Here is a 57,027-nt window from a genome sequence, read left to right on the forward strand (position 1 = left end):
CTTCAAATTGACGTTCTAATCGATGAGGAGCTACAACTGGTTCCGCACCATTGATATATTTCTTTTTCTTACGACGTACTTTCGAGAGTATGTGGTATTTGTTCATGATTCGTAATACTTTTTTATGATTGACACATAGCCCCATTTTTTGAAGAGTGGCGGTCACTCTTCGATACCCATATCGTAATTTATGCTTAAAACAGACAGTCTTTACTTTCTCTTCTATGTCGTCTTTAGGGCGTTCTGTTGTCTGTAACCAACGATAAAATGTGGAACGTGGTAATTCTAATATGTTACACAGTTCTTGTACGGTTACTTTTGTTTTTAATTCATTCCATAGAGTGATAACGGTATGTGGTTTCAGCTCCATTCGATTTCCAGATACTTTCCCCATACAAGTAATTTCGTTCTCAAGTGTTTATTTTCTAATCGTAGCTGTTCCAACTCACTTAGCTCTTCTGGCCCTTTTCCATAAGAATATTGTTTTCCTACAGGTTGTTGAAAACGATGCGTTTGATCTGTACGATACCATTTCATCCATGTCTTAATTTGGGAAACATTTTTAATTCCGAGTGTTTCCATAATGGTACGATTTGAATAACCATCCTTTTTCATCTCAATCACTTTCCACTTTATTTCTTCTGGGTAATGTACTCTTTCTTTCAAATGAAAAACACCTCCGTTGAATTTGCATACTTAGTATGCGAATTCAGGAGGTGTTTTTTTCATGTACCACTATTCGGGTTCACTTCACAGTTTGCTTGGTTTTTTCTGTTAAACAGTAGGAGATTCATTAGATACAAAGATGTCTTCATGTTTCTTAGTAGTACTTAAAACGAATTTATGTTGTAGCAATTGTAGTTTAAACAACGCTAAAGGATCATGATACGTTTCTGGATTGCTTCTTAGCGTTGCTAATGTTTGTTCATCTTCCTGTATCTCAAATTGAGCAGTTTCTACATTTTGTTTCAATATACTAAGTGGATCTTTAAAGAACATCATGATATCGCGTTCTAATGCCCCTTCAAATACTTCAAATTGAAGGAAGAATTGTTTTGAGATTGCTTGAGCAATTTCTGTATAGTCTTCCGTTTCAATATATTGTTTATATTTGTTGGCTAGCATAGATTGGTTTTTCTGCATATTACCAAATAGTTTTCCAGCACTTTTTAAGAAAAATTGTGTCGGTGTAAAGCGTAATAAAATATTGATGTTTGTTACTGTAATTCGATTCGTCATTCGTACAACATCTCGATTCCAATCATCTAATAATTTGAAATCACAAGGAAGTTTCATACGTTCTTCTTTATAGAGTTTATTGAAAGTTTCACTCATTTCATCTAAATAAGCTTGTGCTTGAATAAATTCAGTGTGTGCTGTTTCAATCCAATTTTGAATAGATCCAGTAAATTTAGGAAGAAGTACTTGTTGTACATGTTTTTGAATTCGTTCGTTCATTGCAGTGTTTAATTCTTCATGAACTAATTTGAAATCACTATCTTCTTGAACAAGGTCAGAGCAGCTCTGTAATAATTCCGGAATTTGAGAATGTATATCTTGTGTAATTTCTTCTTTCGTTAATAGATAAGATTCTGTAATCGAACGAATTTTATCTTTTTCAAGAGCAGTAAGATTGTTAATAAATCCATTAAGTTTTACTGATATATGTTTATTCCAGCGTACTGCTTTCACTAATGTATTTTCTAATTCTACACGCTCATTCACAAGGTATGCGATTGTCTTTTGAGTAAACCATATTAGTTTTTCTATACGTTCTTTTTCCATGTTGCGTTCTGCCAGATTAGAGAGAACAGACTCTGTTACATCTCCAAGTTGCTGGCTACTCTCTTGTGAAGGAGAGTATGGGAAGAATTGTGCATTTGGGAAATGAACTTTAATCTTACTAATTAGTTTTTCATTAGCAGTTGTATTATTTGTGTGTAATACGAAATGAATTTGTAAGTTTGGCACCTGTTCACGTAAATAAAGTAATGAATCAAGTTCTTCACCATGTAATGGTGAAGCGGAATTTAATACGTAAATGAGGCTATCTGATGCTTGTAAGTATTCAAAATATGAGCTGTTTTTATCCAACTGTCCCTGAATAGATGGTGTAACAAGAAATGCAAACTTATTTTTTCTTAAAAATCTACTTGGTAGCTTAATTTCTATACATTTTTTTTCAAGTTCTAACTGGGAAGATGTAGCCATTATTTGATGTAATTCATCAAAGTTCGGTATATTTCGTACATCTAACTCATTGAATTCTGTTATTTCAGTTTGGCTATCGTCTTTAAATAAAATAGGAGTTGTTAAAGTCTCAGTTAAGATGTTCTCTCCTAATATTGAATTGACGAATGACGCTTTATCATGGTCACTAGTTCCCGCTATTAGTAGTTGTGTAACATTTAAATCGCATAGTTCATGGACGAGTAGCGTAAATTGATGGCTTAAATCTACATCATTTTTCTCGGCCCACACAGCAATTGTTTCGAATAAATGAGAAACGGTTTCCATATTTACATTTGCTTCAGCTGATGAATTAGAAAGTAAGGCACCAGCACTTTTTACGAGTAATGATTCTAAAGTTGTAGGTGAAACTTCATTCCATGCTAACACTGCCGCAGAGACAATTAGAGAATCTTTTGCTTTCATTAAACTAAACCAATTTGTTAATAAATCAGGTACAAGTCCTTGTAATTCATGCATAAAATGTTCACCAGTAATTAATGCAAAGTAAGTCTCTTGATAGCGAGAAGAGATTTCATACCAATCATCATTATTATCTGTTTCAATATGTAAGAATAAGTGATTTATCGTTTGAATCCAAGGTAGATACAATGTGTCATCTTGATAGCTATTCCAAAGAGCAATAACAAGTTCTTTAAATTGTACTTGATCAATTGTATATAAAGCTTTTAAAGATTCATAGAAATATTCTGGTTTAATTTGTTTAGTAAATCCTTGGTTCACATAATTGATTAAAGTATCGAACCAGTGTAATGAGTTTGTTCGAATTCCTTCTTGAACTGCAAGTTCGATAGCGTTATTCCAATCTTCTTGTTTTTCATAGAAAGAGCGAGCAATTGCAGTAATATTTGGATAGTCAGGTTGAAATGCAACAGCCTCACTAATGGTTTTAAATGCTAGCCCTAAACGATCTTGTTCGATATAAAGAGAAAGGAGTTGTAAGGAAACTTCCATCGTAAGAGTTGTATCTTCTGTTTGAATGGATTGATAAATTTCTTCTGCTTTTGGTAAGAAGCCTAGTTCAAAATAAGCATCTGCAATATTTTTGGTTGCCCAAAGTGCAAGGCCGTTATTTACTTTTTCCCACTTAAATATGGCTGCTTCAAAATCTTTATTTTGGTAATAAAGTTCACCTTGAGCAAAGCGGATATTAGAAATGTTGGAGAATTCATTTTGGGATTCATTTATATATGCTTCACCGAGTACTTCCGATACTGGAGTAGAAGTTTCTTCTGTTAAAAATGTTTTATAATAAACTTTTTGTATAAATTGATTTTCAATGGTCATGTTCGTTCCCCCTGTATAATTTAGAAAAATGATGTTGTATGTAAAAGGGCGCATGTTCTTTTAATAGGTAGAAGTTGCATTATATAGACCAAACTATGTTTTTGCTAGATATATCATTTTTCCTGAGAGTTAAACCGTTGCTAAAAATAACTTTCCTTTATTGTAACAAAAAAACAAGCATATGAATTTTTATTTTTTAATCCCGCTATTTGCGGGCAGTAAACGCCCAATTGGTGAAGGCTAATAATCATTGGAGGATGAAGAAAATCCCCACTGATTAAAGTTTCACTTTATCTCTCCTAAAGGAATGAATAGAAGTAGAGTTCGTTATAAAAACAATGTATATTGAATATGTATACCATGTTTGTCTTAAAGATAGAACGGGCACAATATGGAATAACGATCGTGCATAGGATGTGTCTTCCGAATGGAACAACATATTGGCGAGTTAATCGCGCATTATGGGTATTTTGGAATTATTATAGCTTTGGCTGGTGGGATTGTCGGATTACCGATACCAGACGAGTTTTTATTGACCTTTGTTGGTTATAATATTTCAAAAGGAGTTATGTCAGGGGCAGCTGCGTTTCTAAGCGGGATGGCGGGTGCGATGTTAGGTATTACATTAAGTTACATATTAGGTTTAAAACTGGGTCTTCCTGTTTTAAAAAAATATGGACCGAAAATTAGAATTAAAGAACATCACATTGAAAAAACACATATTTTATTTGAAAAATACGGCCCATTTCTTTTAATGATTGGTTACTTTATACCAGGAGTACGTCATTTAACAGCATATTTTGCTGGAGTTTCGAATTTAACATGGTGGCGTTTTTGTTTATATGCTTACGGCGGTGCACTCATTTGGATAAGTGTTTTTATCGGACTTGGCTGGAAGCTAGGAGAGAAGTGGCGCTTCGTTGAGTATAGTTTACATCATTATGGAATATGGATTTTAATCATTTCAGCAATTGTTGCATGTATTGTATGGTTTTACATAAAGAAAAAGAAAAACCGCTATTAGCGGTTTTTTAGCTGAAAGCAATAAATAGTACACCAGCTGTAATAAAGACTACACCAATACCAGTCATAAAGTTTAACTTTTCACCTAATATAATCATAGCGAGAATAATGGAAAAGACGACACTTAATTTATCGACAGGGGCGACTTGTGAGACTTTTCCTGTTTTTAAGGCAAGAAAATAAAATAGCCATGAAGAAGCACCTGCAACCCCACTTAATGTGATAAATAGCAGTGCTTTTTTATTTAGGAGTACGTCGCCTATATTTTGGGATTTACCTTGAATAATAATAACTCCTATCATAAATAATGCCATAATAATAGATCGAATCGTGGTTGCAACATTGGCATCGATTCCATCTAAACCAATCTTTCCGAAAATAGATACAAAGGCAGCGGCGACTGCTGATAATAGTGCGAATAATAGCCAAGAACTCATAGTAAAATTCCTCCAATCGTACATTATTATACATGAAAATCATTCTCATGTATAAAGTGAAGCTTTAATCAGTGGGGGTGTGTTCATCCCCCACTGATTATTAGCCTTCATCAATCGGGCGCTTACGGGCAGTTGATCCCCTACCTAACTTCTTTGTTCCACCTGAATTTTGAGGTGGGAGTTTTACTTCCCACAAATAGCGGGATAAATAACGAAATAATCCCCACCTTATTTTTTTAATAAGGTGGGGATTAGTATACTACTCTGCAATTTCCTCATATAAAAAGTACGTTACATTATAAATATGCTCTACTTCATCGTCCGTCATAAATAATAATTCGTCACGTTCAATTCCTTTTTTCTTTTCAATAAACTCAATCATGTTTTTTCGTTCTTCTCTTTTCATCAATTTTATTTCCCCTCTCAATCTGTTTTAATACAGTTTATTTAAGTTACTGCTATTATATAACAGAATCTTTAGAAAGTTCCACCTATTTTATTGTTTTTTTAGTGGAACTTTTCGACAAAACAAGCCCACCTAAGGGGGCTTGTTTTCACTTTATAGTCGTAAAAACTCGGGCTCAGTCGTACCAGCACCATCGATGTAATAAATTGTGTCGGGATTGATTTTTATTAGTACGTAATTAGGGTCTTCGGCACCAAGTAACCATCGTTTTAAGCTGTTATTCCAAAACTTATTTTTTAATGTTGAGTCTTCTTCGATTGAAGCTAAGCCTTCAACTTCAATATAGTCTTCATCTAATTTTTTTCCTTCTCGTCCGAGTAGTACATGTACATTTGGATTGTTTTCAATATCTGTTATCTTTTTTGATTTTCGATCTGTTGCAACATATAACACAAAATCTTCGTGGAAAAACATCATAAAGGCGCTATGTGGTTTATCGTTACGTACAGTTGATAACACACCAGTTCTTTGTCCGTGAATAATCGTCGCGATTTTTTCTTTTAAGTGCATACTTTTAACCTCTTTTCATAATTTTCTTCGTTTAAACAAGATAATTTAAATATCTTTCATACTGTTTTCTTCAATCTGATTTTTTAAACGTAATTGTGATGAAATGGGACAAGTTAGGAGAAGAATAATAATAATAGCGAGGAGAACTACATACGATGAAAGGATGGAAAGCATGTTTAATAAAATATTTCTTACAGTAGCACTTATAGGTGTACCACTTTCTGTACTCGGAAAAACAATGCATTGGCCCCAAACAATTATGTTTGCTGTATATTGTATTACTATTATCGCATTAGCGGGCTTTATGGGGAGAGCAACAGAAAGTTTGGCAATTGTTTCTGGTCCTAGAATAGGGGGATTATTAAATGCTACTTTCGGTAATGCCGTCGAACTGATCATTTCAATTTTTGCACTTCAGGCAGGGTTAATTGAAGTGGTGTTAGCCTCTTTAACAGGTTCTGTACTTGGAAATTTATTACTAGTAGGAGGGCTATCTTTCTTTGTAGGAGGGCTTAAATACAAAAGACAAAGTTTTAATGTGTATGATGCAAGGCATAATTCAGCTTTATTAATATTTGCTGTTGTCGTAGCTTTTGTTATTCCAGAGATTTTTTCGATGAAGATGGATGCTGGAAAGACATATCAATTAAGTATCGGTGTTTCTATTATTATGATTATTATGTACCTTGCTGCGTTACTATTTAAGTTAGTTACGCACCGCGGTGTATATCAACATAAGAGTGATGAAGTAGCGCATGAGGAAGAACCAGAGTGGTCGAAAGGTAAAGCTTTACTCATTTTAGCAATAGCAACAATTGCAGTAGCTTATGTGTCAGAGGCACTTGTGCATACATTTGAGACAGTTGCAAAGTCGTTTGGCTGGTCAGAGTTATTTATAGGGGTTATTATCGTTGCAATTGTTGGGAACGCAGCAGAACATGCATCTGCAATTATTATGGCTTATAAAAATAAAGTAAATATTGCAGTTGAAATTGCAGTAGGTTCTACATTACAAATCGCTATGTTTGTTGCTCCGGTATTGGTACTGCTTTCCGTGTTTTTTGCACAAAAGATGCCTTTAGTATTTACAATACCAGAACTTGTTTCCATGATTACAGCCGTTTTCTTAACGATTGCGATTTCAAATGATGGAGATACAAACTGGTTTGAAGGAGGAACACTTTTAGCAGCGTATATCATTATGGGAATTGGTTTTTATTTATTATGAAAAATAGGCATAACAATTGTGTTGAGAGAAAACAATAAACAAAGTAGTATATATACCTATTTGTAGGAAGGAGCCAGACAGGTGAAACGAGTATACAGCATATGTCTCTCAACTATGGTCTCGTTTATTTTATTATTTCCTAACAGTAGTTTTGCAAAGACAACGGTAGAAACAAAAATGCCTTCATCTGTTTTAAATATTTCAAAAGACAATACGTTTCCAAACGATGCGCAAGATATGCCTCGTTTGCAGCCAAGTAAGTTTGCTCAAGAACTGCTGAAAACAGCCAATATTAAAATTGAAAATCCTGATTTAATTCGAATGTTTAATGAAACAACAATTTCAAATGCGCCGCTTGCGGTAGGGTACCGTGCGAAAATTTATTTAGGCCAATGGGCTTTAAATTATGAATCGATAGATACATCAATTAATTGGGAATATAAGCAAGTGAATCGCAATGTGTATGATAATCGCGGAGGAGACCGTTTATATCCACTTCGTTATAAGCAAGAAACGCAAAGGACAGTTGAGGGTGATTTAACAGCAGACATGAAAGATGCCACAGATGTGAAAAAAATGATGCTCCTAAAAGCACTTGAAAAGGTACAATTGCCCCTTTCGTTTAAAACGACTATTGGTTATGGAACGGGACATGAGCGTGTGTACAATATTAGTCCGAGTCAACTCGGGTATTTATACGCTTATACACCAGCGGTAAATGAAAAAGGAAAAGTGACATTTGGAGAAGTGTACCTTGTGTTAAAGGGAAATCAAAAAAGGCTTGTTGTAAAAAATATTACTTCTCAAGGAATTGGAGCAGCAATTCCAATTCATGATCATTTATATTTTAAATTCATTTCTTCTTCTCACTCGCAATAACATGAAAAACGTCAGCTTATAAGCTGACGTTTGTTATTTATAATGTAATGTGTGATTTTTTTGATAAGAAATCTTCTGTTGGATAGTAGCTGTTTTTTACAAGAACATTTGGTCCAAGGCATTTTACTGCAGGACAGTGACAGCTTAATGATTTTGCTGTTTTTGAAGCACTCCATTTGTCATAAGCTTCTTGTAGTGTGTGTGTTTGTATGTTACCTAGAAGCGGAACGTCACCGAAATCGGTCACGATAATGTTTCCATCAAAAATATTGACGTTTAAACGAGAACGACCGTCTGGATCATTACGGACAGTTACATTTTTGCTTTCTTGTAATTTTTTAAATGTAGCTACGTCTCGCTCGTCATCGCTGCAAGCGTAAAAAGGTAATGTCCCGAATAACATCCATACATTTTCATCGCGAATTTCTAGCAAATGCTCAATTGCATCACGAATTTCAGCTTTTGTTAAAATTTCTAAATTGCTCGCGAAGTCACTTGGATACATTGGATGTACTTCGTGACGTTTACAGCCCATCTCTTCAACAATTTGACGATGGATATGTTCAATATGTGGTAGAGTTCTTTTGTTTAACATCGTTTCGGCTGATACGAGTACACCTGCATCTGATAATGCTTTACTATTTGTAATCATTCTTTCAAATAATTTTGCACGTTGTTCATACGTAGGTTTACGCTCCATCATTGCAAATCCGCCTTCAACGAAGTCATCAATTGTTCCCCAGTTATGAGAAATATGCAGTACATCTAAATAAGGAATAATTTGTTCGTAACGTGCTAAATCTATAGTTAAGTTTGAGTTGATTTGAGTGCGAACGCCTCGGTCATGAGCGTATTTTAAGAGTGGTGTTACATAGTTGTCGACGGATTTTTTTGAAAGCATAGGTTCTCCGCCAGTAATACTTAAAGAACGTAAATGAGGAATCTCATCTAATCGTTTTAATAAAAGATCCATCGGAAGCGGATTTGGGTCTTTCGGCTGTAACGTGTAACCAACAGCGCAATGCTCACAGCGCATATTGCATAACGTTGTCGTTGTAAACTCAACATTTGTTAATAGTAGTTTGCCGTACTCTTCAAGGTCCATATACGCTTCCCATGGATCGTAAGAAGGAGTAATCGGCTTCATTTTTTGTGATATCGTCATATGAAATACTCCTTTGACTATTGAAATAACAATTTGTCCATTCTCTATAATAGAAGAATATGTACTTTTTATAAAGTGAAACTTTTTAGCGGAAAAAGAGAGAGGGCTTACATTATAGCGGATGACCGTGACAAAATTGATAAAATTTCATGCCCATAGCAATCATTTTTGCGGTATAATAAAAGCAACTCGAATTAAAAGGAGAGTGCCTTTATGGGAAAAGCAATTCAAGATAAAGATTCACAATTAGTATATTTAAAAGAGCGTTTAAATATGTTCATTGAAGTAATTGATACAATTGAACCTGAGGAAGTAGAGTTAGAAGATGTAGATCGTCTTCTTGCGATGTTAGATGAATTAGAACTGAAATGTGAGCAATTTAAAAAAGACGAATAATATATTAAAAGGGCTGCCAATACAAATTTGGTAGCCTTTTTCTGTACGGATAATAGAAGGACGATAGAAAAAAAGGTATAATCAAGTTGTGAAAAATTTCATTTAACCTTTAATGGCGTGAAATAAATAAAAAGCTGAAGAGTGTAATAATGGAATTTTTATCTCATAACGTTTTGGTAGCGTTCACAATTGAGGGGGAAGTAACAATGGAAAAGCTTCAAGAAAGCATGTATCAACTAATTGTTGAAACGTCAACGAACTTACCGAAAGATGTTCGTCGTGCAATTCAACAAGCAAAGGAACGAGAGAATGCAGGGACTCGTTCTGCGATGGCACTTGGCACAATTACAAATAATATTAAAATGGCAGATGATAATATCTCGCCGATTTGCCAAGATACAGGGATGCCAACGTTTAAAATTTATACACCAGTTGGTGTGAATCAATTAAAACTGAAGGAAGCTATCTATAGTGCGCTTGAGCGGGCGACAAAAGATGGTAAACTTCGTCCCAACTCTGTTGATTCTCTTTTTGGAGACAATAGTGGAAATAATTTAGGACCAGGTACACCAGTTATTAAGTTTGAGCAATGGGAAAAAGATTATATTGATGCACGTTTAATTTTAAAGGGCGGCGGTTGTGAGAATAAAAATATTCAATATAGCTTACCGTGTGAATTAGAAGGACTTGGACGCGCAGGTCGTGATTTAGAAGGAATTCGTAAATGCCTTCTTCATGCAGTATATCAAGCGCAAGGTCAAGGCTGTAGCGCGGGGGTAATCGGCGTCGGTATCGGGGGAGACCGCACATCAGGTTACGAATTAGCAAAAAATCAATTATTCCGTACATTAGATGATGTCAATCCGGTACCAGAGTTACAAAAACTTGAAGAGTACGTATTAGAGAATGCAAATAAGCTTGGCATTGGTACGATGGGATTCGGCGGAGAAACAACTTTACTTGGTTGTAAAATTGGCGTATATAATCGCCTGCCAGCTAGCTTCTATGTATCTGTTGCGTATAATTGTTGGGCATACCGACGTCTTGGCGTAACGATCCATCCTGAAACAGGAGAAATTATGGATTGGTTATATCAAGAAGGTGACGATACACTTCAGCACGAAGCACAAGAAAAAACAGAGCAACGTGAGATTGTACTGCAAGCACCAATTACAGAAGAGCAAATTCGTGAACTTCGCGTTGGTGATGTTGTAACAATTAATGGCATGATGTATACAGGGCGTGATGCAATCCATAAGCACTTAATGGATAACGATTGTCCAGTAGACTTAAATGGACAAGTTATTTATCACTGTGGTCCAGTTGTAGTGAAAGACGAGAATGACAATTGGCAAATTAAAGCAGCAGGCCCAACGACAAGTATTCGTGAAGAGCCATACCAAGGTGATATTATGAAGAAGTTCGGTATTCGTGCTGTAATTGGTAAAGGCGGTATGGGTGCAAAAACATTAGCTGCTTTAGAAGAACACGGTGGTGTTTACTTAAATGCCATTGGTGGCGCAGCACAGTATTATGCGGAATGTATTAAAGAAGTGAAAAATGTTGACTTCTTACAATTCGGTATTCCAGAAGCAATGTGGCATTTGCGTATTGAAGGCTTTAAAGCAGTTGTAACGATGGACTCTCATGGGAATAGTTTGCATGCTGATGTTGATAAAACATCACTTGAAAAATTAGCGAGCTTTAAAGAGCCAGTATTTAAGTAAATAAAAATGCATCTCGAATGATTCGAGGTGCATTTTTTGGCATATATAGAAAAACATGTTCAGCATGAAAGAAAGTAAGGAAACAGAAACTACAGGTACGATTATATATGGAAAGGAGACTATTTATGAAATATAAATGGTTATATATAGGTCTCATTTTTTCAATTATGATGGCACTTGTTCCAGTTTCAACATTTGCTTATACGAATACCCCACATAACTGGGGAATCCCGCGTCCTAAAAATGAAACAGTACCAGATGCAGGGAAGTTATATACAGAATTACTACAAAAAAATGGTGGTTTTTACTTAGGAGATACGAAGAAGAAAGACATTTATTTAACATTTGATAATGGATATGAAAATGGCTACACAGGACAGATTTTAGATGTATTAAAAGAGAAGAAAGTGCCAGCTACTTTCTTTGTAACAGGGCATTATATTAAAACGCAAAAAGATTTATTATTACGAATGAAAGATGAAGGACATATTATTGGAAATCATTCTTGGAGTCATCCTGATTTCACAGCAGTCAATGATGCAAAACTTCGTGAAGAATTAACGAGTGTAACGGAAGAAATTAAAAAAGTAACGGGTCAAAAAGAAGTGAAATATGTACGTCCTCCGCGCGGCGTATTTAGTGAAAGAACATTAGCTCTTACGAAAGAAATGGGCTATTATAATGTATTTTGGTCACTCGCATTTCTGGATTGGAAAGTAGATCAGCAAAGAGGATGGCAATATGCGCATAATAATGTAATGACGATGATTCATCCAGGATCTGTTTTATTACTTCATGCGATTTCAAAAGATAATGCAGAAGCACTTGCAAAAATCATTGATGATTTGCGCGAGAAAGGGTATCATTTTAAAAGTCTAGATGACTTAGTAAAAAGCAATCAACCGTAAGCATGTATGCTTGCGGTTTTCTCATGCTATAATGATGTGTAAAAAGGATGGGGAAACGTATGTGGAGCGAACATGTTACATTAGAGTATCCGTACCACTTTGAAGAAGTGCTAAAGCGTTTATCTTTTGACCCATTAAACGTTATTCAATTAGATGAGAAAGTCATGTATATTCCGCTTTGTATAGACGAAGAACAGATTGTTGTTCGTTTGCAAGGGATTGGTACCGTTCAAAATCCACAGTTTTGGATTTCTAGTCAGACAGGAGATCCAGAGAAAGTAATGAAACGAATGAGGTCTATCTTTCATTGGAATGATTCGTTTCAAGATATACAAAATCATTTTTTAAACACATCATTACGTCCACTATTTGAAATGTATGCCTATACTCCAATTATTTTAGAATTCGATTATTTTGCGTGTTTACTTCGCTGTATCATTCATCAACAAATAAATTTGAAATTTGCTACTGTGTTAACAGAAAAATTTGTAAAACGATATGGAACAGAGAAGAACGGTGTATTCTTTTTCCCCACTCCGGAAATAGTAGCAAATATTTCAATAGAAGAATTGAGAGAGCAGAAGTTTAGTCAGCGGAAGGCTGAATATATAGTAGGATTAGCAAAACATATTGTTCGCGGTAAATTAGATTTAGCGAGTATAGAAACCAGGGCGGAAGAAGAGGTTTCGGCACAATTGTTACCAATTAGGGGGATTGGTGCATGGACAGTGCAAAACTTTTTAATGTTTGGGCTTGGACGGAAAAATATGTTTCCAAAAGCAGACATCGGAATTCAGCGCGCAGTGCAAAGTATATTTCAATTAGATGATAAACCAGATGATGCATTTTTAGAAAACGTGAAACAAGAGTGTGAACCATACTGCAGTTATGCAGCGTTATATTTATGGAAAAGTATAGAGTAGAGGTGTAATAATGATACAAAAGCAACATGAGAGTAAGTTGGAAGTTGGTCAAACGTTTCCTGTGACAATTAAACGTCTTGGGATTAACGGAGAAGGCGTTGGTTATTTTAAGAGACAAGTTGTTTTCATTCCAGGGGCATTACCAGGAGAAGAAGTTGTTGCTGAAACAACGAAAATTCAGCGTGGTTTCGCTGAAGCAAAAGTGAAAAAAGTTCGTAAATCGTCACCACATCGTGTGAAAGCACCATGTCCAGTATATGAGGAGTGTGGTGGCTGTCAGCTGCAACATTTAGATTATAAAGAACAATTAAATCAAAAGCGTGATATCGTTGTACAAGCATTTGAGAAGTACATGAATAACACTTTGGAAGAGAAAATTCGTCCGACACTTGGCATGGAAAATCCATGGCATTATCGTAATAAGAGTCAATTACAAGTGGGGCGTAAAGACGAGAAGGTTATTACAGGATTATATAAACAAAACTCACATCAGTTAATTGATATCGCCCATTGTATGATTCAACATAAAGCAACGAATGAAGCGACAAAAGTTGTGAGACGTATATTAGAAAAATTAAATGTTTCTATTTACAATGAGAAAAAACAAAAAGGTTTAGTACGCACAATTGTAACACGTACGGCAGTTCAAACAGGGGAAGTGCAAGTTACACTTATTACAACAAAAGAAGAGTTGCCAAATAAAGAACAATTTATTGCAGAAGTACAAAAACAGATGCCAGCTGTTAAATCAATTATGCAAAACGTAAACTGGCGTAAAACATCTGTTATTTTTGGTGATAAAACATTTAAATTAGCTGGAAAAGAAGTAATTCAAGAAACACTTGGTGATTTATCATTTGAATTATCAGCACGTGCATTCTTCCAGTTGAATCCAGAACAAACAGTTGTGTTATATGATGAAGCGAAAAAAGCAGCGGCTTTAACAGGTAATGAGAAAATTGTAGATGCGTATTGTGGTGTCGGTACAATTGGTCTTTGGCTTGCGAATGATGCAGCGGAAGTACGCGGTATGGATGTAATTCCAGAAGCGATTGAAGATGCAAAGAAAAATGCAAAACGCCACGGATTTACTAATACGAAATATGAGGCTGGTAAAGCGGAACAATGGTTACCAAAGTGGGTAAAAGAAGGATGGCGTCCAGATGTAATTGTTGTCGATCCACCACGTACAGGTTGCGACGATAAATTATTGGAAACAATTTTAAAGGTACAGCCGAAGCGAGTTGTATACGTATCGTGTAATCCTTCATCGTTAGCACGTGATGTGAAGGCATTAATGAAGAGCTATGAAGTGGAATATGTACAACCTGTTGATATGTTCCCGCATACAGCTCATGTAGAAAATGTAGTGAGACTTGTTAAAAAGTAAAGTTTATTTATATTCCCTCATGATATGAGGGAATATTTTCTATGAAGGAGAATACGATGAACAATTATAAATTAACGATTCAGTATGACGGTGCACGTTTTAAAGGATGGCAACGTCTTGGTAATAACGATAATACGATTCAGGGGAAAATCGAAAGTGTAATATCTGAAATGGTCGGGAAAGAAACTGAAATTATCGGTTGTAGTAGAACAGATGCTGGTGTACATGCTTTGAATCAAGTGGCTAACTTTAAGAGTGATGAGAAGTTAGTGGAACATAAATTGAAAAAGTATTTAAATCAATATTTACCAAATGATATTAGTATTACGAACGTAGAAGAAGTTTCAGATCGCTTCCATGCTCGTTACAACTCTAAGGCGAAAACATATCTTTATAAAATTTGGAATGAAGAGCATACGAATCCATTTATGCGTAAATACAGCATGCATGTGAATAAGAAATTAAATGTAGAAAACATGAAACAAGCTGCGAAACATTTAATTGGTTCACATGATTTTACTGCTTTTTCAAATGCGAAATCAAAGAAAAAGTCTATGGTTCGTGAAGTGTATACACTGGATGTAATGGAAGAGGCAGGATTTGTACTAATTAGAGTAAGTGGTAACGGCTTCCTTCATAATATGGTGAGAAAAATTGTTGGGGCATTAATTGAGGTGGGATTAGGACAATTAGATGCTGAAACAATTCCACACATTTTAGAGGGAAAACAGCGCAATCAAATTAATTGTCTTGCTGAGGCGAGTGGATTGTATTTGGAGAGTGTTGAATTTTAATAATAAGTAAAAATCGAGCTGATTAGGCTCGATTTTTTTAGCATTTTGGAATTAAGAAGACTTCTCCTTTTTCATACGCAACTTCAAATTCCAAAAAGCAGCAAGCATAATAGCTGCAAAGGAACCGCTAATTGTTCCTAATAGCTTTGCATAAGGGAAGCTACTCATATCACCATTAATGAATAACATCATACATAGAACGGCAGGGAGAAGGTATAAGTAGTATAATAACTTTAATTTTTTATCATTACTCATATATATAGCCCCTTTCTAGCAAGGTATATGTTTATCATAATATATTTTGCCATTTTTTTACACTTAGAGAGAGGTTCATTTCATATGTGTAAATGCAATTTTTTAATTCGATATTGTAAGTTTTGTCTACTCAATCCTAAAAATTTTGCGGCTTGTGAGATATTTCCTTTATTTTCTTTAAGAATTTGATTGATGTATTTCTTTTCCATTTCCTCTATTGTGTGCTTTAAAGTTTTAGGTGTATCAGTATTGTAATTAGTTAGGGAAGGGTGCATATTGAATTCTTTTTTTATTAGTTCGCGAAAGCGAGTTGGTATATGAAAAGCTGTAATGATATTCTCATCTTCTATTAAGTTCATTGAACCTTCAATGATATGTTCCAATTCTCGTACGTTTCCAGGCCAATCGTATGCATAAAAGAATTCTCTTACATTTACATCTACATCCGTTACGCCGAGCCCAAATTGAATGTTATACTTCTCGATAAAGTGTTGAACAAGAGCTGGAATATCTTTTTTTCGTTCCCGTAAGGGTGGAAGACATAAAGTAACGACGCTTAATCGGTAATATAAGTCTTCTCTTAATCGATCATGTGTAATGGCTTCGAAGGGATCTTCATTGATAGTTGCTATAATACGAACATCAATTTCTTTTTCTTGTGTGCCTCCGATTCTTCGTATTGTTTTTTCTTGTATAGCTCGCAGTAACTTAGCTTGAAGTGTTGGACTTAATGAGTTGATTTCATCTAATAACAAAGTTCCTCCATTTGCTTCTTCAAATAGACCTGCTTTATCTATAGCTCCTGTAAATGCACCTCGGTTCGTACCAAATAATAAGCTTTCCATTAGGGTATCAGGTATAGCTGCACAGTTTTGTGAAATAAATGGTTTTGTTGAACGTTGACTTTCATTATGGATGCTTTGTGCAAATAGTTCTTTACCAGTCCCTGTTTCTCCTACGAGAAGTATGGATGAGGATGTACGAATTACCCTCTTTGCTTCTGTAATGACCGATTGAATAGCTCTAGAATCACCGATTATGTGATCAAAGGTAAACTTAGTATTTTGTTTTCGAGAAAGGTTCGTTTTCATTGTTTGTTTTAAATGACTAATCTCTTTTGAAATTTCAATAGCGCCTTTAATTTTTCCGTTTTCTATTATAGGGAAAGTATTGTTAATTGTCGTAATTTCTTGCCCTTTATTGTTAAAATACGTTTGTTTTATATTTTTGTTTGTTTTTCCAAGTTTTAATGCCTCTATAAGAGTACTATTTTTATTTTCTTCAAATGCAAATACTTCTAAAGGATTTTTATATAGCACATCCGAACGATCCATTGATTCAATTTCCATCATTTTACGGTTATAGATAATCGTTTTACTTTCCTCATTAATAATATGAATCCCGATATCGAGTTCATTGAGTAAAGTTTCATATAGCATATTCATTTCAAGAATTTTTTTGAAATTGATTTCTTCTGTATGCATGTAGTATCTTCCCCTCGTTTCACCCTATGAAGACTGACTTTTTATAATTTTATTAAAATTCTTATAAAATCGCAAAATTTTTTTGCTATTTTTCTTTTAAAACTTTTCAAATGATAGAAAAATTTTGCGGTTAGGCAGGTTTTTTTGTACAAAACTCTTATTTTATATACGAATTAGAGGTTGGTACGTATTTTGCATAAATAATATTCAAAATCTCTAGAGGGGAGAATATGAATCTTTACAGGATATGCAACGTTCCAGTGTCAATTAATAAGAAGGAGGAGTTTATAAAGTGAAGACAGTTATAGAAGGCGTGTATAGTCCTTGTTACGGGAAAGTAGAGAAGTTATACGTTATGGAAAGTTCTTACGTATACGAGTGGGAGAAATTAGCGGTAATTGAAACAATAGATAAACAGAAAGTAGAAATTAAGATAGGAATCAGTGGTTATATCGAATCATTAGAAGTAGTAGAGGGACAAGCTATCGCTGATCAAAAATTATTAATAACAGTGAGGGATGACCTTTTAATAACAGGCAGTGATTAATATAAGTGATATGTATTTGTGCTCTTTTAAATCATTATTTTTACTATGAAGAAATTTAAAAGCGCTTACATTAAATGGGTTTTAAAAATGAAAAGGGGGGGATTTATATGATGGATCAAAGCCAAGGATTAAAAAGGGAATTGAAAAGCAGGCACATATTTATGATTGCACTTGGAGGAGTTATTGGTACTGGTCTATTTTTAGGATCTGGTTATACAATTCATGAAGCTGGGCCTGGAGGAGCGATTGTAGCATATCTTGTCGGAGGATTTGTTATGTATTTAACGATGCTCTGTCTAGGAGAATTAGCGGTTGCGATGCCTGACGCAGGATCTTATCAAACGTATGCTACAAAGCATATTTCCCCTGCAGCGGGTTATGTAGTCGGATGGATGTCGTGGCTAAACTGGTCTGCTACGATAGGTATTGAATTAATTGCAGTTAGTATTTTGATGAAACGCTGGTTTCCTGATGTACCGTCATGGATTTGGTGTGTAGCGTTTGCAGTGTTGCTCTTTGCTATTAATGCGTTATCTTCAAGAAGTTTTGCGGAAGTTGAATTCTGGTTTGCAAGTATTAAAGTAATTACAATTATTGCATTTATTATTTTGGGCGGGGCGGCGATGTTTGGCTTTCTAGATATGAAAGGAAATGAGCCAGTACCAATGTTTTCTAGCTTTACTGATTATGGTGGATTGTTTCCAAATGGATTATCAGCCATTTTAATTACAATGATTGCAGTTAATTTTTCCTTCCAAGGAACAGAACTAGTTGGTATTGCAGCGGGAGAGAGCGAAAATCCAGAGAAAACGATCCCGAAGGCAATTAATAATACAGTTTGGCGCATACTTGTGTTCTTTGTATTATCTATTTTTATTCTTGCTGGACTATTTCCTTGGCAGCAAGCTGGCGTGATAGAAAGTCCATTCGTAGTTGTATTTGATAAGATTGGTATTCCTTATGCGGCTGATATTATAAATTTTGTTATTATTACAGCAGTTCTATCAGTTGCGAATTCAGGATTATATGCAACTTCCCGTATGCTATGGTCTATGTCTAATCAAGGAATGATCAGCCCGATTTTTGGTAAGTTATCTAAAAACGGCGTTCCTATCTATGCATTGATTGTAAGTACAATTGTAGGCTGCCTCTCATTACTATCAGGTATTTATGCGGAAGATACAGTGTATTTATGGCTTCTGTCTATTGCTGGATTTGGCGCAATATTAGTATGGGCGTCTATCGCTTTGTCTAACCTATTGGCTCGAAGAACATATGTAAAGCAGGGCGGGGATGTGAAGGACTTGAAATTTAAAACACCATTGTATCCATTTGTTCCACTTCTTGCGCTAGTATTAAATTTAACGGTAATCGTTGGTATGGCTTTTATTCCAGAACAAAGAATGGCATTGTATTGTGGTATTCCATTTATGATTGTTTGTTTACTGTTTTATCGTGCGACAAAGAATAAGGGAAGAAAAATAGAACAAATTGAAAAAGTAAATACAACAGAAGCAGAAAGTTTATAAATATATTCGAAACTTGCAAGTAATTTAGAGACTGTAAAATTGTAAACAGTCTCTTTTTTTGTGAAAATAAAGCTGGAAACATACTGTATGCAAAGGGGAGTTATTGATGAATCCAGAAGTTTCGCAGTTGTTAGAACAAATAGATTCAAGGAAAGAAGAATTACTAGAACTTACAAAAACATTAATTCGTTTTGAAACACCGGCACCACCGGCGAGAAATACAAATGAGGCACAAGAATTTGTTGCAGATTTTCTAAGAAAACGAAATTTTAGTGTTGATAAATGGGATGTATATCCGAATGATCCGAACGTTGTTGGGATAAAAAAAGGAATAGAAAGTGACATACATAAAAGTCTTATTATTAATGGACATATGGATGTAGCTGAAGTGTCAGCAGATGAGGCGTGGGAAACAAATCCGTTTGAGCCATTTATAAAAGATGGTTGGTTAGTTGGCCGTGGTGCAGCTGATATGAAAGGTGGGCTAGCTGGAGCGCTATTTGCTATTCAGCTTTTACAAGAAGCTGGCATTGAACTACCTGGAGATTTAATCTTTCAATCAGTAATTGGGGAAGAAGTTGGAGAAGCCGGCACGCTTCAATGTTGTAAGCGTGGTTACGATGCTGATTTTGCAGTAGTAGTGGATACGAGCGATTTACATATGCAAGGACAGGGCGGCGTAATTACTGGATGGATTACAGTAAAAAGCCCACAAACTTTTCATGATGCAACACGTAGACAAATGATTCATGCGGGCGGACGTTTATTTGGAGCGAGTGCGATTGAAAAAATGATGAAAATTGTGCAAAGCTTACAAGAATTAGAGCGTCATTGGGCAGTCATGAAAACATATGAAGGCTATCCATCTGGAACAACAACAATTAATCCGGCTGTTATTGAAGGTGGGCGTCATGCAGCGTTTATTGCGGATGAGTGCAGGTTATGGATAACAGTACATTTTTATCCGAATGAAACGCATGAACAAATAATAAAGGAAATTGAAGAGTATATTGGGAAAGTGGCAGCTGCTGATCCATGGTTAAGTGAAAATCCACCACAATTTAAGTGGGGCGGAGAATCGATGATTGTGGATCGTGGTGAAATTTTCCCTTCTTTAGAAGTAGATAGTGAACATGTAGCTGTAAAAACTCTTAGCTCAGTACATGAATCCATTCTATCTAAAAATGCAATTTTAGATATGTCTGCTACAGTAACGGATGGTGGGTGGTTTAGTGAGTTTCATATTCCAGCTATTATTTATGGACCAGGTACACTAGAAGAAGCCCATTCTGTAAATGAGAAAGTTGAAGTAGAACAGTTAATTGAATTTACAAAAGTGATAACGGCATTCATATATGAATGGTGTCATACAAAAAAATAGATTAGTATGTTGAAATCGTACAGGTATGTATACTTGTACGATTTTTTAGTGAACTATTTCAGAGTTGAACGTAAACAGCTGAAATAGTTCTTTATTTTTCTATGTTTTTCGTCGTATTTCAATTAATTTTTCTTTCGCTAATTCAACGGCAATTGCATCATCTAAATAGCCAATTGGAAAGAGATAATCAGGGATAATATCTGTTGATAAAATGAAATACAGTAATGCGCCTCCAAGAACTGCACGTTCTTCTTTTGAAATGGTTTCATTGCAAAATTGTTGATACATATCTGTTAATTGTTCAATGAAAGGGCCCGCACTATCAATCTGTTCTAATTTGCTTGCGAAACTTTCATGAATACGTTTTTCACCTTCTGTTGTTTGAGCATAACGTTCATAATTTTCAAGTTCTTGTTCTACGCGAGTTGTCGTGTAATCAAAATCGAATAAGTTAGAGGATTGTAAAGTTTGTTGAATTGTATCAAGAGATGTATACATATCCGTCTTTTCTTTATTTATATGGGGAGAGTCAGGATACATTTCATCAAATAGCAATTGAGGTGGAACTTGCAGACATTCCGCAAATTTTTGTAGATGTTTTTGCTTTGGTTGTTGTTTGCCGTTCATAATTCTTGAGATTGTTGCAGGGTCAATATTTGTAAGTATTCCTAGTTGGCGCATGGATAAGGCACGTTCTTTTAAAAGTTTTTTTATTAATTTACCAAGTCGCTCGTTTGGATTTTCTTTAGGCATATTGTTGGCACTCCTTTATATTGTTGAAAAAATGTTGAGCATTTATTACAAGTATATGAAACAGACAGGCACAGTTGCTCAACATTTTCATAATATGCATTGAAAAGTGAGAAAAGGGGTGAATGTTGATGAGTACGGCAGGTTTATTTTCAATTTTTTTAATTGGAATTGCTTCTAATTTAGATAATGCAGGTGTTGGGATTGCGTATGGCATTCGTAAAATTCGAATTTCGTGGTTTAACAATCTTATCATTGCACTTTTGGGATTTTTATTTACTTTATTAGCTGGATTTTTTGGGAATTGGATTGCGTTATTTATTTCGGAGTTTACAGCAAGCCTGATTGGGGCAATCGTTTTAGGGATAATCGGGGTGGTTATTTTATGTCAGCCTTTCTTGAGTCAAAGAGACACTGTAGGATCTAAAGATGGTAGTGTATTTATGGGAATTTTACGTGATCCGGAAAAAGCTGATTTTGATGGTTCTAAAACAATTAGTTTTTCGGAAGCTATTGTTTTAGGAGTGGCATTATCTATTAATAATATTGCAGGTGGATTTGATGCTGGAGTAACAAATTTAAACCTTTGGCTTACAGCATGTATTTCTGGGGCGTTTAGTTTCATTTGTATTAGTGGTTTTGCCTATGTGGGAAAACGATTTTTAGCTGAATACTTAGGAAAATGGGCGACGATAATTGCAGGAGTGTTATTAATTCTTATTGGGATCGATCAGTTGTTGTAAGGAGAAGAGAAAACAAGATTCGAGTATTTCCTTGGAAATACAGCAAGGGGTTGCATATATCGACGTACTTTTCTCCATACTAATACGGATTTCTTTTAAAGAAAGGGGGGATCCGTATGGGACGCGGGAAAGCATTTGATCATAAGAAAAAAGGGCATGATCATCAACCACCTAAAGGTGCGTTCATTCATAAAGATGTAAATGAACATACTTTAGAAGAGGAAGAGCTACCAGTAAATATTGAAACGTATAAAAATAGTTTGAAAAAACATTAAAAGCACCTATATAGGTGCTTTTTAGCGTATATCTTCAATTAATTGTTCCGATTCTTCATGCATACTGTATTCACTTAACACTTGAATGCAAAGCCATTTTAATTCCTCGATAGTATGCTCAAGTTCTTCAGGAAGCACATGATGAATGTCTTCAAGTCCCATCCCGAAATGAATAAGTTCAAGTACTTGATCATCGATGTTTCGATCCATTAATAGTTCAAGTACTTCTAAATTGAATATGTATCGGTGAGCTTCGTCGAGTGAAACAACTTTTAGCTTTAAGCTTTCTACAATACTCAATATAAAAAGAAGAATTGTTTTTTCAAGAACAGGTTGTTTCGCCATTTGAAATATCAGTTTCATCTTTTACACCTCCACACATAGCGCTAGGTTGTACTATATTATTCAGGGAGGGGGAGCAAATATGCATAATAAAGAGAAACTTTCAGTACTGTTTTTGTAAGGTTCTTGATGAGCAGTAATAATGAATTTTTCGCAAAAAAAATCCTGCTATATTAGCAGGAGAACGCTCAATTAAAAAATGCTCCAACCTTCTTGCGCAGAAAGAAGTTCAAGAATTTTAAAACCAGCGATACTATTTCCGTTTGCGTCTAAAGCCGGTCCGAAAATGCCAATCCCCATCTCGCCTTTTACGCAGCCAAAAATACCACCAGCTACACCACTTTTTGCAGGGATACCAACACGAATTGCAAATTCACCAGATTCGTTATACATACCGCATGTAACCATAAATGTTTTACAGATTTTTGTAATATGCTTAGGGATAATTTGTTTTTTCTTATATGGATCATATCCATCCATTGCAAAAATTAAGCCAATACGTGCTAAATCGATACAGTTTACTTCAACTGCACATTGACGAGTGTATAAATCCATAAGTTCCTCAATATCACAATCGATAATGCCATTTTGTTTCATATAATAACAAAGAGAACGGTTTAAGTAAGCAGTCTCTAATTCTGAATTGGCAACTTTGGAAGAATAATTAATAGTAGGATTATCTGTTATTTCACGTACAAAATGAAGAATACGCTCCATTTTTTCTTCGTTATCTTTTCCTGCTAACATGCTTGTAATAGCTAATGCTCCTGCATTTATCATGGGATTAAGTGGTTTGGAAGGACTTGTCGTTTCTAACTTAATAATAGAATTAAATGGATCACCAGTTGGTTCCATTCCAACTTTAGAAAATACATATTCTTCACCACGATCTAAAAGGGCAAGTGCCAGTGTAATCACTTTGGAAATACTTTGAAGAGTAAATAGTGTTTGTGAGTTGCCAGCATGGATATATTCTGTTTCTTTATGGAAAATAGCAATCCCTAAATCATCTGGATTTGCATTTCCTAGTTCGGGGATATAAGTAGCAAGCTTTCCTTTTTTCGTATATGGTTTTACTTGTTCTAACAACTGTTGTAAGTTGTTTGTTTCAATGCACTGCATAGTACCAACGCTCCTATTTCGAATTAACTAAGTTTACTGTTCCCGATATGCTCGGAAATAAATAATAACATGAAAAAGTGGAATGATAAAACGAAAGTTACAAGCTTTATAGTGGACATTTAGTTTCGATTATTTTGTATTGGAAAAGGAGAATTTTCCTTTTATATAACAGTCTAGAAATAGAAAACTTATCCATAAAAAATTCAAAAATAAAAACTACACATCTATACAACTATATGTTATTATGGTTATGTATTAGAAAGCGTTTTCTAAAGCGTACTTATAATGATAACGATTTCATAAATTTGATAGGGGGAACTAAAATGTTGCAGTTTTTACAACGTATTGGTAAAGCATTAATGCTGCCAATCGCCGTACTACCAGCAGCAGGATTATTACTTCGTTTAGGGCAAGATGATGTATTTAACATTCCTGTTATGGCACAGGCCGGTGCAGCAATTTTTGATAATTTAGCACTTATTTTTGCAATTGGTGTTGCAATCGGTTTGTCTGTCGATGGTAGTGGAGCAGCTGGACTTGCTGGGGCAATTGGATATCTTGTTTTACAAAATACAACGAATGCTCTAAGTAAGACATATTCAGCAGCAGAGCTAAATGATAAATTAAAAAGTGTTCAAGATTTAGTTGGTTCAGTAGATCCAACTAAATTAGCAGATACAATGACAAAGGTTTCAAAAGCAGCGGCGTTAACGCCGAAAATTAATATGGCCATACTCGGTGGTATTATCGCTGGGGTTGTTGCTGGATTACTGTACAACAAATTCTATAAGATTAAATTACCAGAGTGGTTAGGATTCTTTGCAGGAAAACGTTTCGTACCAATCATTACTTCAATTGTAATGCTTCTTTTAGGATTAGTATTTGGTCAAATTTGGCCAACAATTCAAAGTGGTATTGATGCAGTAGCACACGGTATCGTGAACTTAGGTTCAATTGGTGCTGGTTTATTTGGATTATTAAACCGTTTATTAATTCCAATTGGTTTACACCACGTAATGAACACATACTTCTGGTTCGTACTTGGGGACTTTACAAACGCAGCTGGCGATATCGTTCATGGTGATATTGCACGCTTCTTTGCGAAAGATCCATCAGCGGGTATGTTTATGACTGGTTTCTTCCCGATCATGATGTTCGGTTTACCAGCAGCGTGTTTCGCAATGATTGCGGCGGCTAAACCAGAAAAACGTAAAATGGTTACAGGTATGTTAGGTGGTCTAGCATTAACTTCATTCTTAACTGGTATTACAGAACCAATTGAATTCTCATTCATGTTCTTATCACCAGTATTATACGGTATTCATGCTGTATTAACAGGTCTGTCTCTATTCATTACAACAACACTTGGCATTCACGATGGTTTCTCATTTAGTGCCGGGGCAATCGATTATTTCTTAAACTTCGGTATTGCAACAAAACCATTGTTATTAGCAGGAATCGGTTTAATATACGCAGCAATTTACTTTGTAGTATTCTACTTCTTAATTAAGAAGTTCGACCTAAAAACCCCTGGTCGTGAAGATGAAGATGAAGAGGAAGTAGCTGAAGGCGAAGAAGCTCCAGTTGCAGGTTCAATTGGTGAAATTTACGTAGCAGCTTTAGGTGGAAAAGAAAACTTAGCAGTTATTGATAACTGTGCAACACGTCTACGTTTACAAGTGAAAGATGCTGGTCAAGTAAATGAAGCAGCATTAAAGCGTGCTGGTGCAAAAGGTGTTATGAAATTAAGTAACACAAGTGTACAAGTTATCGTAGGTACAAATGTTGAATCTGTTGCCGATGATATGAAAAAACACGTATAAATAATGAAATAAGAGGATATCCAAAAAGATTGATAACATCAGTTTTTTTAGAGGATATCCTCTTTTTTTTGTTGGAAATTTAACGGGAATCTTACTTTTGTAAATTTTCTTTTTCTTTTTTGAACATATAGGTTGGTAATATGTTCAGTGCGTGATAAAGTAGGGATGATATAGAATAGAGTGTCACGAATCTATGAAAAAGATCCGGAATGAATCTTGTGTAGTGGAATTAAATTATCGGTAAATAAGGGGAAAAAAGTAATCATGGATCAGGAAAAAAATAATACGAATGGAAAAGCACGTCGGCCGATTGTATACATAAAAAGAACAATCATTTTCGTCTTACTATTTTCAATTGTATATTTCATGTATACAAAAATTGTTGCGCATAATAAGAAAGAAGAAACTTTAAAAGCTGCAGCAGAAATGAAAAAACAAGAAGAGCTAGAAAAGAAAGAAGAAGAAAAAAAGAAGCAAGAAGCACAAAAACAAAAAGAGCAGGAAGAACAATTGAAGCAAGCGCAAGCTATAGAGGAGCCTGCTGAGGGACCACCTCAAGAAATTAATGAAAACGCTCAATTGGATCAATATTTACAAAACACAGGATTTAGTGGGACAGCAGTTATTGTGAAGAACGGAAAAGTTCTTTTGAATAAAGGATACGGTATGGCAAATAAAGAGAAGCAAGTACCGAATAATTCAGAGACAACTTTTTATATTGGTTCTATTTCTAAGGCATTTGTAGCGACTGCTATTATGCAATTGAAAGATCAAAATAAATTACAAGTAGAAGATACGATTGCAAAGTATATTCCAGATTTCCCTCAAGGTAGTAGTATCCAGTTAAAACATTTACTAACACATACATCAGGAATTCCTGAATATGAGCAAGGAACAGAGGATATTCCTCATGAAGAATTGATAAAGCGGATAGGAAACCAAAAGCGTATTGGGAGTCCAGGAGAGAAATGGAAGTATTCCGATTCGAACTATTCTATACTCGCTTACATTGCTGAGAAAGTAAGTGGACAACCGTTAGAAGAATATATTAAACAGCATATTTTTGCTACTGCGGGTATGAAACATTCTGGCTTTGGTAAAGAGTTAGAACAAACTAGGTTCCCATCAACGGGTTATAAAATAGTAAATAACAATATGACAACACCTAATATTCCGAGCATGTCACAACTATATGGTTGTGGTGATATATATACGAGTGCGCATGATTTATATTTATTTAATGAAGCGTTGTACTCTGGAAAGCTAATTTCTAAAGAAAGTTATGATCAAATGTTTACAGCTGTGAAAAAAGATTACGGGTTCGGATGGTATGTCGATCCGGGAAGTTATTCGAATCACGGTGTAATGCCAGGTTGGAATTGTTTAAATGGATTTAGTAAAAATGGAAGTGTATATGTTGTTTTATTATCTAATATTCAAAACAACATTAAATCATTTGGTAAAGTGAATAACGACATCTATACGATGTTGCGAAATATAGAAGTGTAGAAGGCTGTCCTTTTGGATAGCCTTTTTTTCGTGCTGAGGAAATACATCCAAGATTATTAATTAATGTAATACAAAAATAATGAATATGTTCTAGAAAATGTATGCCTTACCTATCACAAAAAAAGTGTACAACATATGTACACTTTTTTGTTCTGTTATAAAAAATATAACAGATTAGGAGATAAGAGTATTACAGCTCTACAATGGATATTATTCTTATATTACAAAATAGGACTCGTATATAAGGGTACCCCAAAAATACAATTAAGAAAAGGGTTAATTTTCAAGACTTTTAAATGAAGTTAACACTATGTATATAGTAGTTTGCTCAACGTTTCACAAACATGTCACAACTATTTCGTTCACTTTCGTAAAAAAGTAGTATTCTAAGTGTGTAAGCTGTTATATAAAAAATCTTAGTCCTGTACTAATCAAAAATGGAGGAGATTAGGATGACTCAAGTATTAGAAAATGTTAAAAACGCATGGGAAAACTTTAAAGGTGAAAAATGGAAAGCAGAGATTGATGTTCGCGATTTCATTTTAAATAATGTAAACGTTTTTGAAGGAGACGAATCTTTCTTAGCGGGAGCAACTGAAGCAACGAAACAACTTTGGGATCAAGTAATGGATTTAACAACGAAAGAACGTGAAAACGGTGGCGTTCTTGATATGGATACAAAAATTGTTTCTTCTATTACATCACATGAACCAGGATATTTAAATAAAGATATTGAAAAAGTAGTCGGTTTCCAAACTGATAAACCATTTAAACGTTCTTTACAACCATATGGTGGTATTCGTATGGCGGAACAAGCTTGTGAATCTTATGGATACGAAATGGATAAAGAACTTAGTAAGATTTTCAGAGACTGGCGTAAAACTCATAACCAAGGTGTATTTGATGCATATACACCAGAAATGAAAGCGGCTCGTAAATCAGGCGTTATTACTGGTCTACCAGATGCATACGGACGTGGACGTATTATCGGTGATTATCGCCGCGTAGCATTATATGGTATAGATCATTTAATTGAAGCGAAAAAAGCTGATTTTAATTTAACTGGCGGTGTAATGAGCGAAGAGACAATGCGTTTACGCGAAGAATTATCTGAGCAAATGCGTGCACTTCAAGAGTTAAAACAGATGGCCGCTTCTCATGGATTCGATATTTCTAAGCCAGCTACAAATACACAAGAAGCATTCCAATGGTTATACTTCGCATACCTGGCAGCGATTAAAGAGCAAAACGGAGCTGCAATGAGTCTTGGACGTACTTCTACATTCTTAGATATTTACATTGAAAGAGATTTAGCAAATGGTACTTTAACAGAAGAAGAAGTACAAGAAATTGTGGATCACTTCATTATGAAACTACGTCTTGTGAAATTCGCAAGAACACCTGATTATAATGAATTATTCTCTGGTGATCCAACTTGGGTAACTGAATCTATCGGTGGTATGGCGTTAGATGGTCGTCCGTTAGTAACGAAGAACTCATTCCGTTTCTTGCATACATTAGATAATTTAGGACCAGCACCAGAACCAAACTTAACAGTTCTTTGGTCTAAACAATTACCGCAAAACTTTAAAAACTACTGTGCGAAAATGTCTATTAAAACATCAGCAATTCAATACGAAAATGATGACATTATGCGTCCAGACTATGGTGATGACTACGGTATTGCTTGTTGTGTATCTGCAATGAGAATCGGTAAACAAATGCAGTTCTTCGGGGCACGTGCAAACTTAGCAAAAGCATTACTATATGCGGTTAACGGTGGTAAAGATGAAAAGTCAAAAGCACAAGTTGGTCCTGAATACGCACCAATTACTTCTGAAGTATTAGATTATGAAGAAGTTATGCACAAGTTTGATATGACAATGGAATGGTTAGCAGGTCTATATTTAAACACATTAAATGTTATCCACTACATGCACGATAAATATAGCTATGAACGTATTGAAATGGCACTTCATGATACAAATGTTCTTCGTACAATGGCAACAGGTATCGCGGGTCTATCTGTAGTAGCAGACTCTTTAAGTGCAATTAAATACGCAAAAGTAAAACCAATTCGTGATGAAAATGGTATTGCAGTGGACTTTGAAATCGAAGGAGATTTCCCTAAATACGGTAACAACGATGATCGTGTAGATGAAATCGCAGTAAATCTTGTGAAAACATTTATGAATAAACTTCGTAAACATAAAACATATAGAAATTCTGTTCATACAATGTCAATCTTAACGATTACTTCTAACGTTGTATACGGTAAGAAAACTGGTAACACTCCAGATGGTCGCCGTACTGGAGAACCATTTGCACCAGGTGCAAACCCAATGCATGGCCGTGATACGAAAGGTGCATTAGCATCATTATTATCTGTAGCTAAATTACCATACGAAGATGCACAAGATGGTATTTCTAATACATTCTCTATTATTCCAAAAGCACTTGGTAAAGAAGATGATGTACAAGTACGCAACTTAGTATCTATGCTTGATGGGTATGCAATAAAAGAAGGACATCACTTAAATATTAACGTATTTAATCGTGAAACTTTAATGGATGCAATGGAGCACCCTGAAAAATATCCACAATTAACAATTCGTGTATCTGGTTACGCTGTTAACTTTATTAAATTAACTCGTGAACAACAAATTGATGTAATTAACCGTACAATGCATGAAAGCATGTAAGTAAAAAAAGTGTTCCTCCGCTTTTAATATATAGCGGAGGGAGGCTGTTTCAATAAAGGAGGAAGTAACATGGTAAAAGGAAGAATACATTCTGTAGAGTCTTGTGGTACTGTTGATGGCCCAGGTATTCGTTATGTCATATTTACACAAGGGTGTTTATTACGTTGTCAATATTGTCATAATGCTGATACATGGGAGATCGGTAAAGGTAAAGAAATAACAGTTGAAGAAGTGATGCAGGATGTGACATGTTACCTTCCATTTATTGAAGCTTCTGGAGGCGGTATAACAGTTAGCGGTGGAGAGCCACTATTACAGCTAGATTTCTTAATTGAGTTGTTTAAAAAGTGTAAAGAAGCTGGTATCCATACAACAATCGATTCTTCTGGTGGTTGTTATTCTGAGGAACCAGAATTCCAAAATAAGCTAGATATTTTAATGGATTATACAGATTTAGTTTTATTGGATTTGAAACATATCGATTCCAAAAAGCATCGTAAATTAACAGGAAAACCAAATGAACATATTTTACAATTTGCTCGTTATTTATCGGATAAAAATAAACCGATTTGGGTACGACACGTATTAGTTCCTGGTATTACTGATAATGAAGAGGATTTACAAAAATTATCTAGCTTTATTCAAAGTCTGTCTAATGTTCAGAAAGTTGAAGTGCTACCATATCATAAGCTTGGTGTATATAAATGGGAGGCGCTTGGACATAAATATCCACTTGCAAATGTAGAACCACCTACTGAAAAAAATATAGAACAAGCGAGACATATTTTACAGGCAGTCTAATCCAAATATTGGATTAGGCTTTTTGTTTTCTTTACAATAAAACCTAGAGTATATATTGAGAAAAGAGTATACTGAAAATAGAATATACATATTTTTGTAAGGAATAAGTGGAGAAATTTACATAAATGTAAAGGGAAATCAAAATAGTAAAAAGAATTAAGAAGTAAAAGAGTGAGTATCATGGAATAGAGAACATTTGTAAGTTATTGCGAAAGCTCTTATAGGAAAGTATAATGTAAAGATATGAGCACAGATAGGATTAAGGGGTCAATCTTATATGCTTTGCATATCCACGACAGGTACATAGCTGAAAGTGAAATATTAGAATCTGTTTATGTAGTTTTTAAGGAAAATGTTTTTCCTATTGTCGTATATGCAATATGGAGAGACAATAAGCTAGGAGTGGATTTGTTTGATAAAAAACCCCAAGGTTTTAATATTAACTGCACATTACGGTAACGGTCATGTGCAAGTAGCGAAAACATTAGAGCAAACATTTCGCCAAAAAGGAATCGAAGATGTAATTGTATGTGATTTGTTTGGAGAATCACATCCAGTTATAACCGATATTACAAAATACTTATATTTAAAAAGTTATACAATAGGAAAAGAATTATATCGCTTGTTTTATTACGGTGTAGAAAAAATTTATGATAAGAAAATAGCATCTTGGTATGCGAATTTTGGAAGAAAACGTTTGAAATCGCTTTTGCAAGCTGAGAAACCAGACATTGTTATTAATACTTTTCCAATTATCGCTGTACCAGAACTAAAAAAACAAATAGGTATTTCAATTCCTGTTTATAATGTATTAACAGATTTTTGCGTGCACAAAATATGGATTCATCGGGAAGTAGATCGTTATTTTGTAGCAACTGATCATGTGAAAAAAGTTATGATTGATATTGGTGTGCCTGCTGAGCAAATTGTTGAAACTGGAATTCCGATTCGTAGTAGTTTTGAGCTAAAGATAAGTCCAGACATTATATATAATAAATATCAGTTATGTAAGAATAAAAAGATTTTACTAATTGTAGCAGGTGCTCATGGGGTATTAGGAAGTGTAAAAGAACTATGCCAGTCATTTATGTCAGTGCCTAATTTACAAGTAGTTGTCGTTTGTGGGAAAAATGAAGCTTTAAAACAGGATTTATTAGGGATACAGGAAAAAAATTCTGATTCATTAAAAGTATTTGGTTATGTTGAAAATATTGATGAATTATTCCGTGTTACTTCTTGTATGATCACGAAGCCAGGCGGTATTACGTTAAGCGAAGCAGCAGCGTTGCAAGTACCTGTCATTTTATATAAGCCTGTTCCAGGACAAGAAAATGAAAATGCGATGTACTTTGAAAGAAAAGGAGCAGCAGTTGTAATTCGTGATGATAGTGAGGTTTTTGCAAAAACAGAGGCGTTATTACAAGATGATATGAAGCTTCTCCAAATGAAAGAAGCAATGAAAAGTATTTATCATCCGGAGCCAGCCGGTCATATTGTAGATGCAATTTTGGCAGAAAATCATGCAGAACCGAATCATATACCTATTAAATCACCTGCTCTTGCAGAATCGTTTACTTAATATGAAACCCTCTTTTATATGTTTAAAGAGGGTTTTTTAGATACAATAGTAACTTATCCACAAAAGAGATTGCGCTTTCATTAAACGGTAAAGTCGGAATATTAACAACTATATCCACATTGTCCACAATTTTTAGAAAAATATCCACAATTCTAACGTTTGATATCCATTGCAATATATAAACCTGTGAGTAATTCACAGAATTTATCAACAATTATATAAAATGTGTGGATAAAGTTATCCACACAAAAAGGTTCCTTATTTATAAGGAACCTTTTTGTGTATCCTATCAATTAGAAAAATATGTAATGAGAATGAAGAATTAGGGGGGAAAACTTCTAATTCTTCATTCTCACTTTAAATACTTTTCGAGCGATAACCCGCTGCACGATCTGCTTTTCGAAATTCTCGTTGGTAGAGAACCTCTTGTGTACTAGATAATGTGTTTTTTGCTTTATCACGTTTCTTTTTATCCATTACAAATCACCTCGTGTCTTAAAGTCACTATCTATCGTTTCCAAAGACATAGGGTGATATACATGTATGTCAAAATGTTAATGATTAATTATTATTTCTAAAAATTTAGATTATGCCTCTTTTAATTGATGTGCATCTTGGAATGTTGTATCTCGCATTGTAGCAAGTGTATATTGATCTTTTGGAATTTCGTATAAGTTATATACTTCTTCATTCGCGTTAATTTCATCATAAACGGCTTTTCTTGTTTCGTTTGCTAGATTTACATATTGTAGTTTTTCTGCAGCTTTAATAGAACGAATATTTATTTTACGAATGCGCATAAAAATTGTTTCAATATCTAATTCATAGAAAAGTTCGCTAAAGAATGAATCTTTTGCTAATTTATTATATCCTTTTCCATGATAAGGTTTACCAAGCCATGTTCCAAGGAATCCGGCTTTTTCTTGCACATCAAATAAAGTAATTGTTCCGATAGGGTTACCCCATTCATCTAAAATTGTGCGTGAAATCAATTCCCCACGCTCTTCAGCTTCAATTGTTTGTTTTGTTAAAAATAAATATTCTTCATAAGAATAAGCCTTTTGACGCACAAAAGGGAAGACAGCTGGATCCACCATTAACTCGTATAGAACGTGGCTGTCGTGTAAGTCGCGTTTTTTCAACATTCTAACTCCTCCTCACACGAGGGTAGCATGACGAAAAAACACCCCACCCTCGAAATTTTTATATAAATCTTTAAAAAATTTCGGGGTGGGAATCGAACCCACTAGAACCAGTTTATAACGCTGGTGGCGCACCATTTGCCTTCCCCATTCATCAATTTGAAAATGATAATCACGACACAAATTGATTATGGTTTCATTCAGTTTATAATCGTATAATACTTTATCTAGTCAAAAAAATAAACTAGTTTTTTTTATTTTTTTTGTAAATTATTTTTCCATCAATCATAGTTAGTACAGGCTTGGCTAAATAATGGAAAGGATGATGAGTCCATAACACGAGATCAGCGTCTTTCCCAACCTCAATGCTTCCAATTCTATCCTCTAAGCGCAAATTTCGCGCCGGAAATATAGTAATGCCTTCTAATGCAGTTTTCTCGTCTAATCCTTCTCTTACTGCGACAGCAGCACAAACATTTAAATATTGAATTGGTGTATAAGGATGATCTGTTGTTATCGAAACTTCCACTCCATTTTTTGATAATATATGGTAAGTATCCCATGTTTTGTTTTTTAGTTCGATTTTAGAACGGCGTGTAAGAGTGGGGCCAACGGAAACCTTCAAATTGTGTTTCGAAAGCTCTTCAACAATAAAGTGTCCTTCTGTACAATGTTCAATACGTAAATCAAGATTGAATTCTGTTGCAAAGCGTAGAGCAGAGCTAATATCATCTGCCCGATGAGCGTGGATACGTACGGGTATTTCGCGGCGAAGTGCTTTTAAAATAGGGAGCATTCGAAAATCAGCTTCATGCCCGTAGTGCTGTGCTTCATAGAATGATTCCCGAAGTAATCCCATAATCCCCATACGTGTTATGGATTCTTTTGTACCATTACTATGGACCTTTTTAGGATTTTCTCCAAAGGCAATCTTTAAACCAGCAGGTTCTTGAATAATCATATGATCAATACAAGTTCCAGCTGTTTTTATTACACAAGTAGTACCCCCGATAATATTTTGACTTCCAGGCATAACGTGAACAGTTGTAATTCCATTTTGTACAGCGTCCTGAAACGCAATATCAAAAGGGTGGATTCCGTCTAAAGAACGGATATGTGGTGTTGAAACTTCAGATGTTTCATTTGCATCATTGCCAGCCCAACCAGTGCCTTCATCATAGAGACCAAGGTGAGTATGGACATCAATAAATCCAGGTAAGAGATGAAGAGCTCGCGCATCTATAACGGTCATATCTTGAGTAGGCTGAATAAAAGGTTTGACCTCGGTGATTCGTTCTCCTGTAACGAGTACATCCCCTTGGAACTTTTGGGAGGTAATAGGATATACAATGGCTTGTTTGAGCAATGTTTTCATAGGTACCTCATTTCTGTTACTTCGAAATGCTAATGTTAAGACAAAGCAACTGGAAGGTTATTCGTATAGCGATGCTCCGAATCCTAGAAAATGAAAATTTTGGAGAGGATAAACTCCCCGTAAAACTGTATTTTAGAGGTACTACATTGTATGCGAAAGTATATTTTGTAATGCATGGTTTACTGTCGGAAATGTGTATTGATACCCATGTTCAATCGCCTTAATAGGTAATACATGTTGCCCTTCTAGTACAAGTATACTCATCTCACCAAATAAAGCTTGAAGCATAAATGAAGGGACAGGTAGCCAATGAGGTTTTCCTATGACATTGGCAATGTTTTCTCCAAACTCCTTCATTCTTATAGGTGTTGGGGCTGTAATATTAAGAGGTCCGTCAATTTCTTCTTTGTGTATGATGAAATCAAACATACGAACGACATCGTCTATATGAATCCATGACAACCACTGGTTTCCAGATCCAATTGTACCTCCGATATAAAATTGATAAGGGAGTAGCATTTTTGGAAAGGCTCCTCCGTCTGCACCTAATACGACTCCAAATCTGGAATAGATTGTTCTTATTCCAAGAGAACGTGCTTTAGATGCTTCTTGCTCCCATAAAAATACTGTTTCTGCTAAAAAATCATTTCCGGGAGTTTCTTGCTGCTCGGTAAAAGATTCTGTTTCAGATGTTCCGTAGTATCCAATAGCACTTGCGTTAATAAATGTATGTGGTTTTGTGTCGAGTGCTTGGAATTGTTTAATGAGACCTTTTGTTGTTTGAATTCTACTGTTTAAAATTTCTTCTTTTTGTTTCTTTGTCCATCTACTATTAATAGACTCTCCAGCTAGATTAATGACTATATCGATTGAGGAGAGGGGGAAGGTAGGTAAATCTGGTGTCCAGTATACGTATTGCAGATTTGAGGTTGAAGTTCCAGTAGCTCTTTTTCGAGTAAGAATGTAGACATTATATCCTTTTTCGATAAAAAAAGTAGAAAGGTATTTACCAATAAAACCAGTGCCACCAGAAATTGCAATTTTCACAATCATTTCCTCCTTCTTATATATATTCTTGAAAAGAAAAAATGTTCCTCGACTATGTTAAAATAATAGAGAGGTGAGAGTATGGCTGTCATTACAAAAATAGAAGTACAAAAACGATCGAAAGAACGATTTAATATTTATATTGATAAAGGTCAAGGTCAAGGTGAAGAGTACGGATTTAGTGTGAATCAAGTAATCTTAATAAAACACGGGTTACAAAAGGGCTTAGAAATTGATGAAATAGAGTTAGGAAATATTTTGTACAATGAAGAGGTGCAAAAAGCATATTTACAAGCAATTTCCTATTTATCCTATCAAATGAGAACGAAACAAGAAATAGAAGATTTTTTACGAAAAAAAGAAGTGGGACAGGCCATCATCTCTGAAGTCGTTTCGAAATTATTACATGACCGATATATTAATGATAAAGAGTACGCTATTTTATATACGCGAACGCAAAGTAATGTGAATCGAAAAGGTCCAACTGTTATCAGAAGAGAGCTGTTAAGTAAAGGTGTTCAAGATGTAGTCATTACACATAGTTTACAAGAGTATCCAAAAGAAAAGCAATTTGAAAATGCTTCGATTCTTATAGAAAAGAAGAAAAGATCTTATCAAAAGCATTCATTTTTACAAATGAAGCTAAAGTTAGATGAAATGCTGGTTCGTAAAGGATATTCTAGAGATGTGATTCAAATTTGTCTGGAAGAATTGAAAGACGAAAAAGATGACGAACAGCAACAAGAAGCGTTACACTATCATGGGAATAAATATTATGAGAAATATAAGAAGTATGATGGATGGACATTCGAAAGTAAGATGAAACAAGCGTTATATCGAAAAGGATTCTCTATTGATGAGATAGAGATATTTTTGCAACTGAAACGTGAAGAGGGATGAGGGAATAGGATGAATATGCCAAAACGCTACAGTGAAATGACACCACATGAGTTAAGGGAAGAAATTGGGGTTTTGAAGGAGCAAGCAATAAAGGCTGAGCAACTTGGAATTGTGAATGAGTTCGATGTATTAATGAGAAAAATGGCAATGGCTCGTGCCTATATGACTGATATAAACAAATTCCATATTGGTGAGACATATGAATTAGTAGAAGAACCTGGTATATTATTTAAAATTACGTATTTCAATGGGGTATTTGCTTGGGGACATAAGCAAAATGATAATGAAGAGATTGGAATACCAATTTCTTTATTGCAAGAAAAATAAAAACCAGAGAGCGAATATCTCTCTGGTTTTCATCTTTGGTAGGCGTTAAAGGAGATAGGAGAACCTAAAATTGGCGTTTTTTACATTCGTTTGCCAATATAATGAGAGACTGGGTCTGTTGCGTCTGTCCGTTAACTTGCGCTTTTGCATGTTTCGGACGAGTCCACGTATGGTTAAATAATTCAGAACGACTATCTAAGCGATCACGGTAGCTCATCTTTATCACCTCGTGTAGGAAGTTAATTTAATTTGTACTACTCTTCCTGCTGATTTGCAGCACGCATACGTTCTTGTGGGTGCGTGTTAATTGTGCCGTTAGGTCGTTTCGAAGCGAAGCGTGATTTCGCTTTCGGCTGACCATCGATTTTGCTGTTGTTTTTTGACTCAGACCAAAATTCGGCTTGTTTACCCATTACGAACGCCCTCCTCATCATCAGTTGATACCTCTTTAAGAAGTATCAATTATAGAATGTGCAAAATAGAAGAAACTATCCTTTAGAAACGAAGGAATAAATAGGTAAAAGGAGATTACAACATGAACGATATTTATGAAACATTAGCGAAAGAATTATTAGATAAGAATGACAACCTTTCTTATGCACAAGCTCGTGCATGGGTTGAATTATTGTGGGAGGACTTTCAAACAACTTATGCGAAATCAGGTCGTTATCAAGGGGATGAAATGACTGAACAAGTGGTACGAACTTGGATTAATAATCATGGAGTACGCCTTCATGAAATGCGTACAAATAATCCGAAATATAGCCACTTGATTAATCAGGAAGATCATTTGAAACATTAAAAAAAGCGACTTAAGTCGCTTTTTTTAATGTGGAAGTAATTCCAGTTTTTTTCGAAGTTTTTCTTCACTAAAAATCCACCCTGTATAGGAACTAATAATATTAAAATTTTGATCGAGCTGAACGATTGCGACGAATGGATAATAATCTTTACTTCGATACCGCAAATCAATGAACCGAACCTCATAATAGTTATCATAATCGAAAATATCCCAGCGATATACAGGTGAGAAAGATAAGAAAGCGGATATATTCTCATCTCGCACAGCAGCTTGCATAATGGGAGTATTTGGGAACGGTACGCGATCAAATTTATCGTATACAAGGATGTTACCACGGTGCCATCTTGCGACGTAGTAATGTTCAGTTGTAACGACGGCTAAATGGTAATGATAAAATTTATAAGAAGGAGAAATAATTACTTTCTCTACATTTTTGAACCGTTTGTTTACTACACTTTTAATATTTCGATGCATCATAACGCGGCCGATATAGTAAACAATCATTAATATATAAGCTGCTAAAGCGGTATACCCTTTATGGGAACCTACAAGCATACAAGCAATCGCAAGCATATGAATAAAGAAAATGACAGTATCAAATGTATTAATTATGCCGAGTGCGACCCATTTTTTTGTGAAGGGCCGTAATGCCTGTGTACCGTAGGCATTGAAAATATCGACAAAGACGTGAAGAAAGACGGCGATAAATGACCAAAGTAGTAGATGGAGATATGGAGCATCTGAAAAGAAGATGAAAGAGATGCCACTTATAAGGAACGACCAAAGAATCACTGCAGGAATGGAATGAGTAATCCCGCGATGATTTCTTATATATTTAGCGTTATTACGCAATTTTAAAACTGTATCGATGTCAGGAATGTTGGAACCGGCAATTGTAGCAAGCATAACTGCTTGTGGTCCAATATCACTTTGTGCTATGGCTGGATCTAACGTCGCCAAACTGCCTAGAGTAACGCCCATAACAAGGTGAGTGGCTGTGTCCATAGAAATCCACCTCCGTTTTTTATTAATGTAACTCTTTTTATTCGATATCTCAAGTCCTTTGCCTTCTATTTCCTATGTCGTCTTACTTAAATTTTTTCCTAAAATCTTTATAATAGTACTTATATGCAAAAAAATGAGGGGGATCAAGTTTGACACTTGAAATATTAAATAATTTTAACATAGAGCAGTTTCAAAATGATTTAATTGGTTGGTTTGAAAAAGAGCAACGCGACTTACCGTGGCGAAAAAATAAAGATCCATACCGCGTTTGGGTTTCGGAAATTATGTTACAGCAAACAAGGGTAGAAGCTGTAAAACCATATTACGCAAATTTTATGGGGAAGTTTCCTACACTTGAAGTGTTAGCGAATGCTGCTGATGAAGAAGTATTAAAGGCGTGGGAAGGCTTAGGGTATTATTCTAGAGCAAGAAATTTACATGCAGCAGTAAAAGAAGTAAAAGAAGTATACGGCGGGAAAGTACCAAGCGATGTAAAGAAAATTGAAAAATTAAAAGGAGTGGGACCATATACAAAAGGTGCCATTTTAAGCATTGCATATGGTATACCAGAGCCGGCAGTTGATGGGAATGTTATGCGTGTATTATCTCGCATTTTATCGGTGTGGGATGATATCGCAAAACCAAAGACTAGAAAAGTGTTTGAAGAGATTGTGCGTGAAATTATTTCGGTAGAAAACCCATCTTATTTTAATCAAGGTTTGATGGAATTAGGGGCATTGATTTGTATTCCGAAAAATCCATCTTGCTTACTGTGTCCTGTACGTGAGCATTGCCGAGGATATGCTGAGGGTGTTCAAAAGGAATTACCAGTAAAAAGTAAAGCAAAAGCGCCTACAATGGTACCTCTTGTTGCGGGGGTACTTCAAACTGAAGATGGTCGCTATGTAATTAATCAACGTCCAAGTACAGGGTTATTAGCTAATATGTGGGAATTCCCGAATGTTGAACTTGGCGAAGGGATTCGAAATCAAAAGGAGCAGCTTACAGATTATATGAAAGAAAAATTTGAGCTCTCGGTTTCCATTGATGAATACGCAATGAATGTACAGCATACTTTTACGCATCGTACTTGGGATATATTCATATTTTACGGAAAAGTAACCGGTGATATTGTGGAAACAGATACATTGAAATTTGTATCGAAAGAAGCATTTGAACAATTACCTTTCTCGAAGTCACATCGTACTATTTATGAGAATTGTGTTGAGAAAATTACAATGCAATAAATAGAAAAAACGTGTTCTAGAATTTTGGAACACGTTTTTTTATTGAAAATAATTTTGTACTCTGAGTTTAAAAAATCGCGCTTTTATAATCCGCCCCGTGACTCAATTTCTTTCACAATTTCTTTATAGATTGTTTGTCCCTCTACGTTTAAGTAAGGCATAATTTGCTGAAATGAATGATGAAAATGAGCTAATTCATCCTTGTTCCATTCATTTTTGGAAATCATAGTTAGCTCAGTCATATCACGTCCAGTATACATATTTCCACCTCCATCATATGTAGTTTGAATGAGTGATAAGAGATATATGCGGAAATTATAAAAAAGAAAATTACGGATAGTTTCTAGATAGATTGGTTACATTATTTATTGTGGAGGTGAGAAAGATGAGTAAAAAACAACAAGGTTATAATAAGGCAACTTCTGGTGCTAGCATTCAAAGTACAAATGCTAACTATGGTACAGAATTTGCAACTGAAACGAATGTACAAGCAGTAAAACAAGCAAACGCACAATCAGAGGCACAGAAAGCACAAGCTTCTGCGGCTCAAAGTGCAAATGCTAGTTATGGTACAGAGTTTGCAACTGAAACAGATGTGCATTCTGTGCAAAAACAAAATGCAAAATCAGCTGCAAAAAATTCACAATCTTCTAGCTCAAATCAGTAATGAAAGAAAAACACTTCTCTAATTCAAGAGAAGTGTTTTCTTTGTGTGCGGGTCATTGTAATGAAAAGAAAGTGAACGACATAACTTCTAATAAGTCAACAAATGTAGTCAAAGGAGAAATAAGTTCACGATTAGAAATATGTAATAGGAATTTAAAAGGGGGTAAGTGATGAACGATTTTGATAAGTTGGTAGGGGAGCAATTGGAAACGATGGATGAGTTGTTAAAGTTACAATCACATCTAGAGAAGTATCAGCAAATCGAAATGAGTGAAAGAGATATGTGCGATAAAAAAGAATTACATTTTATTCGCCAAGAAATATATAGAACAGAAATAGCATTGAAGTTGCTGCATGAAAAATTCGAAAAGCAAACGAATAGCGTAATTAAATCTTTTGAAACTGAAAAAATGATTTCAAATTTAGGATAAGATATACTGTTGTCTTCAGGTGAAAGGTCCTTCTTTACGTGGAAATAAGGAAGGGCTTTTTCTATTATCCTGATTGGTGTGTACCAATAACCATTGGAGCTGGAACTACCTTTGATTAAAGGTTCACTTTACAAGTAATATAGCGGAAGTTCGCATCTCCTAAGAGGATGGGTTATTCATTGTGAAAATAGAGCCTTGTCACTTTAGTTTTAAAATTTCGACAAAAAAGTTATAATAGAAAAAAAGTGAATGCAGTTCAAAAAGTAGTTGAGGCAACTTAAGGAGGGCATTTACAGTTGAAAGAAGGGAGCATATATGGGATTTCCCAAAGAAGGAGAAAAAGTACAAATACATAGTTATAAACATAACGGCTCCATTCATAGAATGTGGGAAGAGACAACGATTTTAAAAGGGACACAGAGTCTTGTGATCGGAGCGAATGATCGTACAGTAGTGACAGAATCAGATGGCCGAACATGGGTTACTCGTGAACCAGCGATTTGTTACTTTCATGCCAATTATTGGTTTAATGTGATTGGGATGCTAAGGGAAGAGGGAGTATATTATTATTGTAATTTAAGCTCACCTTTTGCATATGATTCTGAAGCATTGAAGTACATTGATTATGATTTAGATATTAAAGTGTATCCAGATATGACATATACGCTTTTAGATGAAGATGAGTATGAAAAACATAGTCAAATTATGCAGTATCCACCTGTTATTGATACCATTTTAAAACGGAATGTAGCACATTTAACACAGTGGATTCATCAAAGAAAAGGTCCATTCGCACCGGATTTCGTAGATATGTGGTACGAAAGATATTTAATGTACAGAAATTAAAACAAACCTGCAGGGGATTTCCCGGCAGGTTTGTCCTATTAGAGGGGGGATTATGTGCAAGGTATAAAAAGATATTTACAATTTGTTAAACCATATCGATGGCTTATTGCTATTACGATTATGATTGGTCTAGTAAAGTTTGGTATCCCGCTTATTATGCCGTGGTTATTAAAATATATTATCGATGATGTAATTCAAGGCGGAGGGTCACTTCAAGATAAAACATCCCAATTAGTAACAGCCGTTGGGATTGCTTTTTTTATTTTTGCAGTCTTAAGACCGCCAATTGAATATTATCGTCAATATTTCGCACAGCGCATCGCAAATACAATACTATATGATTTGCGAAAGCATATTTTTGGTCATTTACAAAAGTTGAGTTTACGCTATTATTCGAATACGAAAACAGGGGAGATTATTTCACGTGTCATTCATGATGTAGAACAAACGAAGGACTTTGTAATTACTGGTTTGATGAATGTTTGGTTAGATACAGCAACAATTGCTATTGCTATTATTGTTATGTTTTCTATGAATGTAAAATTAACATTTGTTGCGCTATTAATTTTACCTATTTATGTAGTGGCAGTGAAATATTTTTTCGGGCGTCTTCGAAAATTGACGAAAGAGCGTTCACAAGCATTAGCAACGATGCAAGGGTATTTACATGAACGTATTCAAGGGATGCAAGTGACACGTAGTTTTGCATTAGAAGAGTATGAGGGTAAGCAGTTTGAAAAAAGAAATAATGAATTTTTAACGAAAGCGTTAACGCATACGAGTTGGACTGCAAGGACATTTTCGGCAGTAAATACGTTAACAGATTTAGGTCCGTTACTTGTGATCGGTTTTGCAGCATATGAAGTGATTCAGGGGCAGTTAACGCTAGGGACTATGGTGGCCTTTGTCGGATATATGGATAGTTTATATAGTCCGCTCCGTCGTCTTGTTAATTCATCTACAACATTAACGCAGTCTTTCGCATCGATGGATCGAGTTTTTGAACTGTTAGATGAAAAGTACGATATTGTTAATGTACCAAGTGCGGTACAAACGAAAAAATTAAATGGGGAAGTTATATTTGATAATGTTTCTTTTCGTTATAATGCAGATGAAAAAGAGATACTACATAACCTGTCATTAACTATGCAGGCAGGAGAGAAGATAGCGCTTGTCGGAGCGAGCGGAGGAGGAAAGTCATCTCTTGCTAGTTTAATTCCACGTTTCTATGATGTTTCTTCGGGCTCAGTTTATGTAGATGGGATAGATGTAAGAGAGTATGATATGAGAAATTTACGTAGTCATATTGGAATTGTACTGCAAGATAATTTATTATTTAGCGATACAATCGGCGCTAATATTTTATATGGAAATCCTGAAGCTAAAGAGGAAGAAGTGATCTCAGCTGCCAAAGCTGCGCAAATTCATGATTTTATTATAGAGTTACCAGATGGTTATAATACTGTCGTTGGGGAACGTGGTGTAAAGTTATCAGGCGGGCAAAGGCAACGTGTAGCGATTGCACGAGTGTTTCTGAAGAATCCATCATTACTTATATTAGATGAAGCAACTTCTGCTTTAGATTTAGAAAATGAACGGTATATTCAAGAGGCACTTCAAACGTTAGCCGCTGATCGGACGACGATTATAATTGCACATCGATTAGCGACCATTACACATGTCGATACAATTATTTACATTGAAGATGGCGAAATTAAAGAAACGGGTTCTCATGAAGAGTTAATGAAAAAAAGAGGATTTTATTACAATTTGTATCAGCTTCAGCACATAACAGAAACAGCTCCTTTAGCGTAAAAGGAGCTGTTTTTTATTCGTCTTCTTTTTTATCGTCGATTTTGAGTTCTGTTTCTGGTTTATGGTATGTGTAGAAGCTATCCACAAGTAAATCTAAATGCTCTACTTCTTCACTATAGTTAATAATTGAAGAAATAAGAGGGAAGAGATGCAGCCATGTTTTATATGCTTCCTCATCATCTTTGTTTTGATAATCCATAAAGATATCAATTAATTCTTGTTTACCTGTTTCAACTTCATCAAGCATTTCAACGGATTGTTGTTTCTTTGCTTTACCAATAAATTTTAATAAAACTTGTTCATGATAATGCGTTAATGAGTCAAGTTCATTTTGGATAGATTCCTGAAATTCTTCTGGCATATAGCGCAGTTCATTTTCAGTACGATGTAATGATTTTAACGTACTTAAAGCACGGCTTGTTGTCGCTAACATTTGTCTGAATAAAACGAGCTTACGAATTTTTGCGAATTTTACTTTTTTCGTGTAGCTTCTTTCTTCTTTATACAGCAAATAGTAATGGTTTAGTTTAATCATTTTTTCTTTCATACGATCAATATCAGTTTTTAACGTTGTAAAATCAGAAGCTTGCCTGCTATTCATTCGAATCCATTTCACAATCTCTTCTGTATTATCAACGATACGATGATAAAGCTTTGTTTCGTATTTTGGCGGCATAAATACTAAATTTACAAGTGAAGCCGCAATAATTCCCGTCATAATCGTCGCAAAGCGAAGTAAGGCAAAATTAAAGAAATCTTCGCCTTGATACTCCATAATGGCGATAACTGTTACTAAAGCGATTGATATTGTGTTTTCTAAACGTAATTGTAGTGTAAGAGCAATTACTAATATACATGTTAATCCAATAATAAAAGGATTATGTCCAAAAGCAGTAGCAAATACGATAGCGAATACGGCACCAATTACGTTTGCTTGAATTTGTTCAAGTGCCGTTAAATACGAACGGTATACAGACGGCTGAACAGCGAAGATAGCTGAGATTCCAGCAAATACTGGACTCGGTAATTGAAGTAAAATACAAGCAAATAAAGCTAATGTAATGGCAATACCCGTTTTTAAAATGCGAGCACCAAGTTTCATACCCTTATTGATATCCTTTCTCTTGTCATAATGAATGTACAACATGATACTATACATTCATTACAATATGTTAGCAAGTGATATTTTAGTGACGTTAAAAAGTTTAATAAAGAAATTAAGATTAATTTATAATTTATCCAAGTTCTCTTTAAACATCTATTCTTTAATAAAAAAACCTGCTGAAATTCAGCAGGTTTCAAATTGTTATTATAGATTACTATGCGGTGCTTGCTTCGTCAATTTTTTTATGAAAACAAATATTTTATTTATCATTCAGTTGAGATAGACGGATCAGCCTGTTCTTTTTTCGGGATAATTTCATAGAAGTGAACCTGGATATCATCTAATAGTGGTGTTAACAAAGCGACTTCTTCATATTGTTCATGCTCATTTAATACACGAATGTAGTCTAACAATAATTCATTCACATCTTGCAAACCATGTTTACTAATTGGTTGCAATGTTACATTTGCTCCTTTAGCGATTCTTCGTTTTAAGGCATGCTCTGTTAAACCTAAGTTTGGCTCATGACGTAAATAAACAACACCACCAGTCATGCCGGCACAAATCCATGGACCAGGATCTCCTAAAACAAGTGCCCGCCCATTTGTCATATATTCAAAAGCAAAACCTTTAATATTAGAGTATGCTCCTATATTTCCTTGCTCTTTTTCACGGAGTGGTTTTGTCATTCTACCCCCAATTATCATGTCTGCACCAGAAAGGCGAATACCAGCGCGAGCATCGGCGTTACCTTGCACATATAGCGCTCCTTTTTGTGCGCCGTATCCAAATCCTTTTCCGACAGAGCCATTATAATAGCCTCCGTCTTTTCCTTTTGCTTTCGTGATATAAATACCACCACCAAAGGAAGTTTTGCCAATTCCATCTTGCGCACCGCCATTTACGTGTATAAATAAGTTCTCGCTATTGTAAGCACCTAATCCGTTTCCAGGAACGGAACCGTTTGTATACTTTAATGTAAGTGGTTCAAGTTGAGTGTTTTCATATAGTTTACTACGAACACGATAACAAGATTCTAAACCACCCATAACTCGTTGATCTACGCCAACGCCTACTAATTCTTTTGAGTGAGGAGAAAGAACTGTGTCAAACTGATTTTTTTGTACAGATTCTGTTGTTGTAACAGATGGAATTTCTATCGTTTGTAGTAAATTACATAAGTCTAATAAATCTTCGCCTCGAATTTGTTCTAATAAATCGGAACGCCCGACAATTTCTTGTAAATTTGTATAACCGAGCTGTCCTGTTAATCGTTTTAGTTCTACACCAAAAGTGGTGAATAAATTTAATAAACCAGCAACTGCGCTTTCTAATTCGCGCGGGACAAAGCGGCGTAATCCATGTTCTTTCGCTTGCGCTTCAGATTCAATTTGTGTCGCAATTCCAACATGGCAAGTATCTAAATGACAACCACGGCAAGTAGTACAGCCAATTGCAATCATTGATAATGTGCCAAACCCAATACGGTTTGCTCCAAGGAGCATAATTTTTAAGGCATCCTTTACACTTCGAATACCACCATCTGCCCAAATTTCTACGTTATGTCTCATCCCTGCTTCTAGTAGGGCGTTATGAGCAGCTTTCACACCGATTTCTACTGGAAGACCTACATGTTGCAGTGCATGAATACGTGCAGCACCTGTGCCACCATCAAATCCGCTAATGTTAATAAAATCAGCACCAGCCTTTGCGATACCGACAGCGATTGTTCCGATGTTAGGAACGACAGGGACTTTTACGGCTACTTTTGCAAGTTGATTAGCCGTTTTAATTTCGGTAATCATTTGAGCTAAGTCTTCAATTGAATAAATATCATGGTTGTTAGAAGGTGAAATTAAGTCTGAGCCGATTGTAGCATTACGTGCTTCAGCGATTTTGGCAGTTACTTTGGAACCTGGTAAATGTCCACCTTCACCAGGCTTTGCACCTTGCCCGATTTTTATTTCAATTAAGTTTGATGAATTTAGTAGTTCAGCATTTACTCCAAATCGGCCAGATGCAATTTGTTGTCCGCGTGTATGTGGATATTTACCAATCATATCTTTAATCTCGCCGCCTTCACCGTTCAAACTAATCATATTTAGCTGATTGGCAGCTTCTGCATATGCACGGAAGGCTATTTCATTTTGGGAACCGAATGACATGGAACTAATAATAAATGGTAGATCATGATTCCGGATACTAATGGATACGTCTTCAGTTAGAACGATATGTTTTACATGTTTTGTTTGAACAAGGTGTCTGATTGCAATAGGGTTATTTTCTTCTAATTCATTTAACTTATCGCGGTAATCATCATAAGGATTTCCCTTTGCAACATCGCCAATGGCTTTCCAAATCCGCGGGAATATATGAAATGATTTTCTCATTCTAACTTTTGGATTGTTATAATCAATCGCTCGGATTTTTGCATCTTCAGCAAGTGATTCAAGTGAAAACGCTAAATCATTTGAACCGAAGAAGTTTGTAATTTGTAATATGTTTGCGATTTCCTCATGTAATCCAATAGAGGAGAAGAGGCGACCGTAACCGCGTAATTCATGAATTCCAATCGTTGAAATGACTTTCTCTAGTCCTTTATTAAGTGCGGTATACAAATTAGTAATTGGTGCTTTTGTTCCATCATTTACAGTTGCGAATAATAAATATGGATTAATACCATCTGCTCCTAATCCATATAGCGTGACGATATCGTGTAAGGAGCGAAGGGCACCGGAACGTATAACGAGAGAGCAGTTTCGGCGGAATTTATTTTCACTTAATACTTGATGTACTTTAGCAGTAACTAAATGGGGATCAATCCATAACCGTTCATTTTGATGAGCTTTTGCGTCATCTAATAATAGTAGGGAAGCGCCATCGTTAACGGCAGCTATCGCTTCAGAACTAATTCGATTTAATGCGCATTGTAAAGATTCTGATGGACTGAATGTAGCAGAGATTGTAGCGATAGAGCTATGTGTAAGGAACAGTTGTATAAGTTGTTCGTACGTAATTGTGTGCAATTCCTCTGCAATAGATTGTGCCGTGCTTCCTTCTAAAATAATTGGTGAAAGCATCTCGACTACAAATGGTCGTTTCGCATCGCTTGATAAACTTGGACGCTCTCCGAGTACAGTACGTGTGGAGAAGTGTTCGACTTCTCGGTCACGATCGATTGCTGGATTTGTAACAACGGCTACACTTTCCTTGATAAAATCAGCAATATTTCGTCTATCTGTATCAAGTGCGGCAAGTGGTGAGTCATGCCCAAGTGAACGGATTGGCTCAACGCCTTTTGTTGCCATCTGTTCAAGGAGCTGAATATGTTCTCGATCCCAGCCAAAAGCGACGTATTGCTGCGTTTCAATTTGAACAGAATCACATAATCCTTGAGTTTCTTTCGTTTCAGGGATAGATAAGTTTAAATGATACTCGGTAACATCAACTCGCTTTTTAAAACGGTTATATACTTCACTTTGGTATTTGTCATATTCGTAAAGAACAAGCTCATTTTGTTTATTCCATTTAAGGCCGACTTTTTCTCCAGGAGCGAGTGGTTTTGGTTCTGCTACATATTCAGTTGGTGATACAACGCCAGGTTCAGAAGAGAAAATATAAGAGCTCTCTGTCTCTACTTTCCATACTGGTCGTAGTCCAAGGGAATCAACGCTGAAAACAGCTTCATCTTTAAAACGGGAAATGATGCCAGCTGGCCCTTGTGCAAAATGACCCCATGCTTCACGTATATACGTATATAAATCTTGTAAATGTGTTTCATAAAGTTTAATTTCATTAATAATTGGTGGGAATAGTATATCCATCGCTTCAAATAAACTGTAGTCATATTGAACAAGTAGAGTTTCTAAGGTGCGGTTTAAATCTTGGGAGTCACTGCCCCCAACAGTAAGTGGTACATCAATCATTTCAGCTTGATCGCGTAATTTTGCAATTGTGTTAATTTCACCATTATGTCCGAGAATGCTAAATGGTTGTACACGAAAAAAATTAGATAATGTATTAGTAGAATAGCGGTTATGTCCTAGTGTCATAGTTGAAGCGATAAGTGGATGTTGTAAATCATTGTAATAGGCAACAAGTGTATCGCCAGCACCTAGAACTTTATATACAACATGGTCACGGCTTAATGAAGCGACATGAATTGCTTCATTTTCCTCTATTTTTATTGTCACTGAAAATAATGTTTGTTCAATATTTGTAACTGTATTTTCAGCGATAAGGGCAACTTGCCAAAATAGAGGTTCTTCCTGTTTACCAAGCGGACCGAGCGCATCTGAGTTTACTACCTCATCACTTTCGAAAACAATAGTAAAGTTTTCGTTGCTTAGTTGCGTACGAATATAATTTTTTAAAGCAGCAATGTTTTCTTTTTTATTTAGAAAAAAATGTCCAACGATAAAGTGGGGATGATCCACAATCGTTGGATTATATCCGCTACTTTTTAGTTTTTCATTCCAAAGAGCTTTTGGTACATCAATGTGAATGCCGATGCCATCGCCTTCGCCATTAATGAAACCAGCTCTATGATTCATTTTGACGAGTGATTGTATACAAAGATCAATGTTTTCTTTTGTAGGAATTTTTCGTTTCTCCATAACGGAAACGATTCCACACGCATCATGTTCTGCATTTCTATAATCTCGAAATAAAGACGGTGTCCATGTATTTTTTTTATTGAGCATCCGTCAATCCCCCCTCTTATTAAAGATTGAATAATCTTACTATTTAAGGCGTGAGCAGCCTTGTATACAAGGATAGTAAGGATGTGAAATGAAAAATAAAACAGATAATTATGAATAATTATACTATTAATAAGGAATTTATGAAATAGAAAAAAGGAAAAAAGAAAGATGTGCTTTCTTTTTTCCTGTTAATGATGGGATTATTTATTGTTTGCTAAGGCAGCAAATGCTCTGCCAACAGCTTCAATTGTATATTCAATATCTTCTTTTGTATGTTCTGTCGTTAAGAACCATGCTTCATATTTAGAAGGGGCTAAGTTAATTCCTTCTTGAAGCATAAGCTTGAAGAATCTACCGAACATTTCACCATCTGTATCTTGTGCTGCATCGTAGTCTTCGATTGTATTTGTTGTGAAGTATACAGTTAAAGCACCTTTTAGACGGTTTAATGTAATATCGATATTATGTTTATTCGCTTGTTCTAAAATTCCTTTTTCAAGCATTGCACCAAGTTCATCTAATTTTTCGTATAAGCCTTCTTGCTGAAGAACTTCTAGACAAGCGATACCTGATGCCATAGAGGCAGGGTTTCCTGCCATTGTACCAGCTTGGTATGCAGGTCCAAGCGGGGCAACTTGTTCCATAATTTCTTTCTTACCACCGTAAGCGCCAATTGGAAGTCCGCCGCCGATAACTTTACCAAGGGCTGTTAAGTCTGGTGTCACACCAAGTAAGTCTTGAGCACCACCATACATAAAGCGGAAAGCAGTAATAACTTCATCATAAATTACTAGTGCACCAGCTTCGTGAACAAGTTCATTTACTTTTTCAAGGAATCCTGGTTTCGGCTCTACAATACCGAAGTTTCCGACGATCGGTTCTACAAGGATAGCTGCTACTTCGTGACCCCATTTATCTAATGCCTCTTTTAAAGTGTCTACATTATTAAATGGAACCGTAATAACTTCTTGAGCGATACTTTGTGGTACGCCAGCTGAGTCTGGAGTCCCTAGAGTAGAAGGACCAGATCCAGCTGCTACAAGTACTAAATCAGAATGTCCGTGGTAACAACCAGCAAATTTCATAATCTTTGTGCGACCTGTATAAGCACGAGCAACACGAATTGTTGTCATAACTGCTTCTGTACCAGAGTTTACAAAGCGTACTTTATCCAAAGCAGGCATTGCTTCTTTTAACATTTTTGCGAATTTTACTTCTAATGCTGTTGGTGTTCCGTATAGCACACCGTTTTCAGCAGCTGTTGTAATCGCTTTTGTTATATGCGGATGAGCATGTCCCGTAATAATAGGACCGTATGCAGCTAAATAATCGATATATTTATTTCCGTCTACATCCCAGAAATAAGCACCTTTACCGCGTTCCATAGCAACAGGAGCGCCGCCGCCAACTGCTTTAAAAGAGCGAGAAGGGCTATTAACACCGCCAACGATATGTTCTAAAGCTTCTTTATGTAATGCTTCTGATTTTGTGAATTTCACTACCATTCATCTCCTTACAAAAATCTATGTATTATTCTAACATGTTTTTCGAAAAGACGTATTGTTTGTGATAGGGAGTGCAGTTGGGTAAACTATTCGTTGTGACATTTAGGAAGGGGGTCCGATTATGAAATCGGTAATTGAGGTACAAGGGTTACGTAAAGAGTTTACAGCCTATTCAAGTCGTCCGGGTTTAAAGGGTGCATTTCGCGATTTATTAAATCGTAATTATAAAATAGTACCAGCAGTAAATGATGTGTCTTTTACTGTGAAGCAAGGAGAAATGGTTGGTTATATTGGTGAAAATGGTGCTGGTAAATCAACAACGATTAAAATGCTTACAGGGATTTTGACTCCGACATCAGGGCAAATCACGGTGAACGGAATGAACCCACATAAACAAAGAGAAGAATTTGTAAGAACAATTGGTGTTGTATTTGGTCAGCGTTCTCAGCTTTGGTGGGACATTGCGGTACAAGAGTCGTTTCGTTTATTAAAGAAAGTGTACGGTGTATCGGACGCGCAGTATAAGGAACATATGGAGCACGTAATTGAAACGTTAGATATTGGTCCTTTATTAGATAAGCCGGTCCGAAAGTTATCTCTTGGACAAAGAATGCGTTGTGAATTAGCGGCAGCATTAATTCATAATCCGCCGTTATTATTTTTAGACGAACCAACGATAGGATTAGATGTTCTTGTGAAGTTGAAAATAAGAGAATTTTTAAAAGAAATGAATGAACGTTATAAAACAACGATTTTATTAACAACACATGATATTACTGATATTGAAGCTTTATGTGAACGCGTTATCATGCTTGATGAAGGAAATATTATGTATGACGGTTCTTTAAATAATCTTCGCACACAGTGGGGAGCGGAGAAGGAAATACATTTTCAGTTTGTTGCCCCAGTTTCGTATGAGGCATTAGCGATGGTTATACCGGACACTAATGTAATTTGGTCTAAGGCGAAAGAAGAAAACGCATGGGTTGCAAAAATCCCAAATGAAGAAGTAATTATTTCAATGCTCATTTCTAAAGTAGTACAAGCTTACCAAATTAAAGACTTAAAAATTAATGAAGTTTCTACAGAGGAAATTATTCGTAACATTTATGAAGAAGGTATTATGCATGGGTAAGTATATTGAAATGATTCGTATTCGCTTTTTAATGATGCTTGCTTATCGTACAAACTATTATAGTGGGATTTTAATTTATACAATTAATATCGGTGCGTATTATTTTTTATGGCAAGCAATTTATAGCGGGAAAGAGAATATTGAAAGTTTATCTATTTCGCAAATGACTACGTATATTGCGATCGCATGGATGGCACGTGCCTTTTATTTTAATAATATAGATAGGGAAATTGCGATGGAAATTCAAGAAGGACGTGTAGCCGTAGAACTAATTCGTCCATATAACTATTTAGGAATGAAAGTTATGCAAGGTCTTGGCGAAGGGATATTTCGTTTTGCTTTCTTTTCAATTCCAGGTATGGTCATCGTTACGTTATTATTTTCATTACAAATTACAACGAATTTTCAAACGTGGTTATATTTCTTCTTATCTTTAATATTTAGTTTCATCATTAATACACAAATAAATTTAATGACAGGGATGCTTACATTTTTCTTATTTAACAATAGTGGAATTATGTATGCGAAGCGTGTTGTGATTGATCTGTTTTCAGGGTTATTATTACCGATTAGTTTTTATCCGTTATGGGCCCAAAAAGCAATGATGTTTTTACCGTTTCAAGCAATTAGTTATATTCCGAGTATGATTTTCTCTGAAGGTATACAAGGAAATAAGTTATATGAAGCTTTGTTATTTCAAGTGATTTGGGCAATTATACTTATTATTCCAATTGTGCTGATGTGGAAAACGGCGAGAAAACGTCTAATTGTACAAGGGGGATAACGAGATGCTATATATAAAATTATTTTTGCAATATGCAAGCCAATATATAAAAACAAAATTAGAGTATCGAGGCGACTTTATCGTCGGATTACTTTCGGATCTATCATTACAAGCGGTTAATTTAATCTTCATTCTCGTTGTGTTTGGGCATACACAAGCATTAAAAGGGTGGAGCCGAGAAGAAGTAATCTTTATTTATGGTTTCTTTTTAGTACCGTTTGCCATTTTTTCAGCCTTTTTTAACATATGGGACTTTAATGATCGTTACATTATTAAAGGGGAAATGGATCGTGTACTAACGAGACCGATTCATAGTTTATTTCAAATTATATTAGAAAGAATGGAACTTGAATCTTTAATTGGAGCGATTACGGGAATTATTGTGATGGGGTATGCAGCGATAGAACTGCAATTATCTTTTTATTGGTATGATTTTTTCTTATTCCTACTCATGGTAGGGGGAGGAGCGCTTGTGTACGGCGGAATATTTGTTACACTTGCGAGTCTTGGTTTTTGGTCAGATGCGAAAAGTTCGATTATGCCACTTATGTATAACATAGGGAATTATGGGCGCTATCCTATTGATATTTATAATCGTGTTATTCGTTTTATTTTAACGTTTGTTTTACCGTTTGCGTTTGTTGGGGTATATCCAGCAGCGTACTTTTTAAGAAAAACAGAGTGGAATAGTTATGCATTCGCAACACCATTTGTTGGTGTTATCTGTTTTACTATTGCAATTACCCTTTGGAATCAAGGGGTAAAACGATATCGTGGTGCTGGGAATTAATTATAGGAGCTTGTTCGTTTCTAAGGGATAAATCTGCCGTCCATCTCATACATATAAAATGAGGTGGAGGACATGTTATGGGGATTTATTCTATTAATTGCAGCAATCGCTATTTTAAGAAGTGTCCAATTGTTATGGAGTTCCTATTCAGATTCAACACGTTTCTTTTCGCTGTATAATTTAGCCTCGTTATTTTTAATTTATACAACAGTACTAATTGCGTTTGGATTAAGTTATGTTGTATTAGAGGAAATGGGTTTTACAGTTTTGAAAGAAGATGGTGAAATATTAACTGCTCATTCTTTTCAGCTTGTTGAAATTTGTTTATATTTTAGTGCAGTCACTTTATTGTCCGTTGGATATGGTGATATAGCTCCGATTGGAATAGGAAGATGGATTGCAATCGGAGAAGCGCTAATTGGATATACATTACCGTTTGCTTTTGTGATGAGGTCTGTAATAGACAATGAAAAATAAGAGGGTATTTGATATAGTAAAAGAAAAGAGTAGGAGTGATAACAATGATGACAGTAGGAGAAATGGCACCGGAATTTACATTAGAGGGAAGTAACGGGGAACAGGTTCGCTTAGCTGATTACCGAGGGAAAAATGTAGTTCTCTATTTTTATCCAAAAGATATGACCCCGGGGTGTACAACTGAAGCGTGTGATTTTCGTGATGCTTATGGATTATTTCAAGAGAAGGATACGGTTATCCTTGGGGTAAGTCCTGATTCAGCAAATAGGCACCTGAAATTCATTGAGAAGCATGAACTTCCATTTGTACTTTTAGTAGATGAGGATCATAAGGTGGCAGAATTGTATGATGTTTGGAAACTGAAAAAGAACTTTGGGAAAGAGTATATGGGAATTGAGCGTTCTACATTCCTTATTAATAAAGATGGTGAGCTTGTAAAAGAATGGCGTAAAGTGAAAGTGAAAGGACATATTGAAGATGTTCTTTCTTATATAAAATAAATCTATAAATGAGGAGAAAAAATAAACAAGTAAGGCATGTGTCTATACATATTTTCTCGCGATACATACAGTGAAAGTGTAGGGCATACCTCCTCAGATGATAGTATTCCAAGTGCGATTATGTCGCACTTTTTTCTATGTAAATGTATAAAGAATGGGGAAAGATACATAAGAATAAGGCTATATATAAAAATAAACCACATACTTATAGTAGAAATATTGACGATTTATAAGAAAAGGAGTACACTCTTTATAAGAATTATAAAATAATAATCCGTATAGAATCGGGGTGCATGACGGTGGTCAAAGAAGAATTAAAAGAAGCGCTAGAAATGCTGAAAAATACGGGTGTACGCATTACTCCACAGCGTCATGCTATTTTAGAGTACCTTGTGGAATCTATGACGCACCCAACAGCGGATGACATTTATAAAGCATTAGAAGGTAAGTTTCCAAATATGAGTGTTGCAACTGTCTATAATAACTTACGTGTGTTTAAAGAAGTTGGACTTGTAAAGGAATTAACTTATGGAGACGCTTCAAGTAGATTTGATTATGTTACAAGTCAACATTATCATGTGATTTGCGAAAAGTGTGGTAAAATTGTTGATTTTCCTTATGGAGGTTTGGAACAGCTTGAAGAGGAAGCTGCGAAAACGACAGGCTTCGTTATTAATAGTCATCGCTTAGAAATTTATGGCGTTTGTCCAGAGTGTCATAAGGCGTAATATATAATAAAGAAAGAGGCTGACGGCTATACGTCAGCCTCTTTCTTTATTTATTATATAAGAGTAGCACCAGGCTAATACGGGTTTACAGCGTTAAGTTAGTAAGAGGATTATATAAAAATGTGTCGAAATTACTTTAGATTGGTGAAAATGGAGTCTGGAGGATACATTGTGAAGGAATATGATATTAAAAATAACATTCCAACATTGGGAGAATACAAATATTTATGTGACTCTGTAGGGTGGACTAATTATATGAATTTTGAAGTGGTGGAAACATCACTTCAAAATTCTATTTACTGCATCACGGTCAATGATAATAATCGAATTATCGGTATGGGGAGAATTGTTGGCGATGGGGCTATCTATTTCTATATTCAAGATATAGTAGTGCATCCAGATTATCAAAGGAATGGTATTGGAAAGAAAATAATGAATGCTTTAGTTGAATACTTAAATCGGAATGCTCCCGATAAAGCATTTATTGGTTTGTTTGCATCACAAGGTAAAACGTCATTCTACGAAAAATATGATTTTAAAGATTACTCGCCCAACATGACAGGGATGTTTACTGTAATATCGAAAAAATAGACATAATGAATTTTAGGAGAAGACAGTAATCAAAACAAGGCGATTTCTTAACTAAGAAATCGCCTTGTTTAAGGACTTAAATTCACGCCCCTCACTATACTTCTATATACCTATGATTTATAGCTTTTCTTATTATACTTCTCATCAAATTCTTTTCCTTCTAGATTTCGATCCATTGTTAAAGGTTGATTGCAGTGCATACATGCGTCGACACGACCGAGCATTTTCGTTGGTTTATCGCAGCTTGGACAAATAATTTGTACAGTCTTCGTAGATAACATACCAATCCAAAAGTAAACGACAGTACTAGCGATAACAGCTAAAAAGCCAACCATCATAAATGTTGTCATAATAATAATGTTGTCGCGGAAAAAGACTCCTAAGTATGCAATGAAGAGGCCGATAAATACTAAACTTAATGCAAAGGTCCGGATTTTATTGATTTTGTTTGAATACTTAATGCTCATTCTCACCAACTCCTATAACAATAATATAACATAAAATTTAGAATTTTCACTTATGTGTAGACGTGATAAAGAGATAAGATATGAATAAGAGGAAAATCGATAAAGAAATGAATGGAAGATATAATGATTTTTAAAATATGTTTTAAGGTTTTAACGGGATGTGAAATTTTTTTATGAAAAGTATTGACCCTACATATACTGCGTGATATATTAATAAACGTCGCCGATGCGGAAACGCAGAAAACGACAAAAAAGAAATTGAAAAACTTAGTTGACATCGAAAAACGAAGATGTTAACATAAGGAAGTCGCAAATGAGCGACTAAGTAGTTCTTTGAAAACTGAACGAAACAAACAACGTGAAACGTCAATTTTTATTTTTAGATGCTAGACAAACTAACTTTATTGGAGAGTT

At 35.3% G+C, this 57,027-nt stretch carries 56 protein-coding genes and 1 pseudogene; 34 read left to right on the forward strand and 23 right to left on the reverse strand.

All coding sequences use genetic code 11. The features are described from left to right. Both MR065_RS20835 and MR065_RS20840 read right to left on the reverse strand, forming a co-directional pair. Positions 1-666 (reverse strand): annotated as a pseudogene (locus tag MR065_RS20835) (IS3 family transposase); the annotation flags it as partial. A 108-nt stretch (positions 667-774) separates the two neighbouring features. Then, positions 775-3,537, reverse strand: coding sequence for a tetratricopeptide repeat protein (locus MR065_RS20840; protein ID WP_242214944.1), 2,763 nt, complete (start codon positions 3,535-3,537; stop codon positions 775-777). A 427-nt stretch (positions 3,538-3,964) separates the two neighbouring features. Here MR065_RS20840 and MR065_RS20845 point away from each other — a divergent pair, with 427 nt between their 5' ends. Then, entirely contained in the window at positions 3,965-4,561 is a 597-nt protein-coding gene (locus MR065_RS20845) for a DedA family protein (RefSeq protein WP_242214945.1), read from the forward strand. Positions 4,562-4,568: 7 nt separating this feature from the next. Here MR065_RS20845 and MR065_RS20850 read toward each other — a convergent pair whose 3' ends face one another. The 3 genes from MR065_RS20850 to MR065_RS20860 form a co-directional block, all read right to left on the reverse strand. Further along, positions 4,569-4,997, reverse strand: a complete 429-nt coding sequence (locus tag MR065_RS20850; protein ID WP_242214946.1) for an EamA family transporter — start codon at positions 4,995-4,997, stop codon at positions 4,569-4,571. 259 nt (positions 4,998-5,256) lie between these two features. Next, positions 5,257-5,403, reverse strand: coding sequence for a BH0509 family protein (locus MR065_RS20855; protein WP_000817786.1), 147 nt, complete (start codon positions 5,401-5,403; stop codon positions 5,257-5,259). 153 nt (positions 5,404-5,556) lie between these two features. Further along, positions 5,557-5,973 (reverse strand): pyridoxamine 5'-phosphate oxidase family protein, encoded by a 417-nt coding sequence (locus tag MR065_RS20860; RefSeq protein WP_097903395.1) that lies wholly within the window; start codon positions 5,971-5,973, stop codon positions 5,557-5,559. 172 nt (positions 5,974-6,145) lie between these two features. Here MR065_RS20860 and cax point away from each other — a divergent pair, with 172 nt between their 5' ends. Further along, positions 6,146-7,201: a calcium/proton exchanger gene (gene cax, locus MR065_RS20865; protein ID WP_141436307.1), complete on the forward strand. Its 1,056-nt coding sequence runs from the start codon at positions 6,146-6,148 to the stop codon at positions 7,199-7,201. 81 nt (positions 7,202-7,282) lie between these two features. Then, a complete protein-coding gene (locus MR065_RS20870) occupies positions 7,283-8,080 on the forward strand; it encodes a YfkD famly protein (RefSeq protein ID WP_097903397.1) in 798 nt (265 codons plus the stop codon). 37 nt (positions 8,081-8,117) lie between these two features. On the opposite strand, the gene yfkAB is transcribed toward MR065_RS20870, so the two are convergent. Continuing rightward, on the reverse strand, positions 8,118-9,245 hold the full coding sequence (yfkAB, locus tag MR065_RS20875) for a radical SAM/CxCxxxxC motif protein YfkAB (RefSeq protein ID WP_242214947.1): 1,128 nt from the start codon (positions 9,243-9,245) through the stop codon (positions 8,118-8,120). Between the two features lie 213 nt (positions 9,246-9,458). Between yfkAB and MR065_RS20880 the strand changes: the two genes are divergently transcribed. From MR065_RS20880 to truA, 6 genes are all read left to right on the forward strand, one after another. Further along, positions 9,459-9,641 carry an SE1561 family protein gene (locus MR065_RS20880; RefSeq protein WP_002174720.1) on the forward strand — a complete coding sequence of 61 codons (183 nt, stop codon included), beginning with the start codon at positions 9,459-9,461 and terminating at the stop codon, positions 9,639-9,641. Between the two features lie 206 nt (positions 9,642-9,847). Beyond that, entirely contained in the window at positions 9,848-11,368 is a 1,521-nt protein-coding gene (gene fumA, locus MR065_RS20885; RefSeq protein WP_097903399.1) for a class I fumarate hydratase, read from the forward strand. 125 nt (positions 11,369-11,493) lie between these two features. Continuing rightward, entirely contained in the window at positions 11,494-12,276 is a 783-nt protein-coding gene (gene pdaA, locus MR065_RS20890) for a delta-lactam-biosynthetic de-N-acetylase (RefSeq protein WP_097903400.1), read from the forward strand. A gap of 59 nt (positions 12,277-12,335) precedes the next feature. After that, complete coding sequence (locus MR065_RS20895) at positions 12,336-13,199, forward strand: DNA-3-methyladenine glycosylase family protein (protein ID WP_242214948.1); 864 nt, start codon at positions 12,336-12,338, stop codon at positions 13,197-13,199. A gap of 10 nt (positions 13,200-13,209) precedes the next feature. Then, positions 13,210-14,589, forward strand: a complete 1,380-nt coding sequence (gene rlmD / locus MR065_RS20900; RefSeq protein WP_098990319.1) for a 23S rRNA (uracil(1939)-C(5))-methyltransferase RlmD — start codon at positions 13,210-13,212, stop codon at positions 14,587-14,589. A gap of 56 nt (positions 14,590-14,645) precedes the next feature. Further along, positions 14,646-15,383, forward strand: a complete 738-nt coding sequence (gene truA / locus MR065_RS20905; RefSeq protein ID WP_097903403.1) for a tRNA pseudouridine(38-40) synthase TruA — start codon at positions 14,646-14,648, stop codon at positions 15,381-15,383. A 51-nt stretch (positions 15,384-15,434) separates the two neighbouring features. Here truA and MR065_RS20910 read toward each other — a convergent pair whose 3' ends face one another. Further along, positions 15,435-15,638 (reverse strand): hypothetical protein, encoded by a 204-nt coding sequence (locus MR065_RS20910; protein WP_242214949.1) that lies wholly within the window; start codon positions 15,636-15,638, stop codon positions 15,435-15,437. An 80-nt stretch (positions 15,639-15,718) separates the two neighbouring features. Beyond that, positions 15,719-17,122, reverse strand: coding sequence for a sigma-54 interaction domain-containing protein (locus tag MR065_RS20915; RefSeq protein ID WP_098268528.1), 1,404 nt, complete (start codon positions 17,120-17,122; stop codon positions 15,719-15,721). 292 nt (positions 17,123-17,414) lie between these two features. On the opposite strand from MR065_RS20915, the gene MR065_RS20920 reads away from it, so the two are divergent. The 3 genes from MR065_RS20920 (at position 17,415) to MR065_RS20930 (ending at position 20,579) form a co-directional block, all read left to right on the forward strand. Further along, positions 17,415-17,669 (forward strand): biotin/lipoyl-containing protein, encoded by a 255-nt coding sequence (locus MR065_RS20920; protein ID WP_242214950.1) that lies wholly within the window; start codon positions 17,415-17,417, stop codon positions 17,667-17,669. 107 nt (positions 17,670-17,776) lie between these two features. Then, entirely contained in the window at positions 17,777-19,198 is a 1,422-nt protein-coding gene (locus tag MR065_RS20925; RefSeq protein ID WP_242214951.1) for an amino acid permease, read from the forward strand. A 106-nt stretch (positions 19,199-19,304) separates the two neighbouring features. Beyond that, on the forward strand, positions 19,305-20,579 hold the full coding sequence (locus tag MR065_RS20930) for an acetylornithine deacetylase (RefSeq protein WP_242214952.1): 1,275 nt from the start codon (positions 19,305-19,307) through the stop codon (positions 20,577-20,579). A gap of 99 nt (positions 20,580-20,678) precedes the next feature. On the opposite strand, the gene MR065_RS20935 is transcribed toward MR065_RS20930, so the two are convergent. Next, positions 20,679-21,332 (reverse strand): DUF1232 domain-containing protein, encoded by a 654-nt coding sequence (locus tag MR065_RS20935; RefSeq protein WP_242214953.1) that lies wholly within the window; start codon positions 21,330-21,332, stop codon positions 20,679-20,681. Between the two features lie 128 nt (positions 21,333-21,460). On the opposite strand from MR065_RS20935, the gene MR065_RS20940 reads away from it, so the two are divergent. Continuing rightward, positions 21,461-22,072: a manganese efflux pump gene (locus MR065_RS20940; RefSeq protein ID WP_242214954.1), complete on the forward strand. Its 612-nt coding sequence runs from the start codon at positions 21,461-21,463 to the stop codon at positions 22,070-22,072. A gap of 116 nt (positions 22,073-22,188) precedes the next feature. Further along, on the forward strand, positions 22,189-22,347 hold the full coding sequence (locus MR065_RS20945) for a hypothetical protein (RefSeq protein WP_000532411.1): 159 nt from the start codon (positions 22,189-22,191) through the stop codon (positions 22,345-22,347). Positions 22,348-22,368: 21 nt separating this feature from the next. On the opposite strand, the gene MR065_RS20950 is transcribed toward MR065_RS20945, so the two are convergent. Beyond that, positions 22,369-22,710, reverse strand: a complete 342-nt coding sequence (locus MR065_RS20950; RefSeq protein ID WP_002115915.1) for a DUF3969 family protein — start codon at positions 22,708-22,710, stop codon at positions 22,369-22,371. A gap of 171 nt (positions 22,711-22,881) precedes the next feature. Further along, positions 22,882-23,811 (reverse strand): glutaminase A, encoded by a 930-nt coding sequence (glsA, locus tag MR065_RS20955; RefSeq protein ID WP_001149853.1) that lies wholly within the window; start codon positions 23,809-23,811, stop codon positions 22,882-22,884. A gap of 323 nt (positions 23,812-24,134) precedes the next feature. Here glsA and nagE point away from each other — a divergent pair, with 323 nt between their 5' ends. The 5 genes from nagE (at position 24,135) to MR065_RS20980 (ending at position 32,225) form a co-directional block, all read left to right on the forward strand. Beyond that, positions 24,135-25,634 (forward strand): N-acetylglucosamine-specific PTS transporter subunit IIBC, encoded by a 1,500-nt coding sequence (nagE, locus tag MR065_RS20960; protein WP_097903412.1) that lies wholly within the window; start codon positions 24,135-24,137, stop codon positions 25,632-25,634. A 264-nt stretch (positions 25,635-25,898) separates the two neighbouring features. Further along, on the forward strand, positions 25,899-27,143 hold the full coding sequence (locus MR065_RS20965) for a serine hydrolase domain-containing protein (protein WP_242214955.1): 1,245 nt from the start codon (positions 25,899-25,901) through the stop codon (positions 27,141-27,143). A gap of 452 nt (positions 27,144-27,595) precedes the next feature. Then, on the forward strand, positions 27,596-29,845 hold the full coding sequence (pflB, locus tag MR065_RS20970; protein ID WP_242214956.1) for a formate C-acetyltransferase: 2,250 nt from the start codon (positions 27,596-27,598) through the stop codon (positions 29,843-29,845). Positions 29,846-29,914: 69 nt separating this feature from the next. Beyond that, positions 29,915-30,646: a pyruvate formate-lyase-activating protein gene (gene pflA, locus MR065_RS20975; protein ID WP_242214957.1), complete on the forward strand. Its 732-nt coding sequence runs from the start codon at positions 29,915-29,917 to the stop codon at positions 30,644-30,646. 412 nt (positions 30,647-31,058) lie between these two features. Then, positions 31,059-32,225, forward strand: coding sequence for a diglucosyl diacylglycerol synthase (locus MR065_RS20980; RefSeq protein ID WP_242214958.1), 1,167 nt, complete (start codon positions 31,059-31,061; stop codon positions 32,223-32,225). A gap of 357 nt (positions 32,226-32,582) precedes the next feature. Here MR065_RS20980 and MR065_RS20985 read toward each other — a convergent pair whose 3' ends face one another. From MR065_RS20985 to MR065_RS21000, 4 genes are all read right to left on the reverse strand, one after another. Then, positions 32,583-32,702 (reverse strand): YfhE family protein, encoded by a 120-nt coding sequence (locus tag MR065_RS20985; RefSeq protein WP_000358484.1) that lies wholly within the window; start codon positions 32,700-32,702, stop codon positions 32,583-32,585. A 110-nt stretch (positions 32,703-32,812) separates the two neighbouring features. Continuing rightward, positions 32,813-33,370, reverse strand: a complete 558-nt coding sequence (locus tag MR065_RS20990) for a GNAT family N-acetyltransferase (protein ID WP_000914737.1) — start codon at positions 33,368-33,370, stop codon at positions 32,813-32,815. 241 nt (positions 33,371-33,611) lie between these two features. Continuing rightward, a complete protein-coding gene (locus MR065_RS20995; protein WP_242214959.1) occupies positions 33,612-34,742 on the reverse strand; it encodes an amidohydrolase in 1,131 nt (376 codons plus the stop codon). 141 nt (positions 34,743-34,883) lie between these two features. Next, complete coding sequence (locus tag MR065_RS21000) at positions 34,884-35,789, reverse strand: TIGR01777 family oxidoreductase (RefSeq protein WP_242214960.1); 906 nt, start codon at positions 35,787-35,789, stop codon at positions 34,884-34,886. An 81-nt stretch (positions 35,790-35,870) separates the two neighbouring features. On the opposite strand from MR065_RS21000, the gene recX reads away from it, so the two are divergent. Next, on the forward strand, positions 35,871-36,689 hold the full coding sequence (recX, locus tag MR065_RS21005; RefSeq protein ID WP_242214961.1) for a recombination regulator RecX: 819 nt from the start codon (positions 35,871-35,873) through the stop codon (positions 36,687-36,689). Between the two features lie 9 nt (positions 36,690-36,698). After that, complete coding sequence (locus MR065_RS21010) at positions 36,699-37,016, forward strand: YfhH family protein (RefSeq protein ID WP_063263171.1); 318 nt, start codon at positions 36,699-36,701, stop codon at positions 37,014-37,016. Positions 37,017-37,080: 64 nt separating this feature from the next. Here the strand turns inward: MR065_RS21010 and MR065_RS21015 are convergent, their stop codons facing one another. Beyond that, the gene (locus MR065_RS21015) at positions 37,081-37,233 is read right to left on the reverse strand and encodes a YpzG family protein (RefSeq protein WP_000122093.1); all 153 of its coding nucleotides are present in this window, start codon (positions 37,231-37,233) and stop codon (positions 37,081-37,083) included. 37 nt (positions 37,234-37,270) lie between these two features. After that, positions 37,271-37,429, reverse strand: coding sequence for a small, acid-soluble spore protein K (locus MR065_RS21020; RefSeq protein WP_000517891.1), 159 nt, complete (start codon positions 37,427-37,429; stop codon positions 37,271-37,273). A gap of 122 nt (positions 37,430-37,551) precedes the next feature. On the opposite strand from MR065_RS21020, the gene MR065_RS21025 reads away from it, so the two are divergent. Continuing rightward, positions 37,552-37,818, forward strand: coding sequence for a YfhJ family protein (locus MR065_RS21025; protein WP_242214962.1), 267 nt, complete (start codon positions 37,552-37,554; stop codon positions 37,816-37,818). A 24-nt stretch (positions 37,819-37,842) separates the two neighbouring features. On the opposite strand, the gene MR065_RS21030 is transcribed toward MR065_RS21025, so the two are convergent. Further along, positions 37,843-38,823, reverse strand: coding sequence for a metal-dependent hydrolase (locus tag MR065_RS21030; RefSeq protein ID WP_097903426.1), 981 nt, complete (start codon positions 38,821-38,823; stop codon positions 37,843-37,845). A 149-nt stretch (positions 38,824-38,972) separates the two neighbouring features. On the opposite strand from MR065_RS21030, the gene mutY reads away from it, so the two are divergent. Then, positions 38,973-40,070, forward strand: a complete 1,098-nt coding sequence (gene mutY, locus MR065_RS21035; protein WP_242214963.1) for an A/G-specific adenine glycosylase — start codon at positions 38,973-38,975, stop codon at positions 40,068-40,070. A gap of 83 nt (positions 40,071-40,153) precedes the next feature. Here the strand turns inward: mutY and MR065_RS21040 are convergent, their stop codons facing one another. Next, positions 40,154-40,330: a hypothetical protein gene (locus tag MR065_RS21040; RefSeq protein WP_002094743.1), complete on the reverse strand. Its 177-nt coding sequence runs from the start codon at positions 40,328-40,330 to the stop codon at positions 40,154-40,156. A 125-nt stretch (positions 40,331-40,455) separates the two neighbouring features. Here MR065_RS21040 and MR065_RS21045 point away from each other — a divergent pair, with 125 nt between their 5' ends. The 4 genes from MR065_RS21045 (at position 40,456) to MR065_RS21060 (ending at position 43,828) form a co-directional block, all read left to right on the forward strand. Continuing rightward, positions 40,456-40,737 (forward strand): gamma-type small acid-soluble spore protein, encoded by a 282-nt coding sequence (locus MR065_RS21045; protein WP_098990334.1) that lies wholly within the window; start codon positions 40,456-40,458, stop codon positions 40,735-40,737. A gap of 169 nt (positions 40,738-40,906) precedes the next feature. Continuing rightward, positions 40,907-41,167: a YgaB family protein gene (locus MR065_RS21050; RefSeq protein ID WP_242214964.1), complete on the forward strand. Its 261-nt coding sequence runs from the start codon at positions 40,907-40,909 to the stop codon at positions 41,165-41,167. A gap of 315 nt (positions 41,168-41,482) precedes the next feature. Then, complete coding sequence (gene ntdP / locus MR065_RS21055) at positions 41,483-42,013, forward strand: nucleoside tri-diphosphate phosphatase (RefSeq protein ID WP_000506630.1); 531 nt, start codon at positions 41,483-41,485, stop codon at positions 42,011-42,013. A gap of 54 nt (positions 42,014-42,067) precedes the next feature. Then, on the forward strand, positions 42,068-43,828 hold the full coding sequence (locus MR065_RS21060; RefSeq protein WP_242214965.1) for an ABC transporter ATP-binding protein: 1,761 nt from the start codon (positions 42,068-42,070) through the stop codon (positions 43,826-43,828). A 13-nt stretch (positions 43,829-43,841) separates the two neighbouring features. Here MR065_RS21060 and MR065_RS21065 read toward each other — a convergent pair whose 3' ends face one another. The 3 genes from MR065_RS21065 to hemL all read right to left on the reverse strand — a co-directional run bounded on the left by MR065_RS21065 (position 43,842) and on the right by hemL (position 51,141). Beyond that, positions 43,842-44,930 carry an aromatic acid exporter family protein gene (locus MR065_RS21065; RefSeq protein WP_242214966.1) on the reverse strand — a complete coding sequence of 363 codons (1,089 nt, stop codon included), beginning with the start codon at positions 44,928-44,930 and terminating at the stop codon, positions 43,842-43,844. Between the two features lie 269 nt (positions 44,931-45,199). Next, positions 45,200-49,636, reverse strand: coding sequence for a glutamate synthase-related protein (locus MR065_RS21070; protein WP_242214967.1), 4,437 nt, complete (start codon positions 49,634-49,636; stop codon positions 45,200-45,202). Positions 49,637-49,836: 200 nt separating this feature from the next. Next, positions 49,837-51,141, reverse strand: coding sequence for a glutamate-1-semialdehyde-2,1-aminomutase (gene hemL, locus MR065_RS21075; RefSeq protein ID WP_242214968.1), 1,305 nt, complete (start codon positions 51,139-51,141; stop codon positions 49,837-49,839). A 121-nt stretch (positions 51,142-51,262) separates the two neighbouring features. Here hemL and MR065_RS21080 point away from each other — a divergent pair, with 121 nt between their 5' ends. From MR065_RS21080 to MR065_RS21110, 7 genes are all read left to right on the forward strand, one after another. Then, positions 51,263-52,276, forward strand: coding sequence for an ABC transporter ATP-binding protein (locus MR065_RS21080; protein WP_242214969.1), 1,014 nt, complete (start codon positions 51,263-51,265; stop codon positions 52,274-52,276). Then, entirely contained in the window at positions 52,269-53,060 is a 792-nt protein-coding gene (locus tag MR065_RS21085; protein WP_097903436.1) for an ABC transporter permease, read from the forward strand. The genes MR065_RS21080 and MR065_RS21085 overlap by 8 nt, the downstream gene beginning before the upstream one ends. Positions 53,061-53,064: 4 nt before the next feature. Next, positions 53,065-53,850: an ABC transporter permease gene (locus MR065_RS21090; RefSeq protein ID WP_097903437.1), complete on the forward strand. Its 786-nt coding sequence runs from the start codon at positions 53,065-53,067 to the stop codon at positions 53,848-53,850. Positions 53,851-53,922: 72 nt separating this feature from the next. Then, positions 53,923-54,327 (forward strand): potassium channel family protein, encoded by a 405-nt coding sequence (locus MR065_RS21095; protein WP_242214970.1) that lies wholly within the window; start codon positions 53,923-53,925, stop codon positions 54,325-54,327. Positions 54,328-54,371: 44 nt separating this feature from the next. After that, positions 54,372-54,827, forward strand: coding sequence for a thioredoxin-dependent thiol peroxidase (bcp, locus tag MR065_RS21100; protein ID WP_098268498.1), 456 nt, complete (start codon positions 54,372-54,374; stop codon positions 54,825-54,827). A gap of 299 nt (positions 54,828-55,126) precedes the next feature. After that, positions 55,127-55,555 (forward strand): peroxide-responsive transcriptional repressor PerR, encoded by a 429-nt coding sequence (gene perR, locus MR065_RS21105; protein WP_000237831.1) that lies wholly within the window; start codon positions 55,127-55,129, stop codon positions 55,553-55,555. A 171-nt stretch (positions 55,556-55,726) separates the two neighbouring features. After that, complete coding sequence (locus MR065_RS21110) at positions 55,727-56,146, forward strand: GNAT family N-acetyltransferase (RefSeq protein WP_242214971.1); 420 nt, start codon at positions 55,727-55,729, stop codon at positions 56,144-56,146. A 110-nt stretch (positions 56,147-56,256) separates the two neighbouring features. Here the strand turns inward: MR065_RS21110 and MR065_RS21115 are convergent, their stop codons facing one another. After that, on the reverse strand, positions 56,257-56,613 hold the full coding sequence (locus tag MR065_RS21115) for a YgzB family protein (protein WP_000025054.1): 357 nt from the start codon (positions 56,611-56,613) through the stop codon (positions 56,257-56,259). Between the last annotated feature and the right edge of the window lie 414 nt (positions 56,614-57,027).

It is taken from the genome of Bacillus cereus group sp. BfR-BA-01383 (assembly GCF_022663495.1).
Lineage (GTDB): Bacteria > Bacillota > Bacilli > Bacillales > Bacillaceae_G > Bacillus_A > Bacillus_A cereus_AU.

Bases quoted from the DNA above. Each gene is read 5' to 3' on its own strand.
- MR065_RS20840 (WP_242214944.1), bottom strand. From the start codon at position 3,537: ATGACCATTGAAAATCAATTTATACAAAAAGTTTATTATAAAACATTT.
- MR065_RS20845 (WP_242214945.1), top strand. From the start codon at position 3,965: ATGGAACAACATATTGGCGAGTTAATCGCGCATTATGGGTATTTTGGA.
- MR065_RS20850 (WP_242214946.1), bottom strand. From the start codon at position 4,997: ATGAGTTCTTGGCTATTATTCGCACTATTATCAGCAGTCGCCGCTGCC.
- MR065_RS20855 (WP_000817786.1), bottom strand. From the start codon at position 5,403: ATGAAAAGAGAAGAACGAAAAAACATGATTGAGTTTATTGAAAAGAAA.
- MR065_RS20860 (WP_097903395.1), bottom strand. From the start codon at position 5,973: ATGCACTTAAAAGAAAAAATCGCGACGATTATTCACGGACAAAGAACT.
- cax (WP_141436307.1), top strand. From the start codon at position 6,146: ATGTTTAATAAAATATTTCTTACAGTAGCACTTATAGGTGTACCACTT.
- yfkAB (WP_242214947.1), bottom strand. From the start codon at position 9,245: ATGACGATATCACAAAAAATGAAGCCGATTACTCCTTCTTACGATCCA.
- MR065_RS20880 (WP_002174720.1), top strand. From the start codon at position 9,459: ATGGGAAAAGCAATTCAAGATAAAGATTCACAATTAGTATATTTAAAA.
- fumA (WP_097903399.1), top strand. From the start codon at position 9,848: ATGGAAAAGCTTCAAGAAAGCATGTATCAACTAATTGTTGAAACGTCA.
- pdaA (WP_097903400.1), top strand. From the start codon at position 11,494: ATGAAATATAAATGGTTATATATAGGTCTCATTTTTTCAATTATGATG.
- MR065_RS20895 (WP_242214948.1), top strand. From the start codon at position 12,336: ATGTGGAGCGAACATGTTACATTAGAGTATCCGTACCACTTTGAAGAA.
- rlmD (WP_098990319.1), top strand. From the start codon at position 13,210: ATGATACAAAAGCAACATGAGAGTAAGTTGGAAGTTGGTCAAACGTTT.
- truA (WP_097903403.1), top strand. From the start codon at position 14,646: ATGAACAATTATAAATTAACGATTCAGTATGACGGTGCACGTTTTAAA.
- MR065_RS20910 (WP_242214949.1), bottom strand. From the start codon at position 15,638: ATGAGTAATGATAAAAAATTAAAGTTATTATACTACTTATACCTTCTC.
- MR065_RS20915 (WP_098268528.1), bottom strand. From the start codon at position 17,122: ATGCATACAGAAGAAATCAATTTCAAAAAAATTCTTGAAATGAATATG.
- MR065_RS20925 (WP_242214951.1), top strand. From the start codon at position 17,777: ATGATGGATCAAAGCCAAGGATTAAAAAGGGAATTGAAAAGCAGGCAC.
- MR065_RS20930 (WP_242214952.1), top strand. From the start codon at position 19,305: ATGAATCCAGAAGTTTCGCAGTTGTTAGAACAAATAGATTCAAGGAAA.
- MR065_RS20935 (WP_242214953.1), bottom strand. From the start codon at position 21,332: ATGCCTAAAGAAAATCCAAACGAGCGACTTGGTAAATTAATAAAAAAA.
- MR065_RS20940 (WP_242214954.1), top strand. From the start codon at position 21,461: ATGAGTACGGCAGGTTTATTTTCAATTTTTTTAATTGGAATTGCTTCT.
- MR065_RS20945 (WP_000532411.1), top strand. From the start codon at position 22,189: ATGGGACGCGGGAAAGCATTTGATCATAAGAAAAAAGGGCATGATCAT.
- MR065_RS20950 (WP_002115915.1), bottom strand. From the start codon at position 22,710: ATGAAACTGATATTTCAAATGGCGAAACAACCTGTTCTTGAAAAAACA.
- glsA (WP_001149853.1), bottom strand. From the start codon at position 23,811: ATGCAGTGCATTGAAACAAACAACTTACAACAGTTGTTAGAACAAGTA.
- nagE (WP_097903412.1), top strand. From the start codon at position 24,135: ATGTTGCAGTTTTTACAACGTATTGGTAAAGCATTAATGCTGCCAATC.
- MR065_RS20965 (WP_242214955.1), top strand. From the start codon at position 25,899: ATGGATCAGGAAAAAAATAATACGAATGGAAAAGCACGTCGGCCGATT.
- pflB (WP_242214956.1), top strand. From the start codon at position 27,596: ATGACTCAAGTATTAGAAAATGTTAAAAACGCATGGGAAAACTTTAAA.
- pflA (WP_242214957.1), top strand. From the start codon at position 29,915: ATGGTAAAAGGAAGAATACATTCTGTAGAGTCTTGTGGTACTGTTGAT.
- MR065_RS20985 (WP_000358484.1), bottom strand. From the start codon at position 32,702: ATGGATAAAAAGAAACGTGATAAAGCAAAAAACACATTATCTAGTACA.
- MR065_RS20990 (WP_000914737.1), bottom strand. From the start codon at position 33,370: ATGTTGAAAAAACGCGACTTACACGACAGCCACGTTCTATACGAGTTA.
- MR065_RS20995 (WP_242214959.1), bottom strand. From the start codon at position 34,742: ATGAAAACATTGCTCAAACAAGCCATTGTATATCCTATTACCTCCCAA.
- recX (WP_242214961.1), top strand. From the start codon at position 35,871: ATGGCTGTCATTACAAAAATAGAAGTACAAAAACGATCGAAAGAACGA.
- MR065_RS21010 (WP_063263171.1), top strand. From the start codon at position 36,699: ATGAATATGCCAAAACGCTACAGTGAAATGACACCACATGAGTTAAGG.
- MR065_RS21015 (WP_000122093.1), bottom strand. From the start codon at position 37,233: ATGAGCTACCGTGATCGCTTAGATAGTCGTTCTGAATTATTTAACCAT.
- MR065_RS21020 (WP_000517891.1), bottom strand. From the start codon at position 37,429: ATGGGTAAACAAGCCGAATTTTGGTCTGAGTCAAAAAACAACAGCAAA.
- MR065_RS21025 (WP_242214962.1), top strand. From the start codon at position 37,552: ATGAACGATATTTATGAAACATTAGCGAAAGAATTATTAGATAAGAAT.
- MR065_RS21030 (WP_097903426.1), bottom strand. From the start codon at position 38,823: ATGGACACAGCCACTCACCTTGTTATGGGCGTTACTCTAGGCAGTTTG.
- MR065_RS21040 (WP_002094743.1), bottom strand. From the start codon at position 40,330: ATGTATACTGGACGTGATATGACTGAGCTAACTATGATTTCCAAAAAT.
- MR065_RS21045 (WP_098990334.1), top strand. From the start codon at position 40,456: ATGAGTAAAAAACAACAAGGTTATAATAAGGCAACTTCTGGTGCTAGC.
- MR065_RS21050 (WP_242214964.1), top strand. From the start codon at position 40,907: ATGAACGATTTTGATAAGTTGGTAGGGGAGCAATTGGAAACGATGGAT.
- ntdP (WP_000506630.1), top strand. From the start codon at position 41,483: ATGGGATTTCCCAAAGAAGGAGAAAAAGTACAAATACATAGTTATAAA.
- MR065_RS21065 (WP_242214966.1), bottom strand. From the start codon at position 44,930: ATGAAACTTGGTGCTCGCATTTTAAAAACGGGTATTGCCATTACATTA.
- MR065_RS21070 (WP_242214967.1), bottom strand. From the start codon at position 49,636: ATGCTCAATAAAAAAAATACATGGACACCGTCTTTATTTCGAGATTAT.
- hemL (WP_242214968.1), bottom strand. From the start codon at position 51,141: ATGGTAGTGAAATTCACAAAATCAGAAGCATTACATAAAGAAGCTTTA.
- MR065_RS21080 (WP_242214969.1), top strand. From the start codon at position 51,263: ATGAAATCGGTAATTGAGGTACAAGGGTTACGTAAAGAGTTTACAGCC.
- MR065_RS21085 (WP_097903436.1), top strand. From the start codon at position 52,269: ATGGGTAAGTATATTGAAATGATTCGTATTCGCTTTTTAATGATGCTT.
- MR065_RS21090 (WP_097903437.1), top strand. From the start codon at position 53,065: ATGCTATATATAAAATTATTTTTGCAATATGCAAGCCAATATATAAAA.
- MR065_RS21095 (WP_242214970.1), top strand. From the start codon at position 53,923: ATGTTATGGGGATTTATTCTATTAATTGCAGCAATCGCTATTTTAAGA.
- bcp (WP_098268498.1), top strand. From the start codon at position 54,372: ATGATGACAGTAGGAGAAATGGCACCGGAATTTACATTAGAGGGAAGT.
- MR065_RS21115 (WP_000025054.1), bottom strand. From the start codon at position 56,613: ATGAGCATTAAGTATTCAAACAAAATCAATAAAATCCGGACCTTTGCA.